The following is a 55,005-nucleotide window of genomic DNA, read 5'->3' as shown; positions in this document are numbered from 1 at the left end:
GTTGGGGCTGTAAGCCAATTTGTGTTTATTGCACCTGTCCGGCTTGTTCGCCGGTTTTAGGGTAGTAGCCGTCCCCGCGAGGATTGCGCTGGTATGGACTGCCTGCAGCCGCCACACCGGTTTTCGAGCAGACTTGCCGGTGGGGTGTTCTGGGTTTCGAGGCGAGTACCTTGCTGCAGAGCCTTTGTTCGCAGCTTCATTTCGATAGGCGACGCGCTGCCGCCAGCCGTTGGCTGGTTTAATTTTCCCGGAATAGCTTGGTTTAACTGACTTGCCAGGTGGATAATATGTATCGGTAATAGTTATTCGGAAACTTGCGGCCAACTGGCCGCTGATGAGTGTGAAATGAAAAAGACGATTGTTGCTGTATCGCTGGCTATGCTGGCTACGACGGCCTTTGCTGCCGCCCCGGCCAAGCTGCTGGACGCTGGCAAGCCAGCCGAAATTCTGGAAATGGCCAAGGGTTTTGGCTCGGCAACGCTGGAGCGTGACGAGTCGGGCGACCCGAAAATTCGCGGCCGCATGGAAGGTGTGGCTTACGCGATTTACTTTTACAGCTGTGAAAAGGGCGAGCGCTGCCGCAGCATCCAGTTTGCTGCCGGCTGGGCTGATGTAAAGCCGTCGCTGGTGCAGATCAATCAGTGGAATGTGGAAAACCGCTTTGGCTCGGCCTATCTGGACGATGACAAGGACGCCAATGTGCAGATGGATGTGAATCTGGATTTCGGGGTCTCGGCCAAAAATCTGGAAGACACCATGGACCTGTGGCGCACGGTGCTGATGGACTTCAAGGACAATGTGGTCGACAAGGCCAGATAAGTTGGCCGCAGAAAAAGTGCCGGCCAACGTGCCGGCATTTTTGTTGATGATCGCTGGGGAGGGCCGGTTTTGCGTAAAACCTTGAGAGACAGGATCGTCGTGATCTGTCAGCAGAAAATGGCGAAGAAGGGCGAGGATGTCGGCGTGTCGTTTTACGCTTTTTTCAAGAATCGCAATGACGAGCCGGAGCTGTTGATGGAGGCGGCGCGCTGGTGGATAGAGATCCACCGGCTTGACCACTTCGAGAAGGCCGGCAAGATCATGGCGATGGTTGAGTCGGGTGTCTGAGGAAACGGGCAGGGCAATTGCACCGCAGCGCGGTGCCAACAGGAGAGTGATGATGAAAAAATGGTATCTGGTGGCATTGCTGGCCTTGAGCGGCACGGCCTTTGCCAATTCGGCATGCGACAAGCCGCGCAATGATTTTGATGGCCTGTATTGTCTGAACAAGGTTTACCTGCAGGCAGACAAGGATCTGAACGAAGTCTACGGCCAGCTGGCCAAGTCGCTGGATGCGGCGGGCAAGGCTCAGCTGAAAAAGACCCAACTGCAGTGGATTGCCAATCGTAACCAGCAATGCAGCTATAGCGATGGCCGCGGCTTTTTCGTGAATCTGGATTGCGCGACCAATACCACGCTGGCGCGGGTGAAAGAGCTGCAAGACCGTTTGCGCGAGTGCAAGAGCGCGGGTTGCATGAACAGCAAGTTGTAAGCGCTGCAGCATCACATATTGAAAAGCCTGGCCGCACGCCCACTGGGTGTTGCGGCCAGGCTTTTTTTGTGCGGGTCAGCATCAGCGCAGGCCTTGCTGCAACAGGCTGATGGCGTGACGGACCTTGGCCGGTTGCACATCGCGGCGCGGGGTAACGATATACACCGGCAGGTCAAAGGCTTTCCAGCCCGGCAGTACGGGCAGCAGCTGGCCGCTGGCGAGCGCGTCGCGGATTTCCGGCTCTGGCTGCAAGGAGATGCCCATGCCGGCCAGTGCAAAGGCGCGTGCCGACAGCATGCTGTCGCTGGTGATGCGCGGCCTTGGCCGCACGCTTTGTGTTTCGCCATTGGCCTGCAGCGGCGACAGTTGCAGGCTGCCATCAGGCTTGCTCAGTTGTTCGACGGCGATCCAGTCATGCTGTGCCAGTTGCGCCGGTTGTGCAGGTTGGCCGCAACGCGCCAGATAGTCGGGCGAGGCGCAGAGGATGAAGGGCCAGTCGGCGATATGGCGCGCAATCAGGCTGGAGTCCGGCTGCTGGCCGGCACGCAGCGCGATGTCGATGCGCTGGCTGACAAGGTCGATACGCTCGTCACGGAAAAACAGCCGCAAGCGTAGGCCGGGGTATTCGGCCAGCAAGGGGGCGAGGGCGCGGCTGATCACGCCGCCGGCAAAGCCGGTGGGGGCGGAGAGACGCAATTCGCCAGCCGGCTCGTCGCGCATGGCGGCCAGTTGCTGGCTGGCATCACGCGCTGCGGCCAACATGGCGGCGCAGCTGCGGTAGAACACTTCACCGGCCTCGGTCAGCGTGAGTTTGCGGGTGGTGCGGTGCAAGAGTGCCAGCTGGTGTTGTTGTTCCAGCTTGCGTACATGCTGGCTGACGGCAGACGGTGTCATGCCCAGGGTGCGGGCGGCGGCATTCATCGAGCCGTGTTCGATAACGGCGGCAAATACCGCCATGCTGTGCAGCGCTTCCATAGATAGTGAATTTCAGCTTAACAATGATTGTATTGTTGCATGGATTATCAATCTGCCAAGCCGGATTTACCATGCATGCATTCCCACTCGTTCTGCAAAGGAAACAATCATGAAAGTAGCGCTTATCGGTGCCAGCGGTTTTGTCGGTCAGGCTGTTCAGCAAGAGTTGCTGTCACGCGGTCATGAGGTGACTGCCATTGTCAGCCGCCCGGAGCGTGTTGCGGCGGCGGCCGGGCTGACCATCAAGGCAGGTAATGCTTACGATGCGGCGGCGGTTGCCCGTGATGTTGCCGGCCACGAGGTAGTGGTCAGCGCTTTCAATCCGGGCTGGGACAAGGCCAATATCCGCGAGCTGTTCTTGCAGGGGCACGATGCGATGGTGGCTGGCAGCAAGGCCGCCGGTGTGGCGCGCTTTATCGAGGTTGGCGGTGCCGGCAGCCTGTTTGTGGCGCCTGGCGTGCAGCTGATTGATACTCCGCATTTCCCCGCCGAGTACAAGGAAGGCGCCGAAGGTGCGCGCCAGGCGCTGAATCGTCTGCGTGATGAGCGCGAGCTGGACTGGGTATTCCTGTCGCCACCGGCGCTGTTGCAGCCGGGCGAGCGTAGCGGCCAGTATGTGGTCGGCGGCGAGCAGTTGCTGATGAATGGCGATGCACCAGCCAGTATCAGCGTGGCAGATCTGGCGGTGGCGATTGTGGATGAAATCGAACAGCCACGTCACTCGCGCCAGCGTTTCACTGTTGCAGCCGCCTGAGGCTGAACGTCAGGCCGCGTTGCGGCCAACAATAACGGGGTGCGGCTTAGCCGCGCCCCTTGCCTTTGCCGCTATCGCCTTTTTCTTTCCCTTCCTTGCTATCGCTACTTTGACTGTTGCTGTCTTTTTCGGCCTTGCCGCTGCTGTCATGGCTATGGTCATCGCCGCTGGCGTGTTCGCTTTCATTTTCCTGATGTTGGCCAGTACGGGAAGCATCATCCGTACCGGACTTCTTGCCGGCAATCGCCGGGCGTTCACCCGGTATGGCCGGAGCGGTGCCGGAGCGTGTGGTGACGGCTTCGCCGGCTATGGTCAGCTTGCCGCGCACGCGATTGAGATCGCCTTGCGAGATGCCTTCGATGCGCAGCAGATCACGGCTCGAGGTGAAGGCACCGTTGGCCGTGCGTGCGGCAATGATCCTGTCGGCATCGGTAGTACTGAAGCCGGCAGTGACGAGTTCTTCGCGGCTGGCATCGTTGATATCGAGTGCCAGCGCAGGGGGGGCCAGCAGGGCCAATAACAGTAATAGCGCTTTCATGATGGTGCTCCGTCGCAGATCCTGAAAACAGTATAGAAGCCTTGTAAGTATTGGCTGTGCGGGCTTTGGGTGCGTCGTTTTGCCGGCTGTAAGGCCGATGAGGCCAAGGGTGTTGCCAAAATGTTTACGGAAAGCGGGCTTGTGTACTAAAAATTTATATTGGGTATGCGTAAGGGATACAATCCCCGAAATTTTTAGGCGAGATGTCATGATTCTGAAAGAAAAGTGTATTGGCGAAGAGTTGCCCGCGGCAGTGGTTCTGGCCGAGCGTGAGGTGGCATTCTATTTGCGGCGCTTTTTTGCCGAAGATGACGAGGTATATGTACTGGGTGATATCAGATTGCAGCTGGGCGAGGACATGCTGGAGCTCGACCACGTGCTGATACATCAGGGTGGCATCACCATTATTGATAGCCTGTCGCTGGCGGGGCAGTTTGAAACCTTGCCTGATGGTCGATGTTTGCTCTGGCGCGGGGATGTCGCAACGCGAGTCAGCAACCCGCAATCACTGGCCTCCAGCCGCATCAGCCGTTTGCGCCATTATCTGCAAGGCCTGGCCTGGCAGCCCGGCATGATAGATGGCTTGAGTATCGACAGCTTGCTGGTGCGCACCGGCGAGGGCGAAGCCGGCTTGCCTAAAGAGCCGGGCTTTGCTGAGGCCTGCCATGTCGACATGCTGTGCAAGCGTATTCGCGCACGCGCACCGCTTGGCGTGTCCTTCCTGCCACTGCATCGCAAGGTGTTGGGCGAGTACCTGATCCGCGTGCACCAGACGAGCCGCGATGCCTCGCGGCATATGGCTTACTAGCTCGCAACCGTCGCCTGTGGCGGGGTAAACTGCAGGTGCTTGCCGAGCTGGTCTGCGCTGACCGGCTTACACAATAAAAAGCCCTGCAACTCGGCCTGCGGGTGATGCTGGCGGATATAGCTCAGGTCATCCAGCGCATCAATCCCTTCACACACCACCCGCAATTTCAGCTCTTTGGCGATCAGGATCACGCCATTCATGATCAGCTGGGCGCTGCCGCTCTGGGCAATACCCTTGATCAGCGACCTGTCCAGTTTCAGCTCGGTAATCGGCATGTCGCGCAGGTGTTCGAGATTGGTATTGCCACGGGCAAAGTCATCCAGCGCCAGCTCGAAACCTTTCATGCGCATGCGCAGCAGCGAAGACAGCGAGTGGCCCAGATTGCTGAAGGCAATGCCCTCGGTAATTTCCAGCGAGATGCGGCTGGGGCTGACATAGCGCTTGTCTACTTCTCGAATCAGCCAGTCATAAAAATCACTGTCGTTAAGCAGCGCGCCAGACAGATTGATGCATAGCCTGACATTACGCATGCCGTCGTGGCGCGTCAGCATGTCCAGCGAGGTTTGCACGATGCGGCGGGTCAGCGGCAGGATCAGATTGTCGTTTTCCAGTTTTTCGACAAAAGCCGCCGGCCCCAGCAGGCCGTAATCCGGATGCTGCCAGCGTGCCAGTGCCTCGATCTGGCTGGCTTGCCAGTCGCGCTGGCGATAAACCGGTTGGTAATGGGCGAGAAACTGGTTGTGAGACAGGCCATACAGAATTTCTGCCACGCTGACGGTGTGGCGGTCGCTGATATCGGGTGGCAGGGCCGTCAGCAAGCGCTTGACCTCATCCTGGAATTGCTGCGGTTTGATCGGCTTGCTTAATTGTCCGATAGCCGGATAACCGAGCGCCGCCGCGGCGCGGGTGCAGCCATTCAGCAGCTCGGGCACATGGCCGCTCAGCAGCAAGAGCTTGGGCAGCTTGCGCAGCATCGACAGCTCTTGTGTCAGGCGAATGCCATCCATGCCCGGCATATTGATGTCGGTAATCACCAGATCCAGCTCCGCCATGCGCTGTGCCTGCAACATGGCGCGTTGGCCATCAATTGCCTGATGCACGACGACATCGGGCAACTGCTGACACAACATCACCAGGATTTCGAGCTGGCTGGGGCTGTCTTCGGCAATCAGGATGTGCTGGGGCATTTTTTGCATCCGTAATATCAGTTGACCCAGTATAGCCCCAGCCAGTGCCGGCCATGCCGGATTCCTTGCTGTGAAAGGGGTGATTCAGTCGGCATGAGGCTTGGCGGCTGGCGGCCAACCATTCATCGGCGATGACAACCGTTTATCGCATGACACACACCGGCAGTCAGGCCGCCGGCAAGATGCATGCACCGATCAGGCAAGGAGGAGTGGCAAATGCGTGTGTTGTTGGGTGTGATGTTATTGGCAGGCAGTGGCGCAGGGGTGGCCGCAGATCTGCAACTGGGTCTGGCGGCCGGGTCTGGCCAGAGTGTTTATCGTGGCGAGAGCGGCAAGGCATTCGTGATGCCGCTTGCGATCTACGAAGGTGAACATTTCTTTGTCAGCGGCAGCAGTTTTGGCTGGAAGCAGCCGCTGAATGACTGGTTGAGCGCCGGCGTGCTTGGCGAGATCGAATTCAACAGTTTTACTCCAAAGGATAACGATCTGGCCGAGATGAAACAGCTCGACAAGCGCAAGGCAGGGCTTTTGCTCGGCGGCATGCTGTCAGCCAGCCTTGGCAATCGCGCCAGCGCCAGTCTGAGTCTGCTGCAGGATGCTGGCCGCCGGCATCGCGCGTTGATTCCGACCGTGCAACTTGATTACCACCTGACTGCGCCTGACGCGCGCCAGCATTGGTCGCTGACCGCTGCGGCCAGCCAGTTGTCGCAGGAGTATATGCAGTACTACTATGGCGTCGGCATCATGGAGAGCTTTCGTAGCGGCCTGCCCATTTATCAGGCCAAAGCTGGCAGCCGTTACAGCCTGGCACTGAACTGGCGCTACGGACTGAGCCGCGACATGGCCTTGCTGGCGCGCGTCAGCAGCGAGCATCTGCCGGTCAGCCTGCAATGGCAGGCCGAGCAGCGCAGCGGGAGTCCGATGGTCAAGCGCAGCAGCACCAGCGCGGCGATGCTGGGCCTCAGCTACCGGTTCTGAATTTAGTCATAACAACATCATCAGGAGGCATCATGCTGGTTTATATCGTCAAGGCACCGTTGTGGGTATGGCCGTTGCTGGGCTGGCTTTGCTATATGGGCTGGAAGCAAAGCCGGCTTTATCGGGTGATGCCGAACCGTTTGCTGATCATGCCGGTACTGTTCTTGCTGCTGTCGATACAGGCAGCCGGCAGTCTGGCCAGCCAGACGGCGATGCTGGCCTGGTTGGGCGGCGTGTTGGCGGGTGTGGTGCTGCTTGGCCAGTGTTTGCCACCGGCCAGCCGCGGGCTGGATGAGGCCGGGCGCTTGCAGGTGGAAGGCAGCTGGCTGCCGCTGACGGCGATGTTGACGGTGTTCTGCCTCAAGTATGCGATGGGCGCGGCGGCGGCGACGCACTCAACATTCTGGCTGCAGACGCTGCCCTTGCTGATCAGCAGCAGTGTGCTGGGCATGGTCAGCGGCATGTTCGCCATGCGCGCGGCCCTGCTGTGGCGGCAGGCGCGGCAGTGGCGATTGGCCATGGCCTGAGATGAATGGCGTCTGAGGAGAATGTGCATGAAAAAAGCCGGGTCAGCTGACCCGGCTTTTTTCATGCCGGCAACCAGTGCGCGGGCAAGGTGTGTTGCCAGCCGAATTCAGTCAGCAGCCTGGCAAAGTCACCACTCAAGGGCGCGGTCAGGCACAGTGGCTGGCCGCTATGCGGGTGGGTGAGCTGCAACTCGACCGCGTGCAACAGCATGCGGCCAACCTGATACTGCGTCTGGAAAAAGCGGTTATGCACGCCCTTGCCGTGGGTGGCGTCGCCAATGATGGGGTGGGCGATGTGCTTGAGATGGCGGCGCAGCTGGTGGCGGCGGCCGGTCTCCGGGGCCAGCTGCACCAGCGCGTAGCGGCTTTGCGGATAACGATCCACTGCAAAGGGCAGGGTGCAGCGCGCCAGCGTCTGATAACGGGTAAAGGCTGGCTGCGCATTCAGCGCGGCATTGTCGTGCACATACTCGCGCTCGTCCGGCTGGCGGGTAATCGGGTGGTCGATCTCGCCGCTGTCGGCCGGGTGGCCGCGCACCACGGCCAGATAGGTCTTGGCCGGCGCGCGGCTGGCAAAGGCATCGTTCAGCAGGCGGGCGGTGGCGCTGTCCAGCGCAAACAGCAGCACGCCGCTGGTGCCGCGATCCAGCCTGTGTACCGGAAACACCTGCTGGCCGATCTGGTCACGCAGCAGCTGCACGGCAAAGCGCGTCTCGCGGCGGTCGATCTCGCTGCGGTGCACCAGCAGGCCGGAAGGTTTGTCGATGGCAATCAGATGTTCATCGCGATAGAGAATGGTCAGCATGGTATCCGGCCGGCAAAAGAAGGCGCGTAGTGTAACAGCAGGCGGCGGGTGCGGCTGCCGGCGCGCGGCGGCAAAACGTGAATATGCACACTGCCGGCAAAAACCGCCGTCATCGGCTTTTTTTTTGTAGGCAGAAAGAGAACAATGCCGGCTCGGCCGCGTTTGCGGCCAACCTTTAACCTGCCCAAGACCATCGCCCCGTGCTGACTGCTGCCATTACCGCCCGGCTTGCCGAAGTGCTTGCCTTTGCCAACGACCCTGTCTTTGCCACGCCACTGGCCGATGCCGATGCCCGCCGCTGCCTGCAGCAAGGCCGGCAGGCGGTGGCCGCGATGCTGCAGCAAACGCAGACGGTGACTGCCGTGCAGCTTGGCGAGTTGGCCGCACTCTTGCAAGCGCTGCAACAAAAAGTGCGCGAGCTGAACAACCGCCAGCCGCAGCACGCCTTGCTGGCAGCGGTGCTGGCGCAAGGCGTGGCACTGGGCCGCTTTGGCCTGGCCTTGCCGTGGCAAGAGCAGGCGATGCAGCAGCAGGGCTTTTTTGCCAGCAACAAACCCAAGATCGAAGCCTGCCAGCAGGTATTGCTGGCGGCATTCGATGTGATGACCAGCCATGCACTAGGCTACAGCCCGGTGCCAAAAGGCGTCTGGCTGGGCTGCCATCAGCTGTACCGGCAGATACTGGCGCAAGGCTGGGAGGGCAAGAGTGCCGGCGCGCGTGAGGAGACACTGGCGACGCTGTACCGCCGTTTGCTATTGCTGGGCATGGCCTCCAGCAACCGCATGGATCTGGCGCGCATTTTCTGCCTGATCAATATCGTCAGCGAAGGCGCGCCGCATGTGCAGCTGATTCCGCTGCCGGCCGGGGCTGATGCGCCGGGCTATGCACTGGATATGTATGCCGACCAGCCGCCGCGCTTTGGCCAGCATCGCCGCAAATACCTGCATGCTGACCAGCACTTCCTGCTGGGCACCCACCGTGCGCTGCAACACTGGGAAGAAAAAAGCCAGACCGTGCAGATGCCGGACGCCAACAGCCAGCTGCAACAACAGCTGGTGTTGCGCCTGCGTCAAGAGTGGGTACAGCCGCCGCAACGTCGCCAGCTACGCCTGCACAGCAAGAATCACGAGCAAGTGCACGTGCACATCGGGCTGGATGCCTGCTGGCAGATGTTGCACGAGCCGGCCGCCTACCAGCAGCCGCCGCTGCCGATGGCGGTGTGCAATATGAGCGCCGCCGGCTATCTGCTGGCCGGCAAGCTCGGCGCGGTGGTGCTGCGCAGTGGCGATCTGGTGATGGTGCAGCGCGAAACCCGCTCGTGGCTTTTGGGCGTGGTGCGCTGGATCAATCGCCTGAGCCCCGCCGGCGAAACCGAATTCGGCATCGAAATCATCGGCAAGACACCCGAAGCCATCATGGTGAAGCCGGTTGTCACCCACGAGGCCGAGCAGCCGCAGCAGGCAATCCGCCTGCCGGCTAACTCGCGGCTGAACCAGCAGGATGTGCTGGTGATGCCGGGCAAGCTCTACCAGGCCTTGCGCCAGTTCGAGCTGAGCCAGCAAGAAGGCATCGTGCTGGTGAAGGCGCACCGCCTGCTGCATCAGACCGGTTATTTCCAGTTCATCGAGGTGCGGCCGGAAAACCGCTAGCCCGACCGGCGGTATAGGCCGGTTCATCCGGATTTCACCCATTGCGGCCAACCTTGTATGAGGTTGGCCGCAATGCATTCTAGCTATGCGGATGGCGTGCGCCGTGGCAGAATCCCGCCCCCGTTTCGGCATCAGGAGGCCAGCATGCAACGCATCAACATCATCGGCACCAGTGGCAGTGGCAAATCGACACTCGGCAAAGCGCTGGCAGCGCGGCTGCAGGCACCGTATATCGAGATGGACAGCCTGTACTGGCTGCCCGCCTGGCAAAACCGTGACGACGACGCCTTTTTCACCCTGCTGGCCAGCAAGCTGCAAGGCGAGCGCTGGGTGCTGGACGGCAACTACGGCCGCAGCCAGCCGGTGAAATGGGTGCAGGTCGATACCATCATCTGGCTGGACTACAGCTGGCCGCGCACCGTCTGGCAGGCCTTGCGCCGCGCCATCACGCGCTGCTGGCAAGGCCGCGAACTCTGGCCCGGCACCGGTAATGTCGAAAGCTGGCGACAGACCTTCTGCAGCCGCGACTCGGTGTTGCTGTGGACGCTGCAAACCTGGCGCAGCAACCGCCAGCGCTATCAGGCCCTGCTGCAAGACCCGGCCTACGGCCATATCCGCTTCATCCGCCTGCATAGCCCGGGCCAGACACGGCAGTGGCTGGCGAGAGTGGCGCAAGGTTAAATGACCTGCAGTCGGAGATTGCTCAGGGCGTGCTGCGAGCAGACAAGCCTTGCGGTCAAGGTCGGCCGCTAGGCCATACCCGCGGAGCGCGGCTAGGATTTTATGGTGTGGCGCGGGTATCGCCTGTGGTGAACCCGCTCTACAGGGCTATACCCGCGCTATGTGGCTATTTTGAGTGTCCATCGATGAATTTCAAAAATATATCCTGTGTTTGTGATGTGGCATTCTTGAAAAATGGGCGCTTTTCACCTTCAGTAAGGTGAAGATCTACAATCTTAGCTATTTGTCGTTTTTCAAGTAGATCAGCTCTTGTGTAATAATCGCGAATTTCTAGTACCTCTCCTCTGGATAATATTGGCTCAAGTTGTTCAAGTATAACTCTGCCGATATAGTTTCCATCGTTTCTCTTAAGATTTCTGAAACATTCAAATAATGTCTCTTTGCATAAAAATTTTCCTTTTCCAAAGAATTTTGCAACATACACGGAAACAAACTCTGGGGCAATTTCCCTATTGAGCCATGGCTTCATTGTTGCGCTGATTTCTTTGATTTCATTTGATTCAAACAAGTGCTCGTTTTTTGTTACCGCATCGAGGACGTATGGTATAAATTGGGGGAATTTATTAATATTCCTCATTAATGAAATTAAGCTAGATGAATTTGATTGGGCAATGCTTGCTTTTGTTGTGGTGGTAATTGTTTTGGGTTCTATTAGGAAATTATTCTCAATCATTGATAGGAGCTGGTTGATATCTTTACTCATTAGTGATTGTTTTTCGGTGGCACTCATAGACCTAAATTTTGTCGGGATCAGGCCTGAGTAACCTCTTATTATTCTTGCAGTTTCAACTTTGCTATCTTTTTGCTCGCAATCATTTACAGAGTTTGGTTTTTGTTCTTCTATTTTGGTTTGCGTGGCGCCATTGCCTTCTTGATTTTCTGTATCAGTGAGTAGTGAAACATCCTTTATAGATGTTTTGCTTGTATTGAGAAATAATCCCTCTTTTGATAGTTTGTCTACTAGCAGTGCAAGCCATCTGTGCGCTGTTGCTGCATCAGGCGCGAATAATCTAAAATCATCAACAAACCTGCAGTACGAAATGTTGTGAGATAAAAGGTAATTATCAATTTCAATTAGTGCAACCTCCGCTAGTATTCGACTCGCGTTTGATCCAACCGGTAGGCCATATGAATCTCGATTAGACCAAAACAGTAGTAATTCATTTATTTGCCCGACTATTTTTTTATCTATCTTCTTGATTGAGGCTAGGATGCACTCCAGTCTATGGATATTTATTCTGTCATAAAAATTCGCAATATCACACGAGACAATTACATTTACATTTTTCTGTTTTGATTTGTTGTGTACATGATTTCTGAATGCGGTGAAGCCATACTTTGGATCGAACAAATATCCATCTTCTGGTTTAAAGCGGTATGAAAATACTACATTCTTGCTTTTGTTTACCCTTTCTATTTCAATGAGATGTGTGATTTGTAGAACTAGAGATAAATATTTTATCTCGTCTAGTAATTGCACCATTGCACATTTTCTGAAATCAAAAAATTCTTTTTTTGGTGCTAAGATGTGGCTAATCGGGGTAAAGCCCATCTCCTTTATTTTGTTGTTTATAAGTGATGCCTTTACTGTTGCTTTCACTTCGTTTTTTATTATGGTTTTTTTAAGTAAATCGATTTCGAATGGACGAGTGAAAACATCGACATCGGTTATTCCCTCTTTAAGGATGTTTTCAATTGCGATATCTATTGCGTTGGAAATATTCATCAAAACTCCATCGATTTCAAGTTGTTACTAATTCGAAATTTTATATTGATTGTCAATGTGTTATGCCGGTTGGTCTGAAATCAAGCTGACTTACAGCCTGATCCTGAACTCGCTTGACGTTCTTCATCATTAGCTGCATTTCCGGAATCCCGCAGCCCGGCCAAGTCTACCCTTGCGGGGTTTTTGATGCTAGGTAATTTCAATGGGTTTTGGCATATACTTATGCGGACGTGGGTAACTCATTCGCATCATTGATTCACAGCCTGCAGTTGGTGTGGCCATTGGAAAAATAACTTGAATGATGTGTATTCAAGTGATTGTTCTTAAATAGAAAAGCCCTGCGGCCAACCTTTTGCAAGGTTGGCCGCAGGGCTTTTGTGAGACAGGGTCGATTACTTCACTACCACCTTGTTGAAGTTGACGCGGCCGAAGGGGCTGACTTGGTAGCCGCTGACATTGGCGGTGGTGAGTACCGCGGCGGTCGGGTGGGCGATAGGCAGCCACAGTGCCTGATCCTTGATGATCTGCTGGGCTTTCTGGTAGTTGGCCGCACGCTGTTTGGCATTGGCCAGTTTGCGGGTGTCGGTAATCAGCTTGTCCAGCTGGGCGTCGCAATAGCGGGCGAAGTTGGTGCCGCTTTGCACGGCGGCGCAGCTGAATTGCGGGGTGAGGAAGTTATCGGCGTCGCCATTGTCGCCGGCCCAGCCCATGAACAGCAGATCATGCTCGCCAGCTTTGCCGCGCTTGATCAGCTCGCCCCATTCGATGACCTTGATTTCGGCTTTGATGCCGATCTTGGCCAGGTCGTTTTGCAGCAGCTCGGCACCGGCTTTCGGGTTCGGATTCAGCGTGCTGCCGGTCGGGCGCGTCCAGATGGTGGTGGCAAAGCCGTTGGGCAGGCCGGCGCTGGCCAGCAGGGCCTTGGCGCGTTCCAGATCGCGCGGGTAGTCCTTCACGTTCTTGTCGTAACCGAAGGTGGACGGCGGGAAGGGGTTGACGGCCGGGGCGGCGCTGCCGGCAAACACGGCCTTGAGGTAGCTGGCCTTGTCGAAGGCGAGGTTGACGGCCTGGCGCACGCGCTTGTCGTCAAACGGCTTGTGCTGGGTGTTGAGCGCGACAAAGCCGGTGGAGAACATCGGCGTGGTCAGCACCTTGATGCGCGGGTTGCCGGCTACGTCGTTGATGTCTTGCGGCTTGGGCGACAGCGCCAGCTGGCATTCGCCGGTCAGCAGTTTCTGGCTGCGCACTGCCGAGTCTGGGGTGATGGCGTAGGTCAGCCGCTCGATGGCCGGCTTGCCGCCAAAGTAGGCGGTGTTGGCGGTGTAACGCACCGCGCTGTCCTTGCTGAAGCTCAGGAAGACAAAGGGACCGGTGCCGACGGGCTGGCTGTTGAGTTTGTCAAAGTCGCCGGTCTTGGCAAGGTTGGCCGCATATTCGGCCGAGTAGATGCTGCCAAAACCCATGGTCAGCAGCGGCAGCAGGGTGGCATCGGGCTGGTTGAGGTCAAAACGCACGGTGCGGTTGTCGACTTTCACCACGGCCTTGATCAGTTTGTCGAGCTGGAAGGATTTGGCGTGCGGGTAGCCGGTCGGGGCGCTCTTGAACCACGGATGGTTGCTGTCCAGCATGCGCTGGAAGCTGAACAGCACGTCGTCGGCATTCAGCGTGCGAGTAGGCTTGAACCACGGTGTGCTGTGAAAACGCACGCCATCGCGCAGGGTGAAGGTCAGCGACTGGCCGTCGGCGGCGACTTTCCAGCTTTGCGCAAGGCCGGGTACGACTTTGCCGGCGGCGGCATCGTAATTGACGAGACGGTCAAAAATCACGTCGGCGCTGGCATTGGTGGTGGTCAGCGAGTTGAAACGCACCACATCAAAGCCTTCGGGGCTGGCCTCGGTGCAGACGACCAGGGGTTTGGCCTGACTCGCGCCGGCCAGCGCAAGCAATACAGCAGTGGTAATCAGCGGGTAACGCATGATGTCTCCTGAGGCAAGGTGAAGCCTGGCCGCAGGGTGCTGCAGCGCAGAACAGATAGTGAGAGAGCATAACGGCGGCAGCTGCCTGCGCCAACATTAAATAGGCATAAGCAAATCGGATATCGGCAGAAGCCGGTTTTTGCTGTGAGCCGCGCTGTGGCAAGGCAGGTATTTGATACAGGCAAGTGTTATGGTATAACGCCAACTTTGTTACTGTATAACGAGACTGCCATGCCTCAGAATCAAGCAGACCAGCGCCTGCCCGTTACCGTTCTTTCCGGTTTTCTCGGGGCGGGCAAGACCACCTTGCTCAATCACATCCTGAACAACCGCGAAGGTCGGCGCGTAGCGGTGATCGTCAACGATATGTCCGAGGTGAATATCGACGCGCGGCTGGTGCGCGAGGGCGGTGCCGCCTTGAGTCGTGCCGAAGAAAAGCTGGTCGAGATGAGCAATGGCTGTATCTGCTGTACCTTGCGCGAAGATTTGCTGATCGAGATTCGCAAGTTGGCCGCAGCCGGCCGTTTTGACTATCTGCTGATCGAATCGACCGGCATTGCCGAGCCGCTGCCGGTGGCCGAGACCTTCACCTTCCGTGATGACGACGGCCACAGCCTGTCCGATATTGCTCGCCTCGATACCATGGTGACGGTAGTGGATGGCTATAACTTCTTGCGTGATTACAGCTCGCGCGATTTGCTGGCCGAGCGCGGCGAGCAGGCCGGCGAAGAGGACGAGCGCACGGTGGTGGATCTGCTGATCGAACAGATCGAATTCTGCGATGTGATCGTGCTGAACAAGACTGACCTGATGTCGGCCGAGGCGATCAGCCAGCTGGAGGCGATTCTGGCGAGCCTGAACCCGCGCGCGCGCATCGTGCACAGCAGCTTTGGCAAGGTGGCGCTGGACAGCGTGCTGGATACCGGCCTGTTTGATTTTGATGCCGCGGCCGATGCGCCGGGTTGGTTGCAAGAGCTGCGTGGCGAGCATGTGCCGGAAACCGAAGAATACGGCATCTCCAGCTTTGTCTATCGCCAGCGCCGGCCGTTCCACCCGGCGAGGCTGCATGCCTGGCTGCAGCAGGGCTGGCCGGGTGTGGTGCGCTCCAAGGGTTATTTCTGGCTGGCGACCCGGCCGATGCTGGTGGGCAGCTGGTCGCAAGCCGGTGCGGTCAGCCGGCACGAGCTGGCCGGGCTGTGGTGGGCGGCGATGGATCAGGCCGACTGGCCGCAGGACGACGACAGTCGCGCGATGATTGCCAGCCGTTGGGAAGAGCCGTGGGGCGATCGCCAGCAGGAGCTGGTGCTGATCGGCATGGGCATGGATCAGGCTGCGCTGACAGCCGCATTCGATGCCTGCCTGCTGAGCGAAGACGAAATGGCACTGGGGCCGCAAGGCTGGCTGGCGTTGCCGGACCCGTTCCCGCGCTGGGAAATCGCCGAAGAAGACGAGGCCGCATGAACGCGCGCGTGCCTGGCCAAGGCGAGCTGGCCATCGGCAGCGATCTGGCGCTGCTGTCACAGATTTTCGAGCCAGCCGTGCAACTGGCTTGCTGGCAGCGTCCTTTGCCGCAGGCTATCGCCGACTATCTGCAGACCCTGGCCGCCAGTAACAATCTGCCTTTGGGGCAGCGCGGCTTGCTGAAAGACAGCGAGCTGCCGGTGCTGGATTACTGGCCGGCAGGGGCAGGGCGCGAGGCGATGGTGGCCGAGATTGCCTGGCTGGCCAGCCTGCTGACGACGTTGCTGGATTGTGATGGCGTGAGCTGGCGCATCGAGGTGCTGAACAAGGCGATGTGCCCGCGTTTTCATATCGACCGCACCGGCATCCGCCTGGTCAGCACCTGGCTTGGGCCGGGCACCGAGTGGCTGGCTGGCGAGCAGCTGCCGCGCCACAAACTCGGCCAAGGCAGCGGCGGTTTGCCGGACGAGGCTTCCGGCCTGATGGACGGTCAGCAAGTCGGGCAAAGCCAGCCGGGAGATGTGCTGCTGTTGAAGGGCAGTCTGTGGCAGTACAACGCCGGCAAGGGAGCGGTGCATCGCTCGCCGCAGGTGGCAGCCGGCCAGCCGCGCGTGCTGCTGGCAATGGATGGCTGGTGGCAGTAAGCGGTAAAGCCTGGCCGCAGTCTCAGGCCAGCGCCAGCTGGCTGCGGGCCTCGCTGTTGGCCGCCGATTGCAGCCGCGCTTGCGGCCGGCCAAGATGATAGCCCTGTAGCAGGTCAGCACCGCTGTCGATGGCGAGGCTGGCCTGTTCGGCTGTTTCGATGCCTTCGCACACCAGAGTGGCATCCAGCTCGTGAATCAGCCTGATCAGCGAGGGGTAGATTTTGCGGATGCGTGCCTGCAGCATGGCTTGCACCGTCAGGCTACGGTCGAGTTTGACGATGTCGGGTTGCAGGGCGATCAGGCGATCAAAATTCGAGTGGCGCGCGCCAAAATCGTCAATCGCAATGCGAAAACCACAGGCGCGATAAGCACTGACGGCCTCACGCAGCAAGCCGGGGTCGTCGATTTCGGACTCGATGATTTCCAGCACCACTTGCGAGGGTTTGAGGCCACAGCAGGCCAGCAAGCGTTCGAAAGTGACGCCATGTTGGCCGCTGGCAATGGCCAGCAGGTGGCGGCCGTTGACGTTGAGAAACAGCTGCTGCCTGCCGCCTTGCTGCACATAGTTGAGGCTGTGCATCACCCGGCACAGCCGGTCTATCAGCACCACCTGCGCTTGCTCGCCCTGACTCTCGAACAGCAAGTCGGGCGGAATCTGCCGCCCCTGGCCATTGTTGGCACGCAATAGCGCCTCGTGGCCGTAGAGACTGCCGTCTGCTGCCAGTATCGGCTGAAAATGGCTTTGCATCTGCAAGGCACCAAGGCGGGCATGGGTGCCGTGATCGCCAAAAATCAGCTGGGGCGCGGGGCCGCCCCCGGTCTGTTGGGCGGCAAAATATCTGAGCAGGGCTTGCAGGTTCATCATGATGCTTAATCGGCGCCATCCGGTTGCAGCGCGCGGCGGATGCTGTCTTCGTCCAGTGCCGGCGAGCACAGCGACAGAAAACGGTAGGCATACTGGCGCAGATAATGGCCACGACGGATGGCGATGCGCGTGGTCTGGTGGTCAAACAGCGCCGGGCCTTCGGCTTCGCGCAGATTGCTGTCGCGCTGGCTGTCATACGCCATCGAGGCGATGATGCCGATGCCCATGCCCAGCTCGACATAGGCCTTGATCACGTCGGCATCGAGGGCGGCCATCACGATGTCGGGGTTCAGCCCTTCTTCGGCAAAGGCGGCGTCGATCTGCGCGCGGCCGGTAAAGCCTTCGTGGTAGGTGACAATCGGGTAGTCGGCCAGCGCCTGCAGGCTCAGCTCGCGCTGGTGTATCGGGTGATCCGGAGGCGCAATCACCGTGTGGTGCCAGCGATAGTAGGGGAAGGAAACCAGCTCGGGCACATTGCCGACGCCTTCGGTGGCGATGCCGATATCGGCTTCGCCCGACATCAGCAGGCGCACCAGCTCGTCCGGGCTGGCTTGCAGTAGCACCAGATGCACCTTGGGGAAGGCGCGCTTGAAGGCACTGACCACCGGCGGCAGCGCATAGCGCGCCTGGGTGTGGGTGGTGGCGATGGTGAACTGGCCTTCATCGCACTGGCTGTACTGTTCGGCCAGCCGCTTGATGTTGGCCGCATCCAGCAGCATGCGCTCGACAATGCCCAGCAGATCCTTGCCCGGCGCGGTCAGACCGAGAAAACGCTTGCCCTTGCGCACAAACAGCTCGACGCCCAGTTCGTCTTCGAGATCCTTGATGTGTTTGGAGACGCCGGATTGCGAGGTAAACAGCGCGGCGCCGACGTCGGTCAGATTGAAGTTCTGCCGCACGGTTTCGCGGATGATGCGTAATTGCTGGAAATTCATGCTGCACCTGTCGTTTCGTGGTGGGCAAAGGTGCGCAGGCTGCGTGGCAGCAGACGAACCGGTTCGCCGGGGATAAGGTTGGCCGCAAGCGGATGCGGCAATTCGACTTCAAAATGCTGGCCGGCCAGCTCGTTGCGGCCCAGCAGCTCTATACGGGTAATCGCGCCTAGCGGCAGCACGCGGCTGATGCTGGCTGGCAGGCCGTCGCCATGTTCGCGGCGCACGATGTCCAGTTCGTGCGGGCGGACAAAGGCAATCACCTTGCCTTGCGCCGCGCCACTGTCCGGCAGGGTGCTGTCGCCGATGGCAATGCCGCCGGCGCTGGCGGTGCCTTCAAAACGGTTGGCATGACCGAGGAAGCCATAGACAAAGGCACTGGCCGGCTGGGCATAGACTTCGGCCGGGCTGCCGACTTGTTCGATCTGGCCGTGATTCATCAGCACGATGCGGTCGGCAACCTCCAGTGCTTCTTCCTGATCGTGGGTGACGAAGATGGAGGTGATGTGCAGCTCGTCATGCAGGCGACGCAGCCAGCGGCGCAGCTCTTTTCGCACCTGCGCATCCAGCGCGCCGAAAGGCTCGTCCAGCAGCAGCACCCGCGGCTCGACCGCCAAGGCGCGCGCCAGTGCGATACGCTGACGTTGGCCGCCGGACAATTGCGCCGGATAGCGGTCGGCCAGCCAGTCCAGCTGCACCAGATTCAGCAGCTCGTGCACCTTGCGGGCGATGTCGGCCTCGCTCGGGCGCTGTTTTTTCGGCTTCATGCGCAGGCCGAAGGCGATGTTGTCAAACACCGTCATGTGGCGGAACAAGGCGTAATGCTGGAACACGAAGCCGACCTGACGTTCGCGCACCGGTGTCAGTGCGGCGTCTTCGCCGTCGATATACACCTGGCCGCTGTCGGCACTTTCCAGCCCGGCGATCACGCGCAGTAGCGTGGTCTTGCCGCAACCGGACGGGCCGAGCAGGGCGACCAGCTCGCCAGCAGGAAAGTCGATATTCAGGCCGCCCAGCGCCACATGCTGGCCAAAGCGTTTTTGCAGGTTTTCAACACGGATGGTCATGGGATGTCCCTTTATCAGTGGGCGTGGCCGGCACGGGCGGCGACGTGGTGTTTGATAGCCAGCGTTACCAGCGCCAGCAAGGCCAGCAGCGAGGCCACGGCAAAGGCGGCGGCAAACTGGTATTCGTTGTAAAGAATCTCGACATGCAGCGGCAGGGTGTTGGTTTCGCCACGGATATGGCCGGATACCACCGACACCGCGCCGAATTCGCCCATGGCGCGCGCATTCGACAGAATCACGCCGTAGAGCAAGGCCCAGCGCACATTCGGCAGCGTCACATGCCACAGCACCTGCCAGCCGCGTGCACCCAGCACCACGGCGGCTTCTTCTTCCTCGCGGCCTTGGGCTTCCAGCAGCGGAATCAGCTCGCGCGCCACAAAGGGCACGGTGACAAACACGGTGGCAAGCACGATGCCGGGCACGGCAAAAATCACTTTCAGATCGTTGGCGGCCAACCACGAGCCAAACCAGCCGTGGCTGCCGAACACCAGCACATAGATCAGACCGGCCACCACGGGCGACACCGAAAACGGCAGGTCGATCAGCGTGATCAGCAGCTGCTTGCCACGAAAGTCGAAGCGGGTAATCGCCCAGGCAGCGGCAATGCCGAACACCAGATTCAGCGGCACGGCGATGGCTGCGGCCAACAGGGTGAGCTTGAGCGCGGACAGTGCGTCAGGTTCGCTGATGGCGGCGAGATAGGTTTCCCAGCCCTTGGCCAGTGCCTCGCTGAATACCACGATCAAGGGCAGCAGCAAGAACAGGAAGAAAAAGCCGAGGCCTAGCGTCAATACGGTGGCGCGTACCCAGCCGCTTTCGCGGGTGGCGGCCTTGCTTTGCAGCAGGCTTGCCTGGTCGCCGGGGGTGAAGCTCAGGGTGGTGCTCATGCGCGGGCCTCCTTGCGGTGACGTTCTTGCCAGGCTTGCAGGCTGTTGATGGCCAGCAGCAGGACGAAGGAAATCAGCAACATCACCGCGGCGATGGCAGTGGCACCGCGATAGTCGTATTGCTCGAGCTTGCTGATGATCATCAGTGGCGTGATTTCCGACACCATCGGGATATTGCCTGCGATGAAGATGACCGAGCCGTATTCGCCAACCGCACGGGCAAAGGCGAGGGCAAAACCGGTGAGCACCGCCGGGCGCAGGGTAGGCAGTACCACATGACGAATCACCTGCCAGCGGCGTGCGCCAAGACTGGTGGCGGCTTCTTCCAGTTCGGTTTCCAGATCCGCCAGTACCGGCTGCACCGTGCGTACCACAAAGGGCAGGCCGATGAAGACCAGCGCCACCAGCACGCCCAGCGGGCCGAAGGCGACCTTGATGCCCAGTGGCTCAAGCCAGCTGCCCAGCCAGCCGTTGCCGGCATACAGCGCAGTCAAGGCGATGCCGGCGACCGCGGTCGGCAGGGCGAAGGGCAGGTCGACCAGGGCGTCGATCAGCGCTTTGCCGGGAAAGGGATAACGCACCAGCGCCCAGGCCAGCAGCAGGCCGAACACGCTATTGATGAGTGCGGCCAACAGCGCCATGCCGAAGCTCAGGCGGAAGGAGGCCAGCACGCGCGGCTCGCTGACGGTAAGCCAGAAGTCCTGCAGGCTTTGCTGACTGCTGTGAATGAACACGGCGGCCAGCGGAATCAGCACGATCAGCGACAGATAACTGAGTGTCAGCCCCAGCGAGACATGAAAGCCGGGCAACACCGAATGCTTTTTCAGGGATAAGGCCATCTTGCCCTCCGGCTGGGGTTTGCGAATGACGAAATGCTAATAAGCTTTTTCATATTCTCGAAGTGAATAAAAATTATCTCTTTATGAATTTTTAGAGATAAGGATTCAAAAGTCGCCGCTGGGCCAGTGTCTTTGCAGGGTCAGCAGCTGCTCCAGCCAGTGCTGTAGTGCGGCTTCGGCTTGCGGCAGGGCGGGCAGGCGGGCAAAGGCGCTGCCCCATTGTTCGGCCTGCATCACGCTGGTTGACAGGCGCTGGCTGCCGTCATTGCTGTCGGCGTGAATCACCAGCGAAGGAAAAGGCAGCGGGGTGTCGGCCGGGTAGTGCAAGCCGGGGTTGAGCAGCAGCGCGCCGATGCAGTGCGCCTGCTGGCGGCCCCAGCGGCACAGCGGGTGGCAGGCTTCGCAGTGACCCAGCAGCAGAAAGGGCTGGTGTGGCACCAGGCCGGCATGGAGTGGCTGACCTTGCCCGGCGCTGAGGTTCAGCAGCAGCCGGGCATAAGGGTTGGCCGCATCCAGTGTGTAGACGAAATGCGGCGTCATGCCTGTCTCCGCTTAGCGTTTGGTGATCTGGTCAAACACGCCACCATCGGCAAAGTGGCGTTGCTGGGCTTTTTCCCAGCCGCCAAACAGCTCGTTGATGGTGAACAGTTTGACCTTGCTGAACTGTGCGCCGTATTTGGCGGCAATCTTGCCGTCACGTGGGCGGTAGTAGTTGGCCGCGGCCAACTCCTGACCTTGCGGGCTGTACAGGTATTGCAGATAGGCCTCGGCCACCTTGCGGGTGCCGCGCTTGTCCACCACCTTGTCTACTACGCTGACTGGCGGCTCGGCGAGGATGGACAGTGACGGCGTCACGATGTCGAAATTGCCCGGGCCCAGCTCTTTCGCGCCCAGATAGGCTTCGTTTTCCCACGCCAGCAGCACATCCCCGATGCCGCGCTGGGTAAAGCTGACCAGCGAGCCGCGCGCGCCCGAATCCAGCACCTTCACGTTCTGGAAGATCTTCTTCACGAAGTCTTGCGCCTTGGCCTCGTTACCGCCCGGCTGTTTCAGGGCATAGCCCCAGGCGGCCAGGTAGTTCCAGCGTGCGCCGCCGGAGGTCTTCGGGTTCGGGGTGACCACTTCCACATCGCTGCGGGTCAGGTCGTTCCAGTCACGAATCTGTTTCGGATTGCCTTTGCGCACCAGGAAAACGATGGTCGAGGTGTAGGGTGCGGCATTGTTTGGCAGACGTTTTTGCCAGTTTTGCGGAATCAGCTTGCCTTGCTGGTGCAGGGCGTCGATGTCGTAGCCGAGTGCCAGCGTCACCACGTCGGCCTCAAGGCCATCAATCACGGCACGCGCCTGTTTGCCGGAGCCGCCGTGGGATTGCTTCACGGTGACGGTCTCGCCGGTCTTGTCTTTCCAGTGCTTGGCAAAGGCGCTGTTGAATTCCTGGTACAGCTCGCGGGTCGGGTCGTAAGACACATTCAGCAGGGTAACGTCGGCAAAGGCGGGCAGGCTGAGGGCGGCGAGGGTCAGGGCGCTGATAAGGGTGTGGCGGGGCATATCGTTCTCCGGTCTTGTTAGGGCATGCGAAGAAGATAAGCTGGAATTTTTATAACCAGAACAATGGAAAATTCAGAATGAAAGCAGAAATTTGAATATGCAGGGTGGGGTTGGCCGCATGGCCGAATAAGCGATCGTGATGGTGTCGGTCGGAGGTTGTGGCAAGGCCGGGTGGTGCCCGGCTTTTAGCATGGCTGCTTGGAGGCGCGGGCTTGCTGCCGGAGAGATCTGGCTTGGTGGTTAGTCGGGCGAATAGCCTAGGTGTGCCTCGATCAGCTTCTCGGCATACCGCTGTTGTGACAGTTGCTGGACGGCGCTGGCAATCTTGCCAGCCTGAGCTGTCTCCAGCGCACTGGTGTTTAGATAGATGCCGATCTTGATCGGTGCGACATCCTTGATAGGCCAGCCGCCCAGCGTGCCAAGCAGGCCTTGTTTTTTCAGCGAGTAATAAGTGATATCAACCGCAAGGAAAGCCTTGTTGCGACCGGCCTGCACCATGCGAATTGCCTGCTCTTCACTACTGGCTTCGTCCAGCTGTTGGGCATCGCGCAGCGTTTGCAGTGTCTGCATCAGCGTGGGCGGAAAAACCGCGCCGCGGACAACGCCCACGCGGTAGTCATAACGCTGCAGGGCCTTGATCAGATGATCTTGCGGAGCCTGCTGGCTGATCCAGTAAGGTCGCAGCTTCAAAAGTGGATGGAACTTGCCCAGCCGGTCACGCTCCGGAGTCTGCATCAGGCCAATGATCATCTGGGTCTGATGCTGGCTGAAAGACGGGATCAGCCTGGCCATGGGCAGCATGACTTCCTGGATCTTGCAATGACTCAGTGATTCGAGTTTTTGCAGATAGCTAGGTAAATGTCTGGATGGCGCGGGGCGCAGCAAGTGCTGGGCTGATTCGGTCATGCTGACCTTGAGCTGGCAACTGGCGGGGGCGGCAAGTGTGGCTGGCAGGATGAAGAGCGGCATCAGGCTGCTGGCGACAAAGGCGGTGGCTGATTTCATGACGGTGGCGGAGCCGGGTGCGAGATTTTAAAGCTTACAAGGGTTTCATATAGAAAGAGGCAGAAGTGGCCGGGATTTTGGATTATTCCCTGCTGCTTCTGCCTTGCTTGCTATGAAATCAAATTAACCTTGCGAGTTAATCATTCATTCCTGATATTTTGATCCGCCTGGATCGCCGTCAGCGCAATGGTGTAGACGATATCGTCTACCAGTGCGCCGCGCGACAGATCGTTGACCGGCTTTTTCAGGCCTTGCAGCATCGGGCCGACCGATACCACATTGGCCGAGCGCTGTACCGCCTTGTAAGTGGTATTGCCGGTGTTGAGATCCGGGAATACGAACACCGTGGCACGGCCGGCAACCTGGCTGTCCGGTGCCTTCTGGCGGCCAACCGACTCGACGCTGGCGGCGTCGTACTGCATCGGGCCGTCAATCATCAGGTCAGGGCGTTTTTCACGCGCAATGCGGGTGGCTTCGCGTACCTTCTCGACATCGTCGCCGCTGCCGGAGCTGCCGGTCGAGTAGGAGATCATCGCCACGCGCGGCACGATGCCGAAGGCGGCAGCCGAGTCGGCCGACTGGATGGCAATATCGGCCAGCTCTTCGGCGGTCGGGTCCGGGTTGACGGCACAGTCACCATACACATAGACCTGATCCGGCATCAGCATGAAGAACACGCTGGATACCAGCTTGGCACCTGGTGCGGTCTTGATCAGCTGCAGGGCCGGGCGGATGGTGTTGGCGGTAGTGTGAACCGCGCCGGAAACCAGACCGTCAACCTCGTTCAGCGCCAGCATCATGGTGCCAAGCACCACATTGTCTTCGAGCTGCTGTTCGGCCATCGGGGCGTTGAGGCCCTTGTTCTTGCGCAGATCCACCATCGGCAGCACATAACGGCTGCGTGCCTCATGCGGATCGACAATCTCGATGCCGGCTGGCAACTCGATGCCCTCGGCCTCGGCCAACTGGCGGATTTCACGCGGGTCGCCGATCAGTACGCAGTTGGCAATGCCTTTTTCCTGACAGATGGCGGCGGCACGCACGGTGCGCGGCTCGTTGCCCTCGGGCAGTACGATGCGCATATTGGCGCGACGCGCACGTTCCATCAGCTGATAGCGGAAGGCCGGCGGCGACAGGCGCTTTTCGCGGGCCTCACCGATGCGACGGCGCAGCGCGCCGGTTTCCAGCTGCTCGGCCACGTGGGCGACCACGCGCTCCATACGCTCGCGGTCATCGGCCGGCACCTGACGGCTCATGGCGCTGATCAGGTTGGTGGTGTCCAGCGTATTGGTGTCGATGGACAGCACCGGCAGGCCGCTGTTGAAGGCCTTGTCGCACAGGCGGCTGATGTTCGGATGCGGCTCTTCGCCGCAGGTCAGCAGCAGGCCGGCCAGCGGCACGCCATTCATGGTGGCCATGGCGGTGGCGAGGATGATGTCCTCGCGATCGCCCGGGGTCACGATCAGCGCGCCCGGCTTCAGCAGGTTGACGATGTGCGGCACGCTGCGCGCCATCACCGAAATGCTGCGCACGCGGCGACGTGTCATCTGGCCGGAGTGCAGCAGTTTGGCTTTCAGGTAATTGGCAACGTCCAGCGTGCGCGGGGCCAGCAGCTCGGAATCAAACGGAATGCCGCCAAGGCAGGCAATGCGCTGGCTGTTGATCAGGCGGCTGGACTCGCTGATTTCTGCGGCCAACTGCTGGACGGACTGGCCGATCGGCAGGCGGTTGAGAATATAGCCGGCCACCTGGCGGGTCTGGCCACCAAATGCCTGGATGCTGATGTCCAGCTGTTCGGCCAGCTCGTGGCTCGGCAGTACGTTGGCCGCACCCACCAGAATCACTTCGGCCTGCAGTGTGCGGGCAATCTTGTGGTTGATATAGGTGGTGAAGACGTGCTGCTGGTCTTGCACCAGGCCTTCGACAATCACCACGTCCACATCGCGGGCCACGCTCTGGTACAGATGAACCACTTCTTCCATCAGCTGGTCGAGCAGGCCGCGGCTGAGCAGGTGCTCGGCGCGATCCATGCTGATCGGCTCGGGGGTGGCGAGGTGGCACAGTTCGCGCGCAAAGTGGCTGGAGCGCTCCGGCTCGCCCTTGGTGTCCTGGGCAATCGGCTTGACGAAGCCGATGCGCAGGCCGTCCTGCTCGAGCGCGCGAATCAGGCCCAGCGACACCGAGGTGAGGCCGGCATCAAAGCCGATAGGGGCAATCAGAAAAGTCTGCATCACGGGCTCCGGCTCAGTGGCGGGTCAGCGCGGCGGTATCCAGCGCGATCATCAGTTCTTCATTGGTGTTGATCACCAGGGCCGCAGTGCTGTCGGTGCGGCTGATGCGGCCGGACTTGCCGCGGAAGGCGGCTTCGTTGGCGGCTTCATCCAGTTGCAGGCCGAGGAAGCCCAGCAGCTTGATGACCTTGGCGCGCAGCAGTGGCGAGTTTTCGCCGATGCCGCCGGTAAACAGCAGGGCGTCGAGACGGCCCAGTGCCACGGTCATGGCGGCGATCTGCTTGGCCAGACGATAGGCAAACACTTCCAGTGCGATGATGGCGCCTTCGTGACCGTTGGCCGCTGCTTCTTCCAGCTCGCGGCAGTCGCTGGACAGCTCGGACAGGCCGAGCAGGCCGGACTGCTTGTTCAGCAGATCGGTAATGCCCTGCACATCCTTGCCCAGCTCGCCGGCCAGATAGCCGAACAGGCCCGGATCGATATCGCCGGAACGGGTGCCCATCACCAGGCCTTCCAGCGGGGTCAGGCCCATGCTGGTGTCGACGCTCTTGCCACCCAGTACCGCAGCTACCGAAGCGCCATTACCCAGATGGGCGCAAACCAGCGCGGTGTCGGCGAGATTCATGCCCAGCATTTCGGCGGCTTTGCCGGTCACGAAACGGTGGCTGGTGCCGTGGAAGCCATAGCGGCGCACGCCGTGGTCGCGGTACAGCGCCATCGGCACGGCATACAGATAAGCCTGCTGTGGCATGGTCTGGTGGAAGGCGGTGTCGAACACGGCAACCTGCGGCAGGCCCGGGAAGCAGGTGATTGCAGTGCGGATGCCTTGCAGATTGGCCGGGTTGTGCAGCGGCGCCAGTTTGCTGCAATGCTCGATGGCGGCCAGCACTTCATCATTGATCAGCGTCGAGTTCTTGAAGGTTTCGCCGCCGTGTACCACGCGATGACCGATGGCACGGATGTCCTGATCCAGGCCCTTGTCAGCCAGATAGGAAAGAATCGCCTGCATCGCGCCGTCATGGCCGTTGTTCTGCAGGCTCAGGGTGATCTTGTCGCCCTGGTATTTGAAAGTAATGCAAGCACCGTCCAGACCGAGCTTCTCGGCCAGACCGGTCAGGAGCTCCTGACCATTGTCGGCGTTGATCAGGGCGAACTTCAGCGATGAGCTGCCGCAGTTGATGACGAGGATGTGCTGGTTCATGTCAGATCCGTTAGCTGTTAGACGTCGGTTGCGAGGTCTGTGCCAATGTTGCGGTAATATTTCTTTTTATTTGGCATATATTTGTTGCCGTGCCCGCTACTGGTGGCGGGGCGACAATTATCTGCTATTTTTCTGCAATGCAACAACCAGAGTTTGTCCTTATTTTATGAGGATTTTTGTTGTTGGCCTGCAAGGCAGATTCTGAAAGAATCGTGTGGCAAGTTGATGAAAAGCAAGCCGTTTCCGGCTGAAATTTTTTCAGGCCACATTTTGGGCAGGGTTATTAATCAAATTGCTGATTAAACGCAATTAACTGGTCAAATAATGCTTGCCCGAGGGGGTGAATTGGCCCACAATCCCCACCCTTGACGCTTGCGCGGCCTGTTTTCATTTAAAAAGCTTGCCAAGTGTCTGTATAGCACTCCGTAAACTCGTTAAGAGCGAGATTCGGCTGGTCTTATATCTTCTCCCCAGGGGGTGTGGGAATTATGTCTGATCTGGCTTCGTCCCAGTTGCTGAAGGCTTCTGCAGCGCAGTTGCCTGTCTTTACCTACTTCGATCCGGCTTTTTACGAACTGGAACAGAAGACTCTCTTCGCCGATGCGCCGCAATACTATGGCCACGAGCTGATGGTGCCGAACGCCGGCGACTATCACACGCTGGACTGGATGGGCCACGGCAAAATGCTGAAAAACGTCGATGGCCAGATCAAGCTGATCTCCAATGTCTGTCGTCATCGCCAGGCGCTGATCTATCAGGGGCGTGGCAACGGCAATCACATTGTCTGCAATCTGCATGGCTGGACTTACGACAATAAAGGCAAGCTCGTCGGTGCGCCGCACTTCCCGGAAACGCCGTGTCTGAATCTTAATCAGACCGGGCTGACCCGCTGGAACGGCCTGCTGTTCGATGCACGTCGCGATATCGCCAAAGATCTCGAAAAGCTGGGCGTTGCTAGGCACATGACTTTCGAGAATTACGGCTATCACAAGTCGTTTACCACCGAATACAACTTCAACTGGAAGACTTTCATTGAGGTGTATTCGGAGGATTATCACGTTGATCCTTTCCACCCCGGTCTTGGCAATTTCGTCAATTGCGGCGACCTGAAGTGGGAGTGGGGCGAGCAATACCACGTACAGACCGTTGGCGTGAAAAACCAGCTGGCACGTCCGGGCAGCAAGGTGTATGGCAAGTGGCACGAAGAAGTGCGCAAGCGTTACGCCGACCAGCAGCCCGAGTACGGCGCGATCTGGCTGACTTACTACCCCAACATCATGGTCGAGTGGTATCCGCACGTGCTGGTAGTCAGTGTGGTGATCCCGAAGGGCCCGGAAAAGTGCACGGTGATTACCGAGTTCTACTATCCGGAAGACATCCTGTGGTTCGAGCCTGATTTCATCGAGGCCGAGCAGGCAGCCTATTTCGAGACCGCGGTCGAGGACGACGAAATCTGCCAGCGCATGCACGAAGGCCGCAAGGCTTTGTGGCTGCGTGGCGAGAGCGAAGTCGGCCCTTACCAGTCGCCAACCGAAGACGGTATGCAGCATTTCCATGAGTTTTATCGCCGCCTGATGGCTGAACATCTGGCTGGCTAAGCACATGTAATCGGTTGCATAATATGAGGCGCGGATTTCCGCGCCTTTTTTTATAAATGAACATCATGCCGATCCTGCCATTGCTGTTGTTGTTCGTTGTCCTTCCGGCCCAGGCCGCTGTCCAGAATCTTGCTCCCCTGCAAATCCGTACCGATATTCCTGCCGGCTGGCGCGTGCAGCAGCATGGTCAGGACGAGCTTGTCGTGCGCCCGGAGCGCAAGGAAGAGCGCGAACGCGGCGGCGTGCGGGTGCAGCTGACGCCGGTAGTCTTGCGCAGCGCTGCTTCACTCGAGCGCATTGCGGCCAACTACCGCCGCGCCTCGGGCAGTCGCGAGGTGGCTGACAAGGTAGAGCTCAAGCGTGGCAAGCTGCTGGTGCTGTATCGCGAGAGCGAATATGTGCAGTCAGGCTTGTGGATCGTGCGACAAAAACTGGTGGTGTGGCAGCAGCAGGACGGCAAACGCTATATCCGCGCCCGTTGCGAGGCGAATGCTTCGGAGTATGCGCAGTATCGCGAGCGTTTCGACCGTCTTTGCAATGGTATGCAGAGGCTGGAGGGGGAGAAGTGAGCGCCCGGCCTCGCGGTTCGGCGTGGATGATTGTTGCAGCGCTGAGTTTTGCGCTGATGAGCTGGTTTGCCGCGGCAGGCTCAGGTGCCATCAGTGCGACCGAGGTATTGTTTTACCGTACCTTTATCGGTTTGCTGTTTCTGGCCCCGCTGATGCTGTGGCGGCGCGAGCCATTGCGTTCGCCGCACTGGTTTGCGCATGGCAAGCGCAGCGTGTTCGGCTATGTGGCGATGCTGCTGCTGTTTTATGCGCTGGCGCATCTGCCGCTGGCAACGGCAGTGACGCTCAACTACACCTCCTCATTGTTTTTTGCCTTGTGTTGCGTTGCCTTGCGGCGCGAGCATTTGCCGCGTGCGGTGTGGCTGGCGCTGCTGCTGGGCTTTGCCGGCATTGTCTGCCTGTTGCGGCCAACCTTTGACAGCGGGCAGTGGCTGGCCGGCTTGCTGGGTTTTGCCTCGGGTACGCTGGCGGGGCTGGCGCTGTTTCATGTGCGCGAATTGGGCGAGCTGGGCGAGCGTCCGGCAGTGACGGTGTTCTGGCTGTATGTGGTGTCTACCGTGCTGGGTCTGGTACTGGTGCTGGCCAATGGCGGCTTTCATGCGCTGGATTTGCGCCACGTCTTGCTGATGACCGGTGTCGGCGTGATGGGTCTGGCGGGGCAGCTGGCGATGACGCATGCCTACAAGGTTGGCCGCAAGTTTGTGGTGTCGAGCCTCGCCTATCTGACGGTAGTGTTCTCGGCCTTGTTTGGCTGGTTGCTGAACGGCCAGCAGCTGCCGTGGCTGGCATGGCTGGGCATGGCTTTGGTGATTGCCAGTGGTGTGCTGGTAGCGAGGCGGTAATGGCAGGTGCGTTGTGGATGGTGGTGGCGGCGCTGGCTTTTGCGCTGATGGGTGTCTTCGTCAAGCTGGGGGCGGCCACGCTGGATGCTGTGGCGCTGGTGTTCTGGCGCACGCTGTTTGCCGTGGTGGTGCTGGCGGCGGTGGCCTTGTGGCGGCGCCAGCGCTTTGCCACGCCGCTTTTGCGCCAGCATCTGAAGCGGGGCGGCATCGGCTACGTGGCCTTGCTCTGTTATTTCTATGCGATTGCCCATCTGCCGCTGTCGACAGCGGTGACCCTCAATTACACCTCGCCGATGTTTCTGGCGGTCTTGTCCATCCTGTTGCTGCGCGAGCGGCTGTCACGACTGGCGCTGCTTGCCCTGTTGCTGGGTTTTGCCGGTGTGGTGTTGCTGTTGCGGCCAACCCTGAGTGGCGATGCCTGGTTGGCGGGCCTGGCCGGTGTGGCGTCCGGCTTTCTGGCCGGTTGGTCCTATCTGCATGTGCGCGAGCTGGGGCAGGCTGGCGAAGCCGAGTGGCGCACGGTGTTTTATTTCGCGCTGATCAGCACGCTCGGCGGCGGAGTGTTGCTGCTGTTCAAGCCTTGGCAGCCGCTGACTGCGGCCAACCTGCCGTGGGTGGTGGGGCTGGGTTTGACCGCCTTGCTGGCGCAGCTGGCGATGACGCGCGCCTACAAGCTTGGCCGCAAGCTGCTGGTGGCCAATCTCTCGTATCTGACCGTGGTGTTTTCGACCTTGCTGGGTGTTTTGCTGTGGCAGCAGCGGCTGACACTCACTGATGTCATGGCCATCGGCTTGATTATTGTCAGCGGCATTCTGGCCGGCCGGCGCTAGAATGCAGTATCAGGCCGCCGGCTGGCGGCCGTTTCCCACCAGAAAGGAGTACGCCATGATTTCGATCCGCGAACAGGAATACGGGCTGGATGTTGCCCTGTATAACGAATTTACCCTCGGCGACTTCAAGCTGCTCGAGCAAGCCTTGCTCAAGCGTGCCGAAGAGCACGGCAAACCCGATGTCTTGCTGAATCTCCTGGGCATGCAGGATTTCACCCTGGATATGGCGCTCGAAGAAGTGCGTTTCATGCGTGCCCACGAGAACGACTTCGGTCGTTTTGCCATCGTGGCCGAAGATGGCTGGATCAAGCTGGCCGCGCACTTGTCCGGCCTCTTGACCCACATTCCGGCGCAGTACTTCGAGAGTGAAGAAGAGGCACAGGCCTGGTTGCTGAATCCGGTTGCCGCCTGATCCGCGTCTTGCCGCGCAAGGCCCGCCAGCTGGCGGGCCTTTTTGCTTGCAATTCCGCGCTATGCCGTTACAGTAACGGCTTTCGTTTTTCTGCCAAAAGAATTCCGCATGTTGAAAAGTCTTGCCAGTCGCCTGGCCACCGAACTGAATGTCCGTGAAGCCCAGGTAAGCGCCACCGTCGGCCTGATCGATGAAGGGGCCACCATTCCGTTTATTGCGCGCTACCGCAAGGAAGTCACCGGCGGTCTGGACGATACCCAGCTGCGCATGCTCGGCGAGCGTCTGACCTATCTGCGCGAGCTGGACGACAGACGCGACACCATCCTCAAGAGCATCAACGAACAGGGCAAGCTGACGCCCGAGTTGCAAGGGGCGATCTACGCCGCCGACAACAAGACACTGCTGGAAGACCTGTATCTGCCGTACAAGCCCAAACGTCGCACCAAGGCGATGATCGCGCGCGAGGCTGGGCTGGAGCCGCTGGCCGACAGTCTGCTGGCCGACCCGTCGCAGCAGCCGGAAACCTTGGCCGCGAGCTTTGTCGATGCCGAAAAAGGCGTGGCTGATAGCAAGGCGGCACTGGATGGTGCGCGCGCCATCCTGATCGAGCGCTTTGCCGAAGATGCCGAGCTGCTGGGCAGCTTGCGCGAGAAGCTGTGGGGCGAGGCCGAGATTGCGGCCAACGTGGTGGCCGGCAAGGAGCAGGAAGGCGCCAAGTTTGCCGATTATTTCGCTCATCGCGAGCTGCTGAAAACCGCACCGTCACACCGTGCGCTGGCCTTGCTGCGCGGCCGCAACGAGGGTGTGCTGACGCTGGCGCTCAAATACCAGCCGGACGACACGCCGATTACCCAGCGTTCGGCCTATGAAGAGCTGATCGCCGCGCGTTTTGCCATCAAGGATCTGGGTCGCCCGGCCGACAAATGGCTGCTGGACGGCGTGCGCCTGTGCTGGCGCGCCAAGATTTTCCTGTCGCTGGAGCTGGAGCTGATGACGCGCATCAAGGATGCGGCCGACGGCGAGGCGATCAAGGTGTTTGCGGCCAACCTCAAGGATTTGCTGCTGGCCGCGCCGGCCGGCCCGCGCGCCACGCTGGGGCTGGACCCAGGCTTGCGTACCGGCGTGAAAGTGGCGGTGGTCGACAATACCGGCAAGCTGCTGGAAACCAGCACGATCTTCCCGCACGAGCCGCGTCGCGACTGGGACCGCTCGCTGGCAACCTTGGCCGCACTGTGTACGCGCCACAAGGTCGAGCTGATTGCTATCGGCAACGGTACTGCCAGCCGCGAGACCGACAAGCTGGCGCAAGAGTTGATCCGCGCCTTCCCGCAGCTTGGCATGAGCAAGATCGTGGTCAGCGAAGCCGGTGCCTCGGTGTATTCGGCGTCCGAGCTGGCGGCCAAGGAGTTTCCGGATCTGGACGTGAGTCTGCGTGGTGCGGTGTCGATTGCGCGCCGTCTGCAAGACCCGCTGGCCGAGCTGGTGAAGATCGACCCGAAATCCATCGGTGTCGGCCAGTATCAGCACGATGTGAATCAGGGCCAGCTGGCGCGTAGTCTGGATGCAGTGGTCGAAGACTGCGTGAACGCGGTGGGTGTGGATGTGAATATGGCGTCCGCGCCGCTGCTGACGCGCATTTCCGGCCTCAACAGCACACTGGCGGCCAATATCGTGTCCTACCGCGATGTGCACGGTGCCTTCCGCAGCCGTCGCGAGCTGCTGAAAGTGCCGCGTCTGGGCGACAAGACTTTCGAGCAGGCGGCCGGCTTTTTGCGCATCATGGGCGGTGACAATCCGCTGGATGCCTCGGCCGTGCATCCGGAAGCCTATCCGGTAGTGGAGGGCATTGTCGGCAAGACCGGCCGGGCGGTGAAGGACATCATCGGTGACATCAGCTTCATCAAGACAGTGCGGCCGAATGATTACACCGACGAGCGTTTCGGCTTGCCGACGGTGATGGACATCCTGAAAGAGCTGGAAAAGCCGGGCCGCGACCCGCGCCCCGAGTTCACGACTGCGACCTTCAAGGACGGCGTGGAAGACATCAAGGACTTGCAGCCGGGCATGGTGCTCGAAGGCGTGGTGACCAATGTGGCCAACTTCGGTGCCTTCGTCGATATCGGCGTGCATCAGGACGGCCTTGTGCACATCTCGGCACTGGCCAGCAAGTTTGTCGATGACCCGCGCAGCGTGGTGAAAGCCGGTCAGGTGGTGAAGGTGAAAGTGCTGGAAGTCGACGTTGGCCGCAAGCGTATCGCGCTGACCATGCGCATGGATGATGCGCCGGGCACGCAAAGCCGCGGCAGCGCCCCGCGTAGCGAGCCACGCCAGAACAGCAAGCCGCGCCAGCAGGAATCGGCACCGGCCAATAACGCGATGGCGGCGGCGTTCGCCAAGCTCAAGCGATAAGGCTTGCCGGCGAAGCGCCTGTTGCTGACTGGTCGGCTTCGGGTGTTTTGCCGCGACGGGCAGGCAGTTTCAGGTTTTGCCAGTATGAAAAACCGCTGCAGCGTGAGGCTGGCAGCGGTTTTTTTGCGGATGGCGGGCTGAAGCTTAGCGCACGAAGCGCATCGAAAAGTCGATGGCGCGCACGTCCTTGGTCAGCTTGCCGATCGAGATGCGGTCAACGCCGGTCTCGGCAATCGCGCGCACGCTGGCCAGATCCACGCCGCCGGAGGCTTCGAGTCTGGCGCGGCCGGCGCTGCGGCGTACCGCCTCGCGCATGGTGTCATTGTCCATATTGTCGAGCAGGATCAGCGGGCACTCAGCTGCCAGTGCTTCGTCAAGCTCGGCCAGTGTTTCAACTTCAACTTGCAACGTGACGTGGGCCGGCGCGATCGCACGGGCAGCGGTCAGGGCGCCGGTGATGCTGCCGTGCGCCATGATGTGGTTTTCCTTGATCAGGATGCCATCGTACAGGCCGATGCGCTGGTTCTGGCCACCGCCGACGGTGACAGCGTATTTCTGCGCCAGACGCAGGCCGGGCACGGTCTTGCGTGTGTCGAGAATGGCGGCGCGGGTGCCGGCAATCGCCTCTACATAGCGGCGCGTCTCGCTGGCGACGCCGGACAGCGTCTGCAGGAAGTTCAGACCGCTGCGTTCGGCCGTCAGCAGTGCACGGGCAGGGCCGTGGATGGTGCAGACCGGTGCATCGACCGCCGTCCAGTCGCCTTCGGCCAGATGCCATTCGATGCGGCAGGCGGGGTCGATCTGGCGATAGCATTCTTCCAGCCAGGCCTGGCCGCACAGTACGGCGCGTTCGCGCGCGATGATGCGGGCGGTAGCCGGCTCGTCAGGGCACAGGGCGGCGGTCCAGTCGCACTGGCCGATATCTTCATGCAGCGCAAGGCTGACTTGTTGGGCAATCAGGTGGGCAGCAGGCAGGGTAGGCATGTTCTACAGCATTCAAGTCGGACAAGGCGCTAGTTTACCCTGCTTTGGCTGGCGGTGACTCTGCTATCATCCTCTTCGGTCAAACGGAGATGGCAGATGAATTTTCTGGAGGTGCAGGCAACGCCGCTGGTGTTGTGGGCGGGCAATGGCCTGATGGCGGCCTTGCTGGCCTTGTCGCTGTGGGCAACGCCGTGGCGGCAGCTGCAGCCGGCAACGTTGGCCGCGTGGCTGGCCGGCAGTATTGCCATGGCCGGCATGTGGCTGGTGGCGGCCGGGGTGCAGCCGGGTTTGTCTTTTCATTTATTGGGCGCGGCGATTTTCACCCTTATGTGCGGGCCGTTTCTGGCGATGCTGCTGATGGCGCTGGTATTGCTGTTTGTCGCCGTGGCGGGCCAGCTGGATGGGGTGGCCATCGGGCTGAATTTCAGCCTTAGCGTGCTGCCGGCGATCTGGCTGACGGCGGCCAGCCTTCGACTGGCGCGGCGTTATCTGCCGCCGCATCTGTTTGTCTATGTCTTCGTGAATGCCTTTCTGACCGGTGGCCTCAGCATGCTGGTGGCGGCCAGTTGCGGCATGCTGTGGCTGTATGTGGCGGATGTATATCCGGCGGATTATCTGCTGGAAAACGGCTTGCCCTTCTATTTTCTGCTGAGCTGGTCCGAGGCATTTACCACGGGTCTTGTGTTGGCCATCATGGTGGTGTACCGGCCGCAGTGGGTGTGGACGTTTGATGATCGCCGTTATCTGGCAGAGGACAAGGAGTTCTGAAATGCAGTTTGCTTACTGGGCAATCCTGATTGCGGCATGCCAGCCTTTGCTGTGGGCGGTGCTGGCCAAGAGTGGTGGCGGCTATGACAATCATGCACCGCGTCGCTATCTGCAGGGCGTCAAGGGCTGGCGCGAGCGCGCGCAATGGGCGCAGCAAAATAGCTGGGAGGCGTTTCCGCTGTTTGCGGCTTCGGTGCTGCTGGCCGGCCTGCAGCAGGTGCCGGCTGCCAGTATGGATGCGGCGGCGGCGGTATTTGTGGTGCTGCGTTTTGCCTATGGCTTTTGCTATATCCGCGATCTGGCGACGCTGCGTTCCTTGAGCTGGTTTGGCGCGTTTCTCTCGGTAATCTGGCTGTTCCTGCTGGCCGGGCGCGTGCTCTAGCCGGCCGTCGCCCAATAAAAAAGGCAGCTTGCGCTGCCTTTTTTATTGGGTATTTCAGATCACCACCGGCTCGGCTTCGAGTGCGACACCATAGCGTTGCTGTACAGTGGCCTGCACGTGGCGGGCGAGTGCCAGCAGGTCTGCGCCGCTGGCGCTGCCATAGTTGACCAGCACCAGCGCCTGGCGAGCATGCACGCCGGCATCGCCCTGACGATAGCCCTTGAGGCCGGCCTGGTCGATCAGCCAGCCGGCGGCCAGCTTGGTTTTGCCCTCGCCAGCCGGATATTGCGGCATGTCGGGGAATTGCTGCTTCAGGCTTGCGGCCAACGTTGCGTCGATAACCGGGTTCTTGAAGAAGCTGCCGGCATTGCCCAGCTCACGCGGGTCAGGCAGTTTGCTCTGGCGGATGGCAATCACCGCCTGGCTGATTTGCTGTGCTGTGGGCATGCCGCTGACGCCCATCACTTGCAGCTGTTTGTCGATATCGCCATAAGCAGTGCGCGGCTGGCACTCACGACTCAGGCGGAAACGCACGGCGGTGACGAGGTAGCGGCCCGGCTCCTGTTTGAAGCGGCTGTCGCGGTAGGCAAAGCGGCAGTCGGCATTGCTGAATACCACTTCGCGGCCGCCGTCGTGCAGATCGGCACAAACGACTTCGCTGATCACATCCTTGACCTCGACGCCGTAGGCACCGATGTTCTGGATCGGGCTGGCGCCGACCGTGCCCGGAATCAGGCTCAGGTTTTCGAGGCCGTACCAGCCCTGGCTAAGGCAGTGCAGCACAAAGTCGTGCCAGACTTCGCCGGCAGCGGCTTCGACGGTGAAGCCGTGTTCATCTTCGGCCAGTACGCGGATGCCGCGCAGTGCTACGCGCACAATAGTGCCGGCATAGTCGCCGGATAGCAGGATATTGCTGCCGCCGCCCAGCCACAGTATGGGTTGGCCGGCGGTGTCGGCCAGCAGGGCGGGCAGGTCGGCAAGGTCGCTCAGTGCCAGCAGGCGGCTGGCACGGGCACTGAGGCCGAATGTGTTCAGGTTTTGCAGCGGTGCGTCAATTTGGTATTGCAGGGGCACGATCAACCTCGAGCGGTTTGGCGGTGCAGGCGTTGCCTGCTGACATGTGACAGATAGCCCACCAGCGCAAGGCCGGCGGCTGACAAACTGATGACAAGCGCAGTCCAGAAGCCATGTACGCCCATGGCTGGCCGCAGCCAGTCGGTCAGGCCGAGCACGCTGCCCAGCAACAAGCCCAGACCCCAGAACGATACGATGTGGATGAACATCGGCAGGGTGGTGATCTTGTAGCCGCGCAGGCCGCCGGAGGCAACGGTTTGCATGGCGTCGGTCAGCTGATAGAAGGCGGCAAACAGCATCAGCCCGCTACCCAGCGCAATCACTGCCGGATCAGCGCTGTACATGGCCATGATCTGCTCGCGAAACAGCAGTACCAGCAGCATGGTGATGCTGGCCGCTGCGACTGCCAGTACGAGGCCGATGCCGCAGATCAGCCGCGCCAGGCGGTAATCGCCGGCACCTATCGACTGGCCGGTGCGAATGCTCAGTGCGGTGGCGATGCTTTGCGGAATCATGTAGACGAGGCTGGAGAAATTCAGCACCGCCTGATGGCTGGCCACGACCAGTGTGCCGAGTTTGGCAATCAGCAGGGCGATAAAGGAAAACAGGCTGACTTCGACAAAGAAAGACAGGCCGATCGGGATGCCCAGTTTCAGCATGGCAGGGAAGGTGTGCCATTGAGGTTTGCTGAATTCGCGGGTCAGGCCATAGGGCTTGAGATCAGGCTGGCGTTTCAGATAGCTATACAGCGCGAAGGCGTTGAAACACATTACGATGCCGGTGGCGAGACCGCAGCCGGCGCCACCCATGGCCGGCATGCCGAACAGGCCGTGTATGAAAATGTAGTTAAGCGGAATGTTCAGTGCCAGTGCCAGCAGGCTGACCAGCATGATAGGGCGGGTGCGGCCAACGCTGGAGGCAAAGGCGTGCAGGGCGCGATGCATCATGGCAGCCGGCATGCCGATGGCCGTGCCGCTGATGTAGATCATCACCTTGTCTTCGACATCGGCAGGCAGGCTCAGCCAGCTGCGCAGTGCCGGCTGGATGGCGAACATTAACACCATCGCCAGGCAGCCAAGCATGAAGCCGAACCACAGGCCCTGGCGGGTCATGTCACCGATACGCTGTTTTTCGCCGGCGCCATACAGGTGCGACAGCATCGGATTCAGCGCCGTCACGATGCCCATCATGGTGACATAAAACGTGATGAATACGCTGCTGCCAAGCGAGACGGCAGCGAGGTCGTCAGTGCTGACGCGGCCGGCCATCACGGTGTCGACAAAACCGGTGGCGACTTGCGCAATTTGAGCCACCATCATTGGCAGCGCCAGTGTCGACAGTACTCGGGCTTCATGCCTGAGCTGGCTGCGACTGGCAGTATGGAGATCGAACAGCATGGTGGTGGAGGTGGGCTAAAACCAGCCGATTATAGCCCGAGGCAGGGTTGCCAGCAGTCTAAACCTTTATATAAGGTAAATTATTTTCCGGTAAAGCCTGCCGGGCAAGATTGCACAGTGGTGGCCGTGCTTGTTTGCCTAGTCGATGTGGCTGGGCGTCAGGCAGCGCAAATGGCAGCTGATGACCAGCTGCTCGCCGAACAGGCGATTGATTTGCAGTGCTTGCTCTAGAGAAACATCCTGCAGTTCAAGCTTGCCCTTGTTGAGGCTGGCATCCAGCTGGCGCTCGCTGGCCCAAGCCAGCAGCTGCGTCAGCGTTTTGGCGCTGTGCTGCTTGTCGGCTTGCAGTGCGGTCAGCGTGCCAACAAGATTGCTGGCGCTATTGCTTTGCTGATAGGAAGGGGTAGTGAAACCGGTGTAGTTGTCTTGCTGGCAGTCGTACATGGTGGGCTCCTGTATTCAGGTTGCCCGCTGGCGGGCAACGCTTTAGCAGAGTTTTTAAGGCGCCCTGCAAGTTGTCGATTAAGTCGGCGCCGTGCGCGAAATGCGCGTGCCACAAACCAGGTTGGCCGCAGAAAACAAAAATCCGCTGGCCAGTGGCTGCAGCGGATTTCCTTTGGGTCTTCACGCTTTAGCTGGCATTTATATAGCGCCCCGCAAGCTGCGATCAAATCGGCGCTGTCGATAAATTAGTGCATTTGCACTTTGTGTGTCAAGTCTGGAATGGTGGTAAATTGCAGGGTCGGTGCGGTTCGGTCTTGCAGTCTGGAGGCTCGGGCTTGAATCAGGCTATAATCCGCCGTTTGATTGTGGGTGAAACTATTTCACCTCTTCCAGCCAATAACTATTCAGTAGCAAGCGATGATCCGCAAACTCATCAGTCGAATTATCAATTTTCCGGGCAAGCTGTCCGGAAATCAATCCAGGCCACGCGTATTGGCGCTGGCGCAGCACGGCGTGCGTCGTGACGGCCTCAGTAGTGCCGCGCTGCGTGTAGTGTCGCGCCTGCAGGAAGCAGGTCACAGCGCCTATGTGGTGGGTGGGGCGGTGCGCGATCTGCTGCTGGGGGTCAGCCCCAAGGATTTTGACGTGGCCACCAGCGCCACGCCGGAAGAGGTGCATCACCTGTTCCGCCGTTCGCGCATCATCGGCCGGCGTTTTCGCATCGTACATGTGATGATGGGGCCGGAAACCATCGAAGTCACTACCTTCCGTGGCGGCGAGATGGGCAACAAGAGCGATTCGGGCCGGGTCATGGCGGACAACACCTTTGGCGATCAGGCCGAAGATGCGATGCGCCGCGACTTTACCGTCAATGCACTGTTTTACAACCCGACTGACGAAACCATCATCGACTATCACCACGGCGTGAAAGACTTGCGCGCGCGCAAGCTGGTGATGATCGGTCAGCCGGCGCGCCGTTATCAGGAAGATCCGGTGCGCATGCTGCGAGCGGTACGTCTGGCGGCCAAGCTGGGCTTTACCATCGATGAGCACACGCGGATTCCGATTGCGGCCAACGCGCATCTGTTGCGTAACGAGCCGCCGGCCCGCCTGTTTGACGAGCTGCTGAAGCTGCTGCATTCGGGCCATGCCTATGCCTGTCTGAGCATGCTGCGTCAGGAAGGCCTGTCCAAGGGTATCTTCCCGCTGCTGGATGCGGTGATGGACGAGCCAGGCAGCGAGCGCTTCCTCAAGCTGGCACTCGATAATACCGACGAGCGCATTCGCGAGGACAAGCCGGTATCAGCCGGTTTCATGTTGGCCGCATTGCTGTGGGCGCAAGTGCGCAACCGCTGGCAAGCGCGCATGGCCGATGGCGAGAAGGATATTCCGGCACTGGCCGCGGCCATGGCCGAGGTGGGCGAATTGCAGGATAACGATTTCGCGATTCCCAAGCGTTTTACGGCCACCATGCGCGAAATCTGGTTCCTGCAACCGCGCTTTGACAGCCGTCAGGGGCAGCGTCCTTACCGGTTCCTAGAGCAGCCGCGCTTCCGTGCGGCGTACGACTTCTACAGTCTGCGGGCAGAGGCCGGCGAAGTGCCGATCGAGATGCAGCAGTGGTGGGAAGACTTCCAGGACGAGTCGCTTGAAGGGCGTCAGCAGCTGATCGACATGGCGCGCGAGCAGGAGCCTGCTGCGGCCAACCCTGACAAGAAAAAACGTCGTCGGCGTAAACCCAAGCCGCGTCATGCGGGTGGTGGCGAGCATGGTCAGGATGGTGGTGAGGCAGAATGAGTCGTGCCATCATCGCGCTGGGCAGCAATCTGGAAGACCCGGTTGCCCAGCTTGAGCGAGCCATTGCCGCCATTGCGGCCCTGCCGGGTGTCGCGCTGCTTGGTCGCTCATCCTGCTATCGTACTGCACCGGTCGGTTTTGCCGATCAGCCTGATTTCATCAATGCCGTTTGCGAAGTCGAAACCGCGCTGTCTGCCGACAGGCTGCTGACAGCCTTGCTGCAGCTCGAGCAGGATATGGGCCGGGTGCGGACTTTTCGCAATGCGCCACGCATCATCGATCTTGACCTGTTGTGGATGGATGGGGTCACGCAACAGGATGATTTTCTGACCTTGCCGCATCCGCGCATGCACGAACGGGCGTTCGTGATGCTGCCGCTGGCCGAGCTTTGCCCACAGCTGAATCTGCCGGGGCATGGCTTTGCCGCCGAAATTGCGGCAACACTGGATGCTGCCGGGGTTTGCCGGCTGACGGCTGCTGACTGAGCACGGAGACGCGCATGCAATACCGCTATATCGTTGTCGAGGGGCCGATTGCTTCGGGCAAGGCGGCGCTGGCCGAGCGACTCGCTCACTATTGGGGGGTGGATGTCACGCTGGAAACAGCTACCGACAATCCTTTTCTCGAGCGTTTTTACAAGCAGCCACCCTTGCATGCGCTGGCCAATCAGCTGACCTTCCTGCTGCAGCGCGCCGAAGCAGCGCGGCAAATGATCAGCGGTGACTGGTTGCTGCGCCCGCGCATTACGGACTTCTTGTTCGAAAAGGATGGCCTGTTTGCCGAGGTGGCGCTGGAGCCGGACGAGCTGGCACTGTATCGCCGCATTCAACCGCAGCTGATGCCCGAGCATCCGGTGCCGGATCTGGTGATCTATCTGCAGACATCGCCCGATGTGGTGCAAAAACGGTTGGCCGCAGGGGTTGCGCGTGGCGAGAGCCAGCCTTTGCCTGATGGTTATGTGCAGCGTGTGCACGAGGCCTACAGTGCCTTTTTCCATCAGTATCAGGCGGCACCATTGCTGATTGTGAATACCGATCACCTTGATCTGGTTGATGGCGATGAAGATTTCGGGCTATTGTTGCGCTGCATCAGTGAGATGCGCGGGCAGCGCAGCTACTTCAACAAGGGCGAATGAGCCCTGAAAGCCTGCTGGCGCCACATGCCGACAGGCTTCGTCACCTGACTGCTGATCATCCATCGGCCGACCGGTGGCGTCACGCAACGAGGAAATACAAGACTCATGAAGATTACCGTCAATACCTTGCAGACCATGGCGGCCGAGGGGCAGAAAATCGCCATGATGACCTGCTATGACACCAGTTTCTCGAGCTTGCTGGACAATGCCGGCGTCGACATCATGCTGGTTGGTGACTCGCTGGGCATGGTTATCCAGGGTGAAGATTCGACCCTGCCGGTGTCGCTGGATGAAATGATTTACCACACCCGCTGTGTGGCGCGTGGCGCCAAGCGTGCACTGGTGCTGGCTGATCTGCCGTTCGGTGCCTATCAGGAAAGCCCGGCGCAGGCTTTTGCCAGCTCGGCCAAGCTGATGCAGGCGGGTGCCCATATGGTCAAGCTGGAGGGCGGTGCCTTCATGGCGGATACCGTGCGCTTCCTGGTGCAGCGAGGCGTGCCGGTTTGTGCTCACATCGGCCTGACCCCGCAGTTCGTCAACACCTTTGGCGGTTACAAGGTGCAGGGCCGTAGCGAGAGTGATGCCGAGCGCATCATTGAAGAAGCGCGTGTACTGGCCGAAGCCGGTGCCAGCATGGTGTTGATGGAGTGTGTGCCGGCAGCGCTGGCCAAGCGGGTGACCGAGGCCGTCGGTGTGCCGACCATCGGCATCGGCGCCGGTGTGGATGTGTCCGGCCAGGTGCTGGTGCTGTATGACGTGCTGGGTGTTTACCCTGGCAAGAAGGCGCGCTTCGTCAAGGACTTCATGGCCGAGGCGCAAAGCATTCAGGGCGCGGTTACGGCCTATGTGCAGGCGGTGAAAGACAAGAGTTTCCCGGCTGCCGAGCACTGTTTCTGAGAAAAGACATGCAAATTATCCGTTCTATCGTCGAGCTGCGCGCCTGGCGCGCGACCGCCGGCCGGGTGGCATTTGTGCCGACCATGGGCAATCTGCACGAAGGTCATCTGGCACTGGTCAGCGAGGCGCATCGCCACGCCGATGCCGTGGTCGTCAGCATCTTCGTCAATCGTTTGCAGTTCGGTCAGGGCGAGGATTTCGACGCCTATCCGCGTACCTTTGAATCCGACTGTGACAAGCTGCGTGCGGCCAACGTTGCCGTGCTGTTCTTCCCGGACGAGCGCGAGCTGTACCCGCGCATCAAGCAGGATTTCAACGTCGAGCCGCCGCATATCCAGAATGAACTGTGCGGTGCCTTCCGTCCCGGCCACTTCCGTGGCGTGGCGACCGTGGTGACCAAGTTGTTCAATATCGTGCAGGCCGATGTGGCTTGCTTCGGCAAGAAGGACTTCCAGCAGCTGCACGTGATTCGTGCCATGGTGGATGACCTGAACATGCCGGTGCGCATTATTCCGGTAGATACCGGTCGCGCGGATGACGGCCTCGCGCTGTCGTCGCGTAACGGGTATCTGACTGCCGAAGAACGAGCGGAAGCGCCGCGCCTGTATCGTGAACTTTCCGCCATTCGCGCGGCTCTGATGGCAGGCGACAACCAGTACGCGGTGCTGGAGCAGCGTGCTGTTGCCGCGCTGGATCAGCATGGCTGGCGTGTCGACTATGTCGAAATTCGCCAGGCCGATACGCTGGAAGTGGCGCACGCTGGCGAGGCAAAGCTGGTGGTGTTGGCCGCAGCTCGCCTCGGCAAGACCCGACTCATCGACAATATCGAAGTAACGCGCTAAGGCGCATCAAAAGGAAGTACAAGACATGCAGCGCTCCATGCTGAAATCCAAACTGCATCGCGTGACGACCACGCATGCCGAACTGCACTACATCGGCTCCTGCGCCATCGACGAGAATCTGCTCGAGGCCGCCGATATCAAGGAATATGAAGAAGTCCAGATCTGGAACGTAACCAATGGCGAGCGTTTCGCCACTTACGCGATCCGTGCCGAACGTGGCTCCGGCGTGATTTCGGTCAATGGCTCGGCCGCCCGCCGCGCCGCGCCTGGCGATTTGCTGATCATCGCTTCGTTTGCTGCCTACGAAGACAGCGAGCTGGCCAATCACCAGCCCAAGCTGGTGTTTGTCGATGGCAACAACCAGATGACCGAGCTGTCCTCGTTGACGCCGGTACAGCCGGCCTGATCGTCGTGTAGCCGTCACCCCCAAGCCGCCCGCAGAGGCGGCTTTTCTTTTGCCGTCAAGCAAGACAAGGAGAAATCATGAGCTTTCTGACTACGGATTTATACGATGCCAACGAAGACCGCGTGCAGGTGGCCGAGCCGATGTTCCGCCAGTTTGGTGCGCGAGCCCGTTTTGCCGGCCAGATTGTTACGGCCAAGGTGTTCGAGGATAACAGCAAGGTGCGCGAAATCCTCGGCGAGCCAGGCAAGGGCAAGGTGCTGGTGGTGGATGGTGGCGGCTCGAAACGCTGCGCGCTGCTGGGCGACCAGATTGCCGAGCTGGCGGTGAAGAATGCCTGGGAGGGCATCGTAATCTACGGTTGCATCCGCGATTCGGTCGCGATCAATCAGCTCGATATCGGCGTGCGTGCGCTCGATACCCATCCGAAAAAAACCGTGAAGCGTAATGAAGGCCAGCGTGATCTGGTGTTGGCTTTTGCGGCGGCCAACTTTGTGCCGGGGCAGTGGCTGTATGCCGACGAGGATGGCGTGCTGCTGTCGGCCGAACCGCTGCTGTAAGCCGCGGCGGCCAGGCTTGGCTTCAGAAAACAAAACCAGCCCGCGGGCTGGTTTTGTTTTTTACGGCAGCAGCAAGCTTACTCGCTGACCACATCGACCCCCTTGGGCGGGGTGAACTGGAAGTTGGCCGCAGGCAGATTGGCATTGCGCTTCAGATTGCTGAAGCTGATGCGCGTGGTGCTGCCGAAACTGTCGACCAGCTCCATCTCTTGCAGTTGATTGTCGGCAAAGCCCATCTTGATCGACTCGAAAGTGTTGTCCTGCTTTTTCGGGCTGGCGGCCAACCAGGAAATCTTGCCGTCCTTGCCGACTTCGCGCAGGACATAGTCACGTTCGATCGCATTGCTGCCGGCCAGTAGCGCCGCCGGCGAACTGCCCAGTGTGCCGGCCTGGTCGCGCTTGGTGACCTGCGCCAGCTCCTTGTCGTACAGCCACAGTGTTTTGCCGTCGCCGACGATCAGCTGTTCGAACGGCTTGGCATATTCCCAGCGCAGCTTGCCCGGACGCTGGATTTCGAGCTTGCCGCTGGCGGTTTCGCGGCCTTGCTTGCTGCTGACCGTCTGGCGGAAGTCGGCGCTCAAAGTCTGGGTGCCGGCGATGAAGGCGCGAAACTGCGGCAGCGCGGCGGCATGGGCCGAAACGCTGGTGGCGCAGAGCAGGGCGAACAGGGCTTTTTTCATGCGGCTCCTTACATGAAGCGATTGGTAATCGGGTAGCGCCAGTCCTTGCCGAAGCCGCGATGGGTAATGCGCGGGCCGACCGGTGCCTGGCGGCGTTTGTATTCGTTGATCTTCAGCAGGCGTACCACGCGGCGCACATCTGTCTCGGCAAAGCCGGCGGCGATGATGTCGGCGATGGATTCGTTCTGCTCGACATAGCGCGCCATGATGGCGTCCAGCACTTCATACGGTGGCAGGCTGTCCTGGTCTTTCTGGTCCGGACGCAGCTCGGCCGACGGCGGGCGGGTAATGATGCGCTCGGGGATGATGTCACTGACGGTATTGCGCCAGCGGCACAGGTCAAACACCAGGGTCTTGGCCACATCCTTGAGCACGGCGAAGCCGCCAGCCATGTCACCATACAGGGTGCAATAGCCGGTGGTCATCTCGGATTTGTTACCTGTTGTTAAAACAAGCTTGCCGCTCTTGTTGGAAAGCGCCATCAGCAAGGTACCGCGAATGCGCGCCTGCAGATTCTCTTCGGTGGTGTCGGCCTCAAGCCCGGCAAAGTTTGGTGCCAAGGCCGACATGAAGTTCTCGTACATCGGCCAGATCTCGATTTCGTCATATTTGACGCCAAGGCGGTCGACCATGTCGCGACTGTCGGTGACCGAAATATCGGCGGTGTAGCGTGAGGGCATCATCACGGCGTGAACCTTGTCTGCACCCAGTGCGTCCACTGCAATCGCCAGTGTCAGTGCCGAATCGATGCCGCCGGACAGGCCGAGCAGCGCGCCGGGGAAGCCGTTCTTGCCGATGTAATCGCGCACACCAACCACCAGCGCGCGATAGACGCTTTCCAGCTCGTTTGGCAGCGTCGCAAGGTTGGCCGCAACAAAGTCGCCATCTACCACATCCAGCAGCAGCAGCTCGTCATCGTAAGCTGCCGCTTGCGCTACAACTTCGCCGTCCTTGTTCAGGGCGAAGGAGGCGCCGTCAAAAACCAGCTCGTCCTGACCGCCGGTCAGATTGACATAGGCAAGGGGCAGGCCAGTTTCCTGCACGCGATAGCGCATTTCCTGCTGGCGGGTGGCGATCTTGTTGCGATGGAAGGGCGAGGCATTCAGCGACACGATAAGCTCGGCCCCTTCGTCGGCCGCGGCCATCGCCGGTTCGATATCCCAGCCATCCTCGCAGATGATGATGCCGATTTTCACGCCATCCTGTTCGAACACCAGTGGCGTTGCGCCGGGTGTGAAGTAGCGGCATTCGTCAAAAACTTCATTATTCGGCAGCAGCATCTTGTGGTACTGGCCGAGGCGGTTGCCGTCGCGCAGCACGGTGGCCGCATTGAAGCGCTCGTCGCCGCTGCGGGCAGGGTGGCCAACGACGACGGTGATGCCGTCCAGTTGTTCGATTTCATCCAGTCCTTTGGCGATGTCGCGATAGAACTGTTCGCGCAGTAGCAGATCTTCCGGGCTGTAGCCGGTGAGGGCGAGTTCAGGGGTGACCAGCACGCTGGCACCTTGCGCAATGGCGGCATGTGCGAGGTCGATAATTTTGCGGGTATTGCCGGTGATGTCACCGACAATCGGGTTGAACTGGGCTAGGGCGATACGCATCTTGGCATCCATTGGCTGGGCTGAATAACAGGATTTTAACTGCTTGCCAGAAATCTGAAAAAAAAACTTGCGCAATTTTAAGAGAGTGCATAGAATGCGCTTCCTCTGCTGCTGATGCAGTGGAGCCATCTGGAGAGGTGGATGAGTGGCTTAAGTCGCACGCCTGGAAAGCGTGTTCAGGGTAATACCCTGACGGGGGTTCGAATCCCCCCCTCTCCGCCAGATGCCCCTAAGGTGTTGAATTGCAAGTAAATTCAGGTATTCAAAGGTAGTTTTTGCCCTGAGTTCTACACAACACTCCTACACATTGGCGATAAGAGTTCAATTTTGTTCCTGGCTTTCTATACTCTGGATCGGAACTCAATGAACGATGCCAATGTTACCTACCGGCCTGCAGCGCCACCCCAAATCCGGCACCTACTATCTTCGTCGTCGCATTCCTGCTGACATTCTTTTTTGCTATCCCGGCAAAAAAGAAATCGCGTTTTCACTACGCACCAAAGACTATCGGACTGCCGTCGAGCGCCATCGCACCGAAGAAGCCCGTCTGACTGCCGAATGGCAGGACAAGCGACAGCGTCAGGCTGAGCGCTACGCACGAACGCAATTAGCCACTATCACCAACATCGATGCACTTACCCCTGACGCCATTGATGCCATCTGCCGCCATGCCGAGTCTGTCAGCCTCGCCGGGGATGAACTGCGTCGAGAGAACGGGCACTACACCTCGGATGAAGTTCTGGAATACCAGGACGGTTACACCGAAGCTAACCGCTTACTCAAAAGTGCGATCGCCATCGGTGACTACGAACTGTTGCGTCAGCCACTCGAAGAATTCCTGAGACTCTACCGTTACCAGCTCAACGCGTCCGAGCCCGAAATGCGCCGACTGGCGCTGGCCTATGGTCGAATGGCCATCCGCACCAACGAAAAGCTGCTCAATCGCTACGATGGGCAGGAGGTGCCAACCCCCATCATGTCGCAGCAACTGGACACCCCACTGCTGTCTGTCGTCACCCAGAACTATCTCGACTACTACCAGAAGCTGGACAAAGTCGCGATGCTACGCAAGGTGACTGCCGTCATGCCCTCGTGCGCGATCGCACAGAAGAAGCCCGTCTGACTACCGAATGGGAGAACAGCTGATGCCGTTCAGGTCAAGCTCGCTCCTCATTGCAAAGTACGAATGCACCGTGCTCCATTTGGGAAAGTCTCTCGGCAGCATCCGCCACTGTTAACCGCTGCGCAGCAGGTAGGGCACCGCGCAGAACACTTCGTATAAGTTCACCGTGGTCGACTTCGTGCGCGTCCTCGCGCTTTGCAGCAGATCCAGGATTTTCTCAAGCTGTTCTCGACTGAAGTCGCTTGCGTAGGGCTTCCTCATCACACCATTATCCGGCTACGCGACAAGATCGTGAACACGCTCTAAGAACCAGTGCCTGAACTGAACCAGCGATTCTTCCTCATGCTGGTCTTCTCTATACGCCAGATAGTGCCGTGTTTCTTCCAGAACCACTTCCTCCGCTAGCGGCCGCACCAATCGACCTTCATCCAGCAGTGGTGTAACCAGGTGTTCCCACCCCAGGGCGACACCTTGGCCCGCCAGCACAAGCTGGATCAGCAGGTTGTAGTCGTTGGCATTGAAATAGCGTGAGCCAGTTCGGGGACGGGCATCCAGATCCACATGATGCATGCCCAGCCAGACCTGCCAGTCGACATGTTCGGCCACCTGTGAACGTCCGTATGGCCCCAGGTTGAGAAGGTTGCTGTCGCGCAATCCGGTGAGGGTGCGGATTTCGGGATGAGCTGCCAGATAGGCCGGCGAACAGACCGGATAGATACGGTCATGGAACAAGGGCTTGCTGACATAGCCATCGCGGATATGCGGCAGTTTGGTGATGAAGATGTCTGGTTGGACTCCTGGCTCCAAATCTAGAAATTGCTGAGTCGTCACCAGATTCAGATCAATGCCGGGGTGTCTTTCGAAGAAGTCTGGCAGGTGATGGAGTATCCACAGCGCTGCAAAAGCGGGGGTGCAGCAGAGTGTTAGCGTTCTTTTCGCACCGTTGCCGTAATCGGTCCTGATGCGGCTGCTGGCTTGCGCGATGTTGATAAAGGACATCTGAGCCGCATCGAATAGCATGGCGCCCGCGTGGGTAAGCTCTACCGATCGACCTGCCCGGTGAAAAAGCGGGGTCCCCAGGGCATCTTCCAGCTCGCGAATCTGGCGGCTGATAGCCGCCTGCGTAACACAGAGTGTCTCGGCGGCGCGGGTAAAACTCTGGTGTCTGGCGGCGGCAACAAAGGATTTGATGGCCCTCAGTGAGGGCATTCTCAGCAGCATCTGATCGTGCGGGGTAGGTTTACTCATAACGTCAGGTTATCAATTGTGTGCATTAATGGTCGTTTGTGCCTGAATAACAGGCTCTCTAGACTCTGTGAATGGCAAAACAATAACAGAAATAAATTTGAGCTCATTGAATTTGTTTTTGCAAAGCCATTAAAACAAACACAGAGGCAGATATGACAAAAGTAACGTCGCTTCCCGCAGATGATAATGGTTGTGGCTGGTTTCACCTGAGCCCGGCACGTCAGGCCAGGCCAGCGCACTCCGGTAAAAAAGAAGCCCCCTGGGTTGTGGTGGGTGCCGGTTTTACCGGCCTGGCCGTTGCCCGGCAATTGGCCGTCAATTTTCCGGATGAAGAAATTGTTTTGGTGGAAGCCCAAGAAGTTGGTTTTGGTACATCTGGTCGCAATGCCGGTTTTGCCATTGATCTACCTCACGATATTGGGGCGGAAGATTATATTGGCGATCTGGCGACGGCTAATATCAGTCTGAAATTGAATCTGACTGGGCAGAATATTCTGCGCACACTGGTAGAAAAACATCAGATTGATTGCCAGTTCCGGGCATCCGGTAAATACCAGGCTGCAGTGGAAGACCGAGGTATTGCCGTACTGGACGCCTACCGCCGTGGCCTCGACAAGTTGGGACAGCCTTACGATGTGATCGAGCAGGCGGATATCCCGGCGCACGTCGGCACCCACTTTTACCGCAAGGCGCTGTTTACTCCGGGAACGGTGTTGATCCAGCCTGCTGCACTGGTCAAAGGGTTGGCCGATAGCTTGCCGTCTAACGTCACCCTCTACGAAAACACCCCCATTACCGATGTGGAGTATGGCGACAAGGTCGTACTTCGTCATGCTGCTGGGCAGATCACGGCACGCAAGCTGGTGCTGGCCAATAACGCCTTCGGCATGCGCTTTGGTTTTCTGCAAGGCACTATGCTGCCCATCTTTACCTATGGCAGTTTGACCCGCCCACTGACAGCAGAAGAGCAGGAGCGACTAGGTGGCAAAGCTTTCTGGGGCCTGATTCCGGCTGATCCGTTCGGTACGACGCTGCGCCGCACGCACGACAACCGGATTCTGGTGCGTAACAGTTTCAGCTTCAACCTGGATGGTCGCAGCCGGCAAAAATATCTCGACAGCTTCGTCAAACGGCACCGTGCTTCTTTCGAATGCCGTTTCCCCATGTTGCCAGACGTGTCGTTCGACTACACCTGGGGGGGCTCGTTGGCGCTGTCCCGTAACCATCAGGGTTTCTTTGGCCAACTAGCGCCCAATGTGTACGGTGCCCTGTGCTGCAACGGTCTGGGGGTCACTCGCGGCACGGTTACAGGAACCTTACTGGCCGACTGGCTGGCAGGCCAGCGCAATGAGTTGATCGACTTTCTGCTGTCTTCGCCCGGTCCAAATAAAAACCCTCCCCAGCCATTCCTGTCGATCGGTGTTAACGCCAATCTGATGATGGGGCAATACCGTGCGGGTCGCGAAGCGTAATCAATAAGAACAACCACGATGTTGTCAACGTTGGCCGCAAGGCTAAAAACACAGGAGACTAAAATGAGAAACTCGACATCAATTGAAGATGTGCCATTGAATGGCTTTCATCAGTTACTGACCATTCGTTCCGGTGGTGGCTGGTTATTGGATGGCTATGTACTAAGTATTATTGGTGTTGCCATGGTTCAGATTGCGGCAGCCTTGAGTTTGAATAGTTTCTGGCAGGGAATGGTGGCGTCCTCGGCTTTGCTGGGTATTTTTGCCGGCGGCTTTTTGGGCGGTTCGCTTACCAGCAAGCTGGGTCGACAGAAACTCTATTTCGTCGGACCTACCATTTTTATTATCAGTTCGCTGATTCAGTTTTTTGCCACCTCCGGTGAAATGCTGTTTGTCTGCCGTTTCTTGATCGGTATCGGCGTAGGGTTCGAATACACGGCAGCGGGTGCCTTGCTGGTAGAGTTTTTGCCGCGTAAATATCGTGGTCCACGTCTGGCCATGCTCACCATTCTCTGGTTTGCCGGCGCGGCCTTGGCTTACATCATCGGTAACTTGTTGTTGAAGCAAGGCCACCCGGATGCTTGGCGCTATGTACTGGCCAGCCCGGCGGTGATTGGTGCCCTGCTGTTACTGATTCGTATCGGTACCCCGGAGTCACCGCGCTGGTTGCTGAGCAAAGGGCGCGTGTCCGAGGCGGATCGCATCATCAAGAAGGTATACGGCCAGGGGTTTTCTGCGGCCAACATCCCGGAAGAGGGAGCTGCCAGCAAGATGTCGTTTCGTGATCTGCTCAGTGCAGGCTACGGCAAACGCATGCTGTTTGTGGCGGTGTTCTGGAGCTGCTCGGTGATTCCTGTTTTCGCGGTGTATGCCTTTGCCCCCAAGGTACTGCAGGCACTTAACCTGAATGGCGACTGGGCTGCCTTCGGCTCGGTGTTCATTACCCTGCTGTTTGTCGTGGGTTGCGTCATCGCTACCCAACTGATCAATGTCATCGGCCGTCGCAGTATGGTGATCCACAGCTTTTTGTGGTCCGGCCTTGCCTTGCTGGCGCTGGGGGCGTTTGCCCACAGTTCCGAGCTGCTGGTGTTGAGCCTGTTTGGTGCCTACGCAGTTTTTATCGGTGGTGCACAGGTGCTGCAACTGGTGTACCCCAATGAACTGTTCCCGACTGAAATCCGCTCGCTGGCAGTGGGTACCGGTGCGTCACTTTCCCGTATCGGCGCTGCCGTCGGCACCTACCTGGTACCGGTGTCGCTACAGGCCTTCGGCATCGGCAACACCATGTACGCCGCCGCCGCCGTCACCTTGCTCGGCCTGCTGGTGTCGGTACTGCTGGCACCGGAAACCCGCTCTCTCAGCCTGAAAGAGGCCGCGTCACTCGGTCACTGATTCCACCCCTCTGATTTTCTGCCACCCAGGACCGGCCCCGTGCGGGTCCTGCGGCCCGGCATACCCTTTTACGACGGAGAATTCCCCATGAAGTTTGAAGGCATCTACACCCCGGCCATTACCCCTTTGGCCGCAGACGGCACTATCGACTACGCCGCCTTTGCCGACGTGCTCGAATTCCTGATCGATGCCAAGGTACACGGCATCATTATCGGTGGCTCCACCGGCGAATACTACGCTCACAGCGCCGAGGAGCGTTTGGCTCTGGCTGCCAAGGCCAAGGACATCATCGGCAACCGTATTCCGCTGGTGATCGGTACCGGTGCGGTGCGCACCGAAGATGCTGTTGCCTATGCTACAGAGGCGCGCAGTATTGAGGCCGACGCCATTCTGGTGGGCTCCCCGCCGTACGCGCTGCCAACCGAGCAGGAAAACGCGGCCCACGCACTGGCCGTTGACCGCGCCGCAGGCCTGCCCATCATGCTTTACAACTATCCGGGTCGCATGAGCGTTTCGATGGGGCCGGAGTTTTTCCGTACCGTCCTGGCGGCCTCCAGCAACTTTGTGGCGATCAAGGAAAGCTCCGGCCAGCCCAATCAACTGCACATGCTGGTTCAAAAATTCCCGCAATTGGCCGTGTCATGCGGTTGGGACGACCAGGCACTGGAGTTTTTTGCCTGGGGTGCCCGCAGCTGGGTATGTGCCGGCTCCAATTTCATTCCGCGCGAGCATGTGGCGTTGTTCGAGGCGTGCGTGGTGCGCAAGGACTTCGACCAAGGCCGTCGCATCATGGCGGCCATGCTGCCGCTGATGGATTTCCTGGAAGGTGGCAAGTTTGTCCAGTCGATCAAGCACGGATGCGAGCTGGTCGGCTTGCGTGCCGGTGGCGTTCGCGCCCCACTGCAGGGGCTGGACGAGGCCGAGAAGCAGACGTTGAAGCAGATCGTGCACACCATCCAGCGTGATGTGGCGGCCATCGTCGGGGAGAAAGCGTAATGGCGGCATTGCTGACCCTGGTGGACTACACCGACCGTGCGGCCCGGATGACCTTGCCAGATCAGGCGTTCATCGATGGTGCGTTCCGTCCTGCGCACGCGGGGCGCACCTTCGCAACGACCAATCCGGCAACCGGTGCCTTGCTGGCCAATATTGCGGCATGTGACAGTGACGATGTCAACTTGGCGGTCGCATGCGCAAAAACTGCCTTTGATGATGGTCGTTGGCATCGTTTGCCGCCGTCGCAGCGCAAAGCCATCTTGCTGCGTTTTGCTGACCTGCTGGAGGTGAATGCAGTAGAGCTGGCGATCATGGAAAGTCTGGATAGTGGCAAACCCATCCGCGAGTGCCAGCTGACCGATGTGCCGGAAGCCATCCATACCATTCGCTGGCATGCCGAGCTGATCGACAAGATCTACGACAGCACGGCGCCGGTTGGTCATGGCGCGATGGCGTTGGTGGTTCGGGAGGCGATCGGGGTGGTGGGCCTGGTGCTGCCGTGGAATTTTCCGTTGCTGATGCTGGCCTGGAAGATCGCGCCATCGTTGGCCGCAGGTTGCTCGATTGTGGTGAAGCCGGCCAAGGAAACCACGCTGACTGCCCTGCGGGTGGCCGAGCTGGCGCATGAGGCCGGCGTGCCGGCGGGGGTGTTCAACGTGCTGCCCGGTAGTGGCCGCGAAGTAGGGGAGCCGCTTGGGCGCCATCCCGATGTGACGATGGTGAGCTTTACCGGCTCGACCGAGACCGGGCGCCTGTTCCTGCAATACGCGGCAGAATCCAACCTGAAGCGCGTGGTGCTGGAGTGTGGCGGCAAGAACCCGGCCGTGGTCATGCCCGATGTCGACGATATCGACACCGTAGCCCAGCATCTGGTGCAGGGGGCGTTCTGGAACATGGGCGAGAACTGCTCGGCCTCCTCCCGCCTGATCGTGCATGAAAGCGTCAAGGATGCGTTGCTGGCACGCATCGGCGTACATCTGCAGTCTTGGCCAACCGGCAATCCGCTCGATCCGGACAACCGCCTGGGGGCGCTGGTCAGCAAGGCTCATTTCGACAAGGTCTGCACCTACCTGAACCAGGCCGCTGCCGAGCGCCTGCAGGTGGTGTACGGTGCCACCACCACAGACGGCGTCTATGTGGCGCCCACGGTGCTGGATGGTGTGGGGCCGGAAAGTGTCCTGTTCCGCGAGGAAATCTTCGGGCCGGTACTGTCGGTTTCGACTTTCCGTACGATCGACGAGGCCATCGCCTTGGCCAACGACTCGGTTTATGGCCTGGCGGCATCGGTGTATACCAGCAAGCTGAACCATGCCATCAAGCTTTCCCGTGCCATCCGATGCGGCGTGGTGACGGTAAACTGCTTCGGTGAAGGTGACATCACCACGCCATTCGGTGGTTACAAGGAATCCGGGTTTGGTGGTCGCGATAAATCCGTCTGGGCACACGACCAATACACCGAGATGAAAACGATCTGGATCGATAGCAGCCAGCCTTGAGTCATTGCTGTATCGTCGAGTCAGCCTGGCCGGGGCATGCCTGCCTGGCTGACTTGTTTTTTTGCCCACCGGCCGCACGCCGGCCCGATGCCTGCTGGGCAGACTGGGCCGGCATGAGGCTTCAGATTCCGAGATTGCCTGCATGATTTCCCACCGTACCGCCCTGATCGTGGCGCACATAGCTGCCGTTCTGTTTGGCCTGACAGGTGTCCTTGGGGCGCTGATTCATACCGATGCGCAAGCCATCACCTTTGGCCGTGCGGCCTTTGCCGTGGTGTCGCTGGCCCTGTTTGCCATCTGGCGCCGCGAGGCACCCTGGCGCGGTATCGACCGCCGTCGGGCAGGGACGCTGCTGCTAACCGGCTTGTTGCTGACATCGCATTGGGTGACCTTCTTCGTGGCGGTCAAAGTCGGGGGTGTCGCGGTGGCGACATTGGGTTTTGCCAGCTTCCCGGCGTTCATTGCGCTGCTGGATGTGCTGGTGTTCCGGGAGCGGATCGGCTTGCGGGAGCGCACCATGCTTTCCCTAGTGACGCTCGGCCTGATATTAGTGACGCCATCGTTCGACTTCGGCGATCACGGCACCATCGGCTTGTTGTGGGGACTGGCATCGGGCCTGTCCTTTGCCCTGCTGGCGATGGCCAATGGCCGTGGCACCCGCGGCATGCCGGCCGCTCAGGTCGCCCTGTGGCAGAACGTGACCGTGGCGCTGGTGATGGCACCGTTTGCGCTTGGCACCATGCCGGCCTTGTCGCCAGCAGACTGGTGGTATCTTTCCT

Annotated in this window: 55 protein-coding genes, 1 tRNA gene and 1 pseudogene (1 of these 57 cut by a window edge); 33 read left to right on the top strand and 24 right to left on the bottom strand. The window is 59.5% G+C overall.

All coding sequences use genetic code 11. From position 1 onward, the window contains the following. The first annotated feature begins 345 nt into the window (after positions 1-345). From ACZ9W6_RS01335 to ACZ9W6_RS01325, 3 genes are all read left to right on the top strand, one after another. A complete protein-coding gene (locus tag ACZ9W6_RS01335; RefSeq protein WP_465189249.1) occupies positions 346-819 on the top strand; it encodes a YbjN domain-containing protein in 474 nt (157 codons plus the stop codon). 99 nt (positions 820-918) lie between these two features. Beyond that, complete coding sequence (locus ACZ9W6_RS01330; protein WP_465189248.1) at positions 919-1,107, top strand: DUF6500 family protein; 189 nt, start codon at positions 919-921, stop codon at positions 1,105-1,107. Positions 1,108-1,156: 49 nt separating this feature from the next. Then, positions 1,157-1,531: a lysozyme inhibitor LprI family protein gene (locus ACZ9W6_RS01325; RefSeq protein WP_465189247.1), complete on the top strand. Its 375-nt coding sequence runs from the start codon at positions 1,157-1,159 to the stop codon at positions 1,529-1,531. Between the two features lie 81 nt (positions 1,532-1,612). Here ACZ9W6_RS01325 and ACZ9W6_RS01320 read toward each other — a convergent pair whose 3' ends face one another. Beyond that, the gene (locus ACZ9W6_RS01320) at positions 1,613-2,506 is read right to left on the bottom strand and encodes a LysR family transcriptional regulator (protein ID WP_465189246.1); all 894 of its coding nucleotides are present in this window, start codon (positions 2,504-2,506) and stop codon (positions 1,613-1,615) included. Positions 2,507-2,615: 109 nt separating this feature from the next. Between ACZ9W6_RS01320 and ACZ9W6_RS01315 the strand changes: the two genes are divergently transcribed. Continuing rightward, entirely contained in the window at positions 2,616-3,260 is a 645-nt protein-coding gene (locus tag ACZ9W6_RS01315) for an NAD(P)-dependent oxidoreductase (RefSeq protein WP_465189245.1), read from the top strand. A gap of 46 nt (positions 3,261-3,306) precedes the next feature. Here ACZ9W6_RS01315 and ACZ9W6_RS01310 read toward each other — a convergent pair whose 3' ends face one another. Further along, positions 3,307-3,798 carry a helix-hairpin-helix domain-containing protein gene (locus ACZ9W6_RS01310; protein WP_465189244.1) on the bottom strand — a complete coding sequence of 164 codons (492 nt, stop codon included), beginning with the start codon at positions 3,796-3,798 and terminating at the stop codon, positions 3,307-3,309. 208 nt (positions 3,799-4,006) lie between these two features. On the opposite strand from ACZ9W6_RS01310, the gene ACZ9W6_RS01305 reads away from it, so the two are divergent. Then, positions 4,007-4,606, top strand: coding sequence for a nuclease-related domain-containing protein (locus tag ACZ9W6_RS01305; protein WP_465189243.1), 600 nt, complete (start codon positions 4,007-4,009; stop codon positions 4,604-4,606). Here the strand turns inward: ACZ9W6_RS01305 and ACZ9W6_RS01300 are convergent. Then, on the bottom strand, positions 4,603-5,793 hold the full coding sequence (locus ACZ9W6_RS01300; RefSeq protein ID WP_465189242.1) for an EAL domain-containing response regulator: 1,191 nt from the start codon (positions 5,791-5,793) through the stop codon (positions 4,603-4,605). The genes ACZ9W6_RS01305 and ACZ9W6_RS01300 overlap by 4 nt on opposite strands. A 216-nt stretch (positions 5,794-6,009) precedes the next feature. Between ACZ9W6_RS01300 and ACZ9W6_RS01295 the strand changes: the two genes are divergently transcribed. Further along, positions 6,010-6,771 (top strand): MipA/OmpV family protein, encoded by a 762-nt coding sequence (locus ACZ9W6_RS01295; RefSeq protein WP_465189241.1) that lies wholly within the window; start codon positions 6,010-6,012, stop codon positions 6,769-6,771. Beyond that, entirely contained in the window at positions 6,684-7,298 is a 615-nt protein-coding gene (locus ACZ9W6_RS01290; protein ID WP_465189240.1) for a DUF6622 family protein, read from the top strand. Before ACZ9W6_RS01295 ends, ACZ9W6_RS01290 begins: the two co-directional genes overlap by 88 nt. A 61-nt stretch (positions 7,299-7,359) precedes the next feature. Here the strand turns inward: ACZ9W6_RS01290 and ACZ9W6_RS01285 are convergent, their stop codons facing one another. Further along, positions 7,360-8,103, bottom strand: coding sequence for a pseudouridine synthase (locus ACZ9W6_RS01285; protein ID WP_465189239.1), 744 nt, complete (start codon positions 8,101-8,103; stop codon positions 7,360-7,362). Positions 8,104-8,303: 200 nt separating this feature from the next. Here ACZ9W6_RS01285 and ACZ9W6_RS01280 point away from each other — a divergent pair, with 200 nt between their 5' ends. Both ACZ9W6_RS01280 and ACZ9W6_RS01275 read left to right on the top strand, forming a co-directional pair. Beyond that, positions 8,304-9,752, top strand: a complete 1,449-nt coding sequence (locus ACZ9W6_RS01280) for a hypothetical protein (RefSeq protein ID WP_465189238.1) — start codon at positions 8,304-8,306, stop codon at positions 9,750-9,752. Positions 9,753-9,896: 144 nt separating this feature from the next. Beyond that, positions 9,897-10,433: a shikimate kinase gene (locus ACZ9W6_RS01275; protein ID WP_465189237.1), complete on the top strand. Its 537-nt coding sequence runs from the start codon at positions 9,897-9,899 to the stop codon at positions 10,431-10,433. Between the two features lie 166 nt (positions 10,434-10,599). Here the strand turns inward: ACZ9W6_RS01275 and ACZ9W6_RS01270 are convergent, their stop codons facing one another. Continuing rightward, positions 10,600-12,219 carry an RNA-directed DNA polymerase gene (locus tag ACZ9W6_RS01270; protein WP_465189236.1) on the bottom strand — a complete coding sequence of 540 codons (1,620 nt, stop codon included), beginning with the start codon at positions 12,217-12,219 and terminating at the stop codon, positions 10,600-10,602. A gap of 392 nt (positions 12,220-12,611) precedes the next feature. Continuing rightward, the gene (locus ACZ9W6_RS01265; protein ID WP_465189235.1) at positions 12,612-14,195 is read right to left on the bottom strand and encodes an ABC transporter substrate-binding protein; all 1,584 of its coding nucleotides are present in this window, start codon (positions 14,193-14,195) and stop codon (positions 12,612-12,614) included. Between the two features lie 231 nt (positions 14,196-14,426). Here ACZ9W6_RS01265 and zigA point away from each other — a divergent pair, with 231 nt between their 5' ends. Both zigA and ACZ9W6_RS01255 read left to right on the top strand, forming a co-directional pair. Then, a complete protein-coding gene (zigA, locus tag ACZ9W6_RS01260; RefSeq protein WP_465189234.1) occupies positions 14,427-15,656 on the top strand; it encodes a zinc metallochaperone GTPase ZigA in 1,230 nt (409 codons plus the stop codon). Further along, positions 15,653-16,300 carry a DUF1826 domain-containing protein gene (locus ACZ9W6_RS01255; RefSeq protein WP_465189233.1) on the top strand — a complete coding sequence of 216 codons (648 nt, stop codon included), beginning with the start codon at positions 15,653-15,655 and terminating at the stop codon, positions 16,298-16,300. The genes zigA and ACZ9W6_RS01255 overlap by 4 nt, the downstream gene beginning before the upstream one ends. 22 nt (positions 16,301-16,322) lie before the next feature. Here ACZ9W6_RS01255 and ACZ9W6_RS01250 read toward each other — a convergent pair whose 3' ends face one another. From ACZ9W6_RS01250 to ACZ9W6_RS01205, 10 genes are all read right to left on the bottom strand, one after another. Next, positions 16,323-17,165: an EAL domain-containing protein gene (locus tag ACZ9W6_RS01250; protein WP_465189232.1), complete on the bottom strand. Its 843-nt coding sequence runs from the start codon at positions 17,163-17,165 to the stop codon at positions 16,323-16,325. Positions 17,166-17,170: 5 nt separating this feature from the next. Further along, positions 17,171-18,100, bottom strand: coding sequence for a CysB family HTH-type transcriptional regulator (locus ACZ9W6_RS01245; RefSeq protein WP_465189231.1), 930 nt, complete (start codon positions 18,098-18,100; stop codon positions 17,171-17,173). Next, positions 18,097-19,164 carry a sulfate/molybdate ABC transporter ATP-binding protein gene (locus ACZ9W6_RS01240; RefSeq protein ID WP_465189230.1) on the bottom strand — a complete coding sequence of 356 codons (1,068 nt, stop codon included), beginning with the start codon at positions 19,162-19,164 and terminating at the stop codon, positions 18,097-18,099. Before ACZ9W6_RS01240 ends, ACZ9W6_RS01245 begins: the two co-directional genes overlap by 4 nt. Before the next feature lie 14 nt (positions 19,165-19,178). Continuing rightward, positions 19,179-20,051, bottom strand: a complete 873-nt coding sequence (cysW, locus tag ACZ9W6_RS01235) for a sulfate ABC transporter permease subunit CysW (RefSeq protein ID WP_465189229.1) — start codon at positions 20,049-20,051, stop codon at positions 19,179-19,181. Then, entirely contained in the window at positions 20,048-20,890 is an 843-nt protein-coding gene (gene cysT, locus ACZ9W6_RS01230) for a sulfate ABC transporter permease subunit CysT (protein WP_465189228.1), read from the bottom strand. Before cysT ends, cysW begins: the two co-directional genes overlap by 4 nt. Positions 20,891-20,995: 105 nt before the next feature. Further along, positions 20,996-21,430 (bottom strand): RBBP9/YdeN family alpha/beta hydrolase, encoded by a 435-nt coding sequence (locus ACZ9W6_RS01225; RefSeq protein WP_465189227.1) that lies wholly within the window; start codon positions 21,428-21,430, stop codon positions 20,996-20,998. 12 nt (positions 21,431-21,442) lie between these two features. Continuing rightward, positions 21,443-22,438, bottom strand: a complete 996-nt coding sequence (locus ACZ9W6_RS01220) for a sulfate ABC transporter substrate-binding protein (protein WP_465189226.1) — start codon at positions 22,436-22,438, stop codon at positions 21,443-21,445. A gap of 240 nt (positions 22,439-22,678) precedes the next feature. Beyond that, the gene (locus tag ACZ9W6_RS01215; protein ID WP_465189225.1) at positions 22,679-23,443 is read right to left on the bottom strand and encodes a hypothetical protein; all 765 of its coding nucleotides are present in this window, start codon (positions 23,441-23,443) and stop codon (positions 22,679-22,681) included. A gap of 140 nt (positions 23,444-23,583) precedes the next feature. Then, entirely contained in the window at positions 23,584-25,674 is a 2,091-nt protein-coding gene (gene pta / locus ACZ9W6_RS01210) for a phosphate acetyltransferase (protein WP_465189224.1), read from the bottom strand. 13 nt (positions 25,675-25,687) lie between these two features. Further along, positions 25,688-26,875: an acetate kinase gene (locus ACZ9W6_RS01205; protein WP_465189223.1), complete on the bottom strand. Its 1,188-nt coding sequence runs from the start codon at positions 26,873-26,875 to the stop codon at positions 25,688-25,690. Between the two features lie 488 nt (positions 26,876-27,363). Between ACZ9W6_RS01205 and ACZ9W6_RS01200 the strand changes: the two genes are divergently transcribed. The 6 genes from ACZ9W6_RS01200 to ACZ9W6_RS01175 all read left to right on the top strand — a co-directional run bounded on the left by ACZ9W6_RS01200 (position 27,364) and on the right by ACZ9W6_RS01175 (position 33,535). Beyond that, entirely contained in the window at positions 27,364-28,473 is a 1,110-nt protein-coding gene (locus ACZ9W6_RS01200) for an aromatic ring-hydroxylating oxygenase subunit alpha (protein ID WP_465189222.1), read from the top strand. A gap of 65 nt (positions 28,474-28,538) precedes the next feature. Beyond that, complete coding sequence (locus ACZ9W6_RS01195; RefSeq protein ID WP_465189221.1) at positions 28,539-29,042, top strand: hypothetical protein; 504 nt, start codon at positions 28,539-28,541, stop codon at positions 29,040-29,042. Beyond that, positions 29,039-29,884, top strand: a complete 846-nt coding sequence (locus ACZ9W6_RS01190) for a DMT family transporter (RefSeq protein WP_465189220.1) — start codon at positions 29,039-29,041, stop codon at positions 29,882-29,884. Before ACZ9W6_RS01195 ends, ACZ9W6_RS01190 begins: the two co-directional genes overlap by 4 nt. Continuing rightward, positions 29,884-30,714 (top strand): DMT family transporter, encoded by an 831-nt coding sequence (locus ACZ9W6_RS01185; RefSeq protein WP_465189219.1) that lies wholly within the window; start codon positions 29,884-29,886, stop codon positions 30,712-30,714. Before ACZ9W6_RS01190 ends, ACZ9W6_RS01185 begins: the two co-directional genes overlap by 1 nt. A 55-nt stretch (positions 30,715-30,769) precedes the next feature. Next, positions 30,770-31,126: a SpoIIAA family protein gene (locus ACZ9W6_RS01180; RefSeq protein WP_465189218.1), complete on the top strand. Its 357-nt coding sequence runs from the start codon at positions 30,770-30,772 to the stop codon at positions 31,124-31,126. A gap of 108 nt (positions 31,127-31,234) precedes the next feature. Next, on the top strand, positions 31,235-33,535 hold the full coding sequence (locus ACZ9W6_RS01175; RefSeq protein ID WP_465189217.1) for a Tex family protein: 2,301 nt from the start codon (positions 31,235-31,237) through the stop codon (positions 33,533-33,535). Between the two features lie 144 nt (positions 33,536-33,679). On the opposite strand, the gene nadC is transcribed toward ACZ9W6_RS01175, so the two are convergent. After that, complete coding sequence (gene nadC, locus ACZ9W6_RS01170; RefSeq protein ID WP_465189216.1) at positions 33,680-34,519, bottom strand: carboxylating nicotinate-nucleotide diphosphorylase; 840 nt, start codon at positions 34,517-34,519, stop codon at positions 33,680-33,682. Positions 34,520-34,615: 96 nt separating this feature from the next. On the opposite strand from nadC, the gene ACZ9W6_RS01165 reads away from it, so the two are divergent. Both ACZ9W6_RS01165 and ACZ9W6_RS01160 read left to right on the top strand, forming a co-directional pair. Continuing rightward, positions 34,616-35,287 carry an energy-coupling factor ABC transporter permease gene (locus tag ACZ9W6_RS01165; protein ID WP_465189215.1) on the top strand — a complete coding sequence of 224 codons (672 nt, stop codon included), beginning with the start codon at positions 34,616-34,618 and terminating at the stop codon, positions 35,285-35,287. Position 35,288: 1 nt separating this feature from the next. Beyond that, the gene (locus ACZ9W6_RS01160) at positions 35,289-35,669 is read left to right on the top strand and encodes an MAPEG family protein (RefSeq protein ID WP_465189214.1); all 381 of its coding nucleotides are present in this window, start codon (positions 35,289-35,291) and stop codon (positions 35,667-35,669) included. Between the two features lie 54 nt (positions 35,670-35,723). Here the strand turns inward: ACZ9W6_RS01160 and murB are convergent, their stop codons facing one another. The 3 genes from murB to ACZ9W6_RS01145 form a co-directional block, all read right to left on the bottom strand. Further along, on the bottom strand, positions 35,724-36,743 hold the full coding sequence (gene murB / locus ACZ9W6_RS01155) for a UDP-N-acetylmuramate dehydrogenase (RefSeq protein ID WP_465189213.1): 1,020 nt from the start codon (positions 36,741-36,743) through the stop codon (positions 35,724-35,726). Positions 36,744-36,745: 2 nt separating this feature from the next. Beyond that, positions 36,746-38,140 (bottom strand): MATE family efflux transporter, encoded by a 1,395-nt coding sequence (locus ACZ9W6_RS01150; protein WP_465189212.1) that lies wholly within the window; start codon positions 38,138-38,140, stop codon positions 36,746-36,748. 138 nt (positions 38,141-38,278) lie between these two features. Next, positions 38,279-38,584, bottom strand: coding sequence for a hypothetical protein (locus ACZ9W6_RS01145; protein ID WP_465189211.1), 306 nt, complete (start codon positions 38,582-38,584; stop codon positions 38,279-38,281). A 417-nt stretch (positions 38,585-39,001) separates the two neighbouring features. Between ACZ9W6_RS01145 and pcnB the strand changes: the two genes are divergently transcribed. The 7 genes from pcnB to rraA all read left to right on the top strand — a co-directional run bounded on the left by pcnB (position 39,002) and on the right by rraA (position 44,218). After that, positions 39,002-40,381 (top strand): polynucleotide adenylyltransferase PcnB, encoded by a 1,380-nt coding sequence (gene pcnB / locus ACZ9W6_RS01140; protein WP_465189210.1) that lies wholly within the window; start codon positions 39,002-39,004, stop codon positions 40,379-40,381. Then, the gene (folK, locus tag ACZ9W6_RS01135; RefSeq protein ID WP_465189209.1) at positions 40,378-40,866 is read left to right on the top strand and encodes a 2-amino-4-hydroxy-6-hydroxymethyldihydropteridine diphosphokinase; all 489 of its coding nucleotides are present in this window, start codon (positions 40,378-40,380) and stop codon (positions 40,864-40,866) included. The genes pcnB and folK overlap by 4 nt, the downstream gene beginning before the upstream one ends. 14 nt (positions 40,867-40,880) lie before the next feature. After that, positions 40,881-41,516, top strand: coding sequence for a deoxynucleoside kinase (locus ACZ9W6_RS01130; RefSeq protein WP_465189208.1), 636 nt, complete (start codon positions 40,881-40,883; stop codon positions 41,514-41,516). 105 nt (positions 41,517-41,621) lie between these two features. After that, positions 41,622-42,413 (top strand): 3-methyl-2-oxobutanoate hydroxymethyltransferase, encoded by a 792-nt coding sequence (gene panB / locus ACZ9W6_RS01125; RefSeq protein ID WP_465189207.1) that lies wholly within the window; start codon positions 41,622-41,624, stop codon positions 42,411-42,413. Positions 42,414-42,421: 8 nt separating this feature from the next. Next, positions 42,422-43,255 (top strand): pantoate--beta-alanine ligase, encoded by an 834-nt coding sequence (panC, locus tag ACZ9W6_RS01120; protein ID WP_465189206.1) that lies wholly within the window; start codon positions 42,422-42,424, stop codon positions 43,253-43,255. 25 nt (positions 43,256-43,280) lie between these two features. Beyond that, complete coding sequence (gene panD / locus ACZ9W6_RS01115; protein WP_465189205.1) at positions 43,281-43,661, top strand: aspartate 1-decarboxylase; 381 nt, start codon at positions 43,281-43,283, stop codon at positions 43,659-43,661. Between the two features lie 77 nt (positions 43,662-43,738). Next, entirely contained in the window at positions 43,739-44,218 is a 480-nt protein-coding gene (rraA, locus tag ACZ9W6_RS01110) for a ribonuclease E activity regulator RraA (protein WP_465189204.1), read from the top strand. Positions 44,219-44,295: 77 nt separating this feature from the next. Here rraA and lolA read toward each other — a convergent pair whose 3' ends face one another. After that, positions 44,296-44,898 carry an outer membrane lipoprotein periplasmic chaperone LolA gene (gene lolA / locus ACZ9W6_RS01105; protein WP_465189203.1) on the bottom strand — a complete coding sequence of 201 codons (603 nt, stop codon included), beginning with the start codon at positions 44,896-44,898 and terminating at the stop codon, positions 44,296-44,298. Positions 44,899-44,906: 8 nt separating this feature from the next. After that, entirely contained in the window at positions 44,907-46,499 is a 1,593-nt protein-coding gene (locus tag ACZ9W6_RS01100; protein ID WP_465189202.1) for an NAD+ synthase, read from the bottom strand. A gap of 131 nt (positions 46,500-46,630) precedes the next feature. On the opposite strand from ACZ9W6_RS01100, the gene ACZ9W6_RS01095 reads away from it, so the two are divergent. Next, positions 46,631-46,721: transfer RNA gene (locus ACZ9W6_RS01095), tRNA-Ser, on the top strand. A 154-nt stretch (positions 46,722-46,875) separates the two neighbouring features. Then, positions 46,876-47,622 (top strand): DUF6538 domain-containing protein, encoded by a 747-nt coding sequence (locus ACZ9W6_RS01090; RefSeq protein ID WP_465189201.1) that lies wholly within the window; start codon positions 46,876-46,878, stop codon positions 47,620-47,622. Between the two features lie 24 nt (positions 47,623-47,646). On the opposite strand, the pseudogene ACZ9W6_RS01085 reads toward ACZ9W6_RS01090, so the two are convergent. After that, positions 47,647-47,883: pseudogene (locus ACZ9W6_RS01085) on the bottom strand (transposase); the annotation flags it as partial. Between the two features lie 15 nt (positions 47,884-47,898). After that, a complete protein-coding gene (locus ACZ9W6_RS01080; protein ID WP_465189200.1) occupies positions 47,899-48,870 on the bottom strand; it encodes a LysR substrate-binding domain-containing protein in 972 nt (323 codons plus the stop codon). A 152-nt stretch (positions 48,871-49,022) separates the two neighbouring features. Between ACZ9W6_RS01080 and ACZ9W6_RS01075 the strand changes: the two genes are divergently transcribed. From ACZ9W6_RS01075 to ACZ9W6_RS01055, 5 genes are all read left to right on the top strand, one after another. After that, positions 49,023-50,342 (top strand): NAD(P)/FAD-dependent oxidoreductase, encoded by a 1,320-nt coding sequence (locus ACZ9W6_RS01075; protein WP_465189199.1) that lies wholly within the window; start codon positions 49,023-49,025, stop codon positions 50,340-50,342. Between the two features lie 63 nt (positions 50,343-50,405). Beyond that, entirely contained in the window at positions 50,406-51,734 is a 1,329-nt protein-coding gene (locus ACZ9W6_RS01070; RefSeq protein ID WP_465189198.1) for an MFS transporter, read from the top strand. Positions 51,735-51,821: 87 nt separating this feature from the next. Continuing rightward, positions 51,822-52,730 carry a dihydrodipicolinate synthase family protein gene (locus ACZ9W6_RS01065; protein WP_465189196.1) on the top strand — a complete coding sequence of 303 codons (909 nt, stop codon included), beginning with the start codon at positions 51,822-51,824 and terminating at the stop codon, positions 52,728-52,730. After that, positions 52,730-54,226, top strand: a complete 1,497-nt coding sequence (locus tag ACZ9W6_RS01060) for an aldehyde dehydrogenase (protein WP_465189195.1) — start codon at positions 52,730-52,732, stop codon at positions 54,224-54,226. Before ACZ9W6_RS01065 ends, ACZ9W6_RS01060 begins: the two co-directional genes overlap by 1 nt. A 142-nt stretch (positions 54,227-54,368) precedes the next feature. Beyond that, positions 54,369-55,005, top strand: the 5' portion of a protein-coding gene (locus ACZ9W6_RS01055) for a DMT family transporter (RefSeq protein WP_465189194.1). It continues 227 nt past the right edge of the window; 637 of the gene's 864 nt are visible here — the first part of the coding sequence; its start codon is at positions 54,369-54,371; the stop codon falls past the right edge of the window.

The sequence above is a fragment of the Vogesella lacus genome, assembly GCF_979366295.1.
The sequence above is the reverse complement of the archived record's forward strand: the minus strand, read 5'-3'. Positions and strand labels throughout refer to the sequence as shown.

Excerpts from the sequence above, each read along its gene's own strand:
- ACZ9W6_RS01060 (WP_465189195.1), top strand. The coding sequence starts at position 52,730 with ATGGCGGCATTGCTGACCCTGGTGGACTACACCGACCGTGCGGCCCGG.
- ACZ9W6_RS01200 (WP_465189222.1), top strand. The coding sequence starts at position 27,364 with ATGTCTGATCTGGCTTCGTCCCAGTTGCTGAAGGCTTCTGCAGCGCAG.
- ACZ9W6_RS01265 (WP_465189235.1), bottom strand. The coding sequence starts at position 14,195 with ATGCGTTACCCGCTGATTACCACTGCTGTATTGCTTGCGCTGGCCGGC.
- ACZ9W6_RS01285 (WP_465189239.1), bottom strand. The coding sequence starts at position 8,103 with ATGCTGACCATTCTCTATCGCGATGAACATCTGATTGCCATCGACAAA.
- ACZ9W6_RS01245 (WP_465189231.1), bottom strand. The coding sequence starts at position 18,100 with ATGAATTTCCAGCAATTACGCATCATCCGCGAAACCGTGCGGCAGAAC.
- ACZ9W6_RS01160 (WP_465189214.1), top strand. The coding sequence starts at position 35,289 with ATGCAGTTTGCTTACTGGGCAATCCTGATTGCGGCATGCCAGCCTTTG.
- ACZ9W6_RS01300 (WP_465189242.1), bottom strand. The coding sequence starts at position 5,793 with ATGCCCCAGCACATCCTGATTGCCGAAGACAGCCCCAGCCAGCTCGAA.
- ACZ9W6_RS01315 (WP_465189245.1), top strand. The coding sequence starts at position 2,616 with ATGAAAGTAGCGCTTATCGGTGCCAGCGGTTTTGTCGGTCAGGCTGTT.
- ACZ9W6_RS01205 (WP_465189223.1), bottom strand. The coding sequence starts at position 26,875 with ATGAACCAGCACATCCTCGTCATCAACTGCGGCAGCTCATCGCTGAAG.
- zigA (WP_465189234.1), top strand. The coding sequence starts at position 14,427 with ATGCCTCAGAATCAAGCAGACCAGCGCCTGCCCGTTACCGTTCTTTCC.
- pcnB (WP_465189210.1), top strand. The coding sequence starts at position 39,002 with ATGATCCGCAAACTCATCAGTCGAATTATCAATTTTCCGGGCAAGCTG.
- cysW (WP_465189229.1), bottom strand. The coding sequence starts at position 20,051 with ATGAGCACCACCCTGAGCTTCACCCCCGGCGACCAGGCAAGCCTGCTG.
- ACZ9W6_RS01215 (WP_465189225.1), bottom strand. The coding sequence starts at position 23,443 with ATGAAATCAGCCACCGCCTTTGTCGCCAGCAGCCTGATGCCGCTCTTC.
- ACZ9W6_RS01320 (WP_465189246.1), bottom strand. The coding sequence starts at position 2,506 with ATGGAAGCGCTGCACAGCATGGCGGTATTTGCCGCCGTTATCGAACAC.
- panB (WP_465189207.1), top strand. The coding sequence starts at position 41,622 with ATGAAGATTACCGTCAATACCTTGCAGACCATGGCGGCCGAGGGGCAG.
- ACZ9W6_RS01335 (WP_465189249.1), top strand. The coding sequence starts at position 346 with ATGAAAAAGACGATTGTTGCTGTATCGCTGGCTATGCTGGCTACGACG.
- ACZ9W6_RS01165 (WP_465189215.1), top strand. The coding sequence starts at position 34,616 with ATGAATTTTCTGGAGGTGCAGGCAACGCCGCTGGTGTTGTGGGCGGGC.
- ACZ9W6_RS01270 (WP_465189236.1), bottom strand. The coding sequence starts at position 12,219 with ATGAATATTTCCAACGCAATAGATATCGCAATTGAAAACATCCTTAAA.
- ACZ9W6_RS01250 (WP_465189232.1), bottom strand. The coding sequence starts at position 17,165 with ATGATGAACCTGCAAGCCCTGCTCAGATATTTTGCCGCCCAACAGACC.
- ACZ9W6_RS01175 (WP_465189217.1), top strand. The coding sequence starts at position 31,235 with ATGTTGAAAAGTCTTGCCAGTCGCCTGGCCACCGAACTGAATGTCCGT.
- ACZ9W6_RS01185 (WP_465189219.1), top strand. The coding sequence starts at position 29,884 with ATGGCAGGTGCGTTGTGGATGGTGGTGGCGGCGCTGGCTTTTGCGCTG.
- ACZ9W6_RS01080 (WP_465189200.1), bottom strand. The coding sequence starts at position 48,870 with ATGAGTAAACCTACCCCGCACGATCAGATGCTGCTGAGAATGCCCTCA.
- ACZ9W6_RS01090 (WP_465189201.1), top strand. The coding sequence starts at position 46,876 with ATGTTACCTACCGGCCTGCAGCGCCACCCCAAATCCGGCACCTACTAT.
- ACZ9W6_RS01220 (WP_465189226.1), bottom strand. The coding sequence starts at position 22,438 with ATGCCCCGCCACACCCTTATCAGCGCCCTGACCCTCGCCGCCCTCAGC.
- ACZ9W6_RS01100 (WP_465189202.1), bottom strand. The coding sequence starts at position 46,499 with ATGCGTATCGCCCTAGCCCAGTTCAACCCGATTGTCGGTGACATCACC.
- ACZ9W6_RS01290 (WP_465189240.1), top strand. The coding sequence starts at position 6,684 with ATGGCAGGCCGAGCAGCGCAGCGGGAGTCCGATGGTCAAGCGCAGCAG.
- ACZ9W6_RS01130 (WP_465189208.1), top strand. The coding sequence starts at position 40,881 with ATGCAATACCGCTATATCGTTGTCGAGGGGCCGATTGCTTCGGGCAAG.
- ACZ9W6_RS01255 (WP_465189233.1), top strand. The coding sequence starts at position 15,653 with ATGAACGCGCGCGTGCCTGGCCAAGGCGAGCTGGCCATCGGCAGCGAT.
- ACZ9W6_RS01180 (WP_465189218.1), top strand. The coding sequence starts at position 30,770 with ATGATTTCGATCCGCGAACAGGAATACGGGCTGGATGTTGCCCTGTAT.
- ACZ9W6_RS01150 (WP_465189212.1), bottom strand. The coding sequence starts at position 38,140 with ATGCTGTTCGATCTCCATACTGCCAGTCGCAGCCAGCTCAGGCATGAA.
- cysT (WP_465189228.1), bottom strand. The coding sequence starts at position 20,890 with ATGGCCTTATCCCTGAAAAAGCATTCGGTGTTGCCCGGCTTTCATGTC.
- ACZ9W6_RS01310 (WP_465189244.1), bottom strand. The coding sequence starts at position 3,798 with ATGAAAGCGCTATTACTGTTATTGGCCCTGCTGGCCCCCCCTGCGCTG.
- ACZ9W6_RS01145 (WP_465189211.1), bottom strand. The coding sequence starts at position 38,584 with ATGTACGACTGCCAGCAAGACAACTACACCGGTTTCACTACCCCTTCC.
- pta (WP_465189224.1), bottom strand. The coding sequence starts at position 25,674 with ATGCAGACTTTTCTGATTGCCCCTATCGGCTTTGATGCCGGCCTCACC.
- panC (WP_465189206.1), top strand. The coding sequence starts at position 42,422 with ATGCAAATTATCCGTTCTATCGTCGAGCTGCGCGCCTGGCGCGCGACC.
- ACZ9W6_RS01305 (WP_465189243.1), top strand. The coding sequence starts at position 4,007 with ATGATTCTGAAAGAAAAGTGTATTGGCGAAGAGTTGCCCGCGGCAGTG.
- nadC (WP_465189216.1), bottom strand. The coding sequence starts at position 34,519 with ATGCCTACCCTGCCTGCTGCCCACCTGATTGCCCAACAAGTCAGCCTT.
- ACZ9W6_RS01240 (WP_465189230.1), bottom strand. The coding sequence starts at position 19,164 with ATGACCATCCGTGTTGAAAACCTGCAAAAACGCTTTGGCCAGCATGTG.
- rraA (WP_465189204.1), top strand. The coding sequence starts at position 43,739 with ATGAGCTTTCTGACTACGGATTTATACGATGCCAACGAAGACCGCGTG.
- ACZ9W6_RS01195 (WP_465189221.1), top strand. The coding sequence starts at position 28,539 with ATGCCGATCCTGCCATTGCTGTTGTTGTTCGTTGTCCTTCCGGCCCAG.
- folK (WP_465189209.1), top strand. The coding sequence starts at position 40,378 with ATGAGTCGTGCCATCATCGCGCTGGGCAGCAATCTGGAAGACCCGGTT.
- ACZ9W6_RS01225 (WP_465189227.1), bottom strand. The coding sequence starts at position 21,430 with ATGACGCCGCATTTCGTCTACACACTGGATGCGGCCAACCCTTATGCC.
- ACZ9W6_RS01075 (WP_465189199.1), top strand. The coding sequence starts at position 49,023 with ATGACAAAAGTAACGTCGCTTCCCGCAGATGATAATGGTTGTGGCTGG.
- lolA (WP_465189203.1), bottom strand. The coding sequence starts at position 44,898 with ATGAAAAAAGCCCTGTTCGCCCTGCTCTGCGCCACCAGCGTTTCGGCC.
- panD (WP_465189205.1), top strand. The coding sequence starts at position 43,281 with ATGCAGCGCTCCATGCTGAAATCCAAACTGCATCGCGTGACGACCACG.
- ACZ9W6_RS01325 (WP_465189247.1), top strand. The coding sequence starts at position 1,157 with ATGATGAAAAAATGGTATCTGGTGGCATTGCTGGCCTTGAGCGGCACG.
- ACZ9W6_RS01275 (WP_465189237.1), top strand. The coding sequence starts at position 9,897 with ATGCAACGCATCAACATCATCGGCACCAGTGGCAGTGGCAAATCGACA.
- ACZ9W6_RS01065 (WP_465189196.1), top strand. The coding sequence starts at position 51,822 with ATGAAGTTTGAAGGCATCTACACCCCGGCCATTACCCCTTTGGCCGCA.
- ACZ9W6_RS01295 (WP_465189241.1), top strand. The coding sequence starts at position 6,010 with ATGCGTGTGTTGTTGGGTGTGATGTTATTGGCAGGCAGTGGCGCAGGG.
- ACZ9W6_RS01070 (WP_465189198.1), top strand. The coding sequence starts at position 50,406 with ATGAGAAACTCGACATCAATTGAAGATGTGCCATTGAATGGCTTTCAT.